The sequence below is a fragment of the Turicibacter faecis genome (assembly GCF_037076425.1).
Taxonomy (GTDB): Bacteria; Bacillota_I; Bacilli_A; order MOL361; family Turicibacteraceae; genus Turicibacter; species Turicibacter faecis.
In genome coordinates this window covers 2,190,001-2,247,500 of sequence record NZ_AP028127.1, presented here as the reverse complement: position 1 = coordinate 2,247,500, position 57,500 = coordinate 2,190,001, and the positions used below count along the sequence as shown (strand labels likewise).

The 57,500-nt window shown below is 36.3% G+C and carries 46 protein-coding genes, 1 tRNA gene and 3 rRNA genes (1 of these 50 running past the window's edge); 35 read left to right on the top strand and 15 right to left on the bottom strand.

The genetic code is table 11. The features are described from left to right. From AACH31_RS10950 to AACH31_RS10935, 4 genes are all read left to right on the top strand, one after another. Nucleotides 1-130: ribosomal RNA gene (locus tag AACH31_RS10950) — 16S ribosomal RNA — on the top strand; it begins 1,387 nt to the left of the window's first position. A gap of 92 nt (nt 131-222) precedes the next feature. Next, nucleotides 223-3,117, top strand: a 23S ribosomal RNA gene (locus AACH31_RS10945). Between the two features lie 173 nt (nt 3,118-3,290). Further along, nucleotides 3,291-3,399, top strand: a 5S ribosomal RNA gene (gene rrf / locus AACH31_RS10940). The 16S, 23S and 5S rRNA genes sit together here with 1 tRNA gene alongside, the layout of an rRNA operon. 10 nt (nt 3,400-3,409) lie before the next feature. Beyond that, nucleotides 3,410-3,483, top strand: a tRNA-Gly gene (locus tag AACH31_RS10935). A gap of 323 nt (nt 3,484-3,806) precedes the next feature. On the opposite strand, the gene AACH31_RS10930 is transcribed toward AACH31_RS10935, so the two are convergent. The 3 genes from AACH31_RS10930 to AACH31_RS10920 all read right to left on the bottom strand — a co-directional run bounded on the left by AACH31_RS10930 (nt 3,807) and on the right by AACH31_RS10920 (nt 7,902). Then, a complete protein-coding gene (locus AACH31_RS10930; RefSeq protein ID WP_262951171.1) occupies nt 3,807-5,903 on the bottom strand; it encodes a sensor histidine kinase in 2,097 nt (698 codons plus the stop codon). A gap of 174 nt (nt 5,904-6,077) precedes the next feature. Further along, nucleotides 6,078-6,776 (bottom strand): response regulator transcription factor, encoded by a 699-nt coding sequence (locus AACH31_RS10925; RefSeq protein ID WP_161832208.1) that lies wholly within the window; start codon nt 6,774-6,776, stop codon nt 6,078-6,080. Nucleotides 6,777-6,924: 148 nt separating this feature from the next. Beyond that, the gene (locus AACH31_RS10920) at nt 6,925-7,902 is read right to left on the bottom strand and encodes a tocopherol cyclase family protein (RefSeq protein WP_161832209.1); all 978 of its coding nucleotides are present in this window, start codon (nt 7,900-7,902) and stop codon (nt 6,925-6,927) included. Between the two features lie 91 nt (nt 7,903-7,993). Between AACH31_RS10920 and AACH31_RS10915 the strand changes: the two genes are divergently transcribed. From AACH31_RS10915 to AACH31_RS10890, 6 genes are all read left to right on the top strand, one after another. Continuing rightward, nucleotides 7,994-8,509 (top strand): GNAT family N-acetyltransferase, encoded by a 516-nt coding sequence (locus tag AACH31_RS10915; protein ID WP_262951170.1) that lies wholly within the window; start codon nt 7,994-7,996, stop codon nt 8,507-8,509. A gap of 146 nt (nt 8,510-8,655) precedes the next feature. Next, nucleotides 8,656-10,035, top strand: coding sequence for a YjiH family protein (locus AACH31_RS10910; RefSeq protein ID WP_338506642.1), 1,380 nt, complete (start codon nt 8,656-8,658; stop codon nt 10,033-10,035). A gap of 229 nt (nt 10,036-10,264) precedes the next feature. Further along, complete coding sequence (locus AACH31_RS10905) at nt 10,265-10,693, top strand: MarR family winged helix-turn-helix transcriptional regulator (protein WP_338506643.1); 429 nt, start codon at nt 10,265-10,267, stop codon at nt 10,691-10,693. A gap of 17 nt (nt 10,694-10,710) precedes the next feature. Then, the gene (locus AACH31_RS10900) at nt 10,711-12,435 is read left to right on the top strand and encodes an ABC transporter ATP-binding protein (protein ID WP_161832213.1); all 1,725 of its coding nucleotides are present in this window, start codon (nt 10,711-10,713) and stop codon (nt 12,433-12,435) included. 3 nt (nt 12,436-12,438) lie between these two features. After that, nucleotides 12,439-14,268, top strand: coding sequence for an ABC transporter ATP-binding protein (locus AACH31_RS10895; RefSeq protein ID WP_262951165.1), 1,830 nt, complete (start codon nt 12,439-12,441; stop codon nt 14,266-14,268). A gap of 150 nt (nt 14,269-14,418) precedes the next feature. After that, on the top strand, nt 14,419-15,357 hold the full coding sequence (locus AACH31_RS10890; protein ID WP_161832215.1) for a dipeptidase: 939 nt from the start codon (nt 14,419-14,421) through the stop codon (nt 15,355-15,357). Here AACH31_RS10890 and AACH31_RS10885 read toward each other — a convergent pair. Together AACH31_RS10885 and AACH31_RS10880 are read right to left on the bottom strand one after the other, a co-directional pair. Next, nucleotides 15,354-15,956, bottom strand: coding sequence for a GNAT family N-acetyltransferase (locus tag AACH31_RS10885; RefSeq protein ID WP_202618768.1), 603 nt, complete (start codon nt 15,954-15,956; stop codon nt 15,354-15,356). The two genes, AACH31_RS10890 and AACH31_RS10885, sit on opposite strands and share 4 nt — an antisense overlap. Nucleotides 15,957-17,013: 1,057 nt before the next feature. Next, nucleotides 17,014-18,228 carry an NAD(P)/FAD-dependent oxidoreductase gene (locus AACH31_RS10880; RefSeq protein WP_202618769.1) on the bottom strand — a complete coding sequence of 405 codons (1,215 nt, stop codon included), beginning with the start codon at nt 18,226-18,228 and terminating at the stop codon, nt 17,014-17,016. A gap of 354 nt (nt 18,229-18,582) precedes the next feature. On the opposite strand from AACH31_RS10880, the gene AACH31_RS10875 reads away from it, so the two are divergent. From AACH31_RS10875 to AACH31_RS10860, 4 genes are all read left to right on the top strand, one after another. Further along, nucleotides 18,583-20,112: an oligosaccharide flippase family protein gene (locus AACH31_RS10875; RefSeq protein ID WP_338506649.1), complete on the top strand. Its 1,530-nt coding sequence runs from the start codon at nt 18,583-18,585 to the stop codon at nt 20,110-20,112. A 67-nt stretch (nt 20,113-20,179) separates the two neighbouring features. Beyond that, entirely contained in the window at nt 20,180-20,836 is a 657-nt protein-coding gene (locus tag AACH31_RS10870) for an SAM-dependent methyltransferase (protein ID WP_161832218.1), read from the top strand. A gap of 36 nt (nt 20,837-20,872) precedes the next feature. Next, the gene (locus AACH31_RS10865; protein ID WP_161832219.1) at nt 20,873-21,172 is read left to right on the top strand and encodes an RNA-binding S4 domain-containing protein; all 300 of its coding nucleotides are present in this window, start codon (nt 20,873-20,875) and stop codon (nt 21,170-21,172) included. A gap of 163 nt (nt 21,173-21,335) precedes the next feature. Continuing rightward, nucleotides 21,336-22,430 carry a VanZ family protein gene (locus AACH31_RS10860; RefSeq protein ID WP_161832220.1) on the top strand — a complete coding sequence of 365 codons (1,095 nt, stop codon included), beginning with the start codon at nt 21,336-21,338 and terminating at the stop codon, nt 22,428-22,430. Between the two features lie 17 nt (nt 22,431-22,447). Here the strand turns inward: AACH31_RS10860 and AACH31_RS10855 are convergent, their stop codons facing one another. From AACH31_RS10855 to AACH31_RS10830, 6 genes are all read right to left on the bottom strand, one after another. Continuing rightward, nucleotides 22,448-23,290 (bottom strand): ABC transporter substrate-binding protein, encoded by an 843-nt coding sequence (locus AACH31_RS10855; protein ID WP_161832221.1) that lies wholly within the window; start codon nt 23,288-23,290, stop codon nt 22,448-22,450. A 12-nt stretch (nt 23,291-23,302) separates the two neighbouring features. Continuing rightward, nucleotides 23,303-24,232 (bottom strand): prenyltransferase, encoded by a 930-nt coding sequence (locus AACH31_RS10850; RefSeq protein WP_161832222.1) that lies wholly within the window; start codon nt 24,230-24,232, stop codon nt 23,303-23,305. 12 nt (nt 24,233-24,244) lie between these two features. Next, nucleotides 24,245-25,075, bottom strand: a complete 831-nt coding sequence (locus AACH31_RS10845) for a carbohydrate ABC transporter permease (RefSeq protein ID WP_161832223.1) — start codon at nt 25,073-25,075, stop codon at nt 24,245-24,247. Then, nucleotides 25,065-25,769, bottom strand: a complete 705-nt coding sequence (locus tag AACH31_RS10840) for a carbohydrate ABC transporter permease (RefSeq protein ID WP_202618770.1) — start codon at nt 25,767-25,769, stop codon at nt 25,065-25,067. Before AACH31_RS10840 ends, AACH31_RS10845 begins: the two co-directional genes overlap by 11 nt. Nucleotides 25,770-25,935: 166 nt before the next feature. Further along, on the bottom strand, nt 25,936-27,201 hold the full coding sequence (locus tag AACH31_RS10835) for an ABC transporter substrate-binding protein (protein WP_161832225.1): 1,266 nt from the start codon (nt 27,199-27,201) through the stop codon (nt 25,936-25,938). Next, the gene (locus AACH31_RS10830; RefSeq protein WP_161832226.1) at nt 27,188-28,273 is read right to left on the bottom strand and encodes an ABC transporter ATP-binding protein; all 1,086 of its coding nucleotides are present in this window, start codon (nt 28,271-28,273) and stop codon (nt 27,188-27,190) included. The genes AACH31_RS10835 and AACH31_RS10830 overlap by 14 nt, the downstream gene beginning before the upstream one ends. A gap of 321 nt (nt 28,274-28,594) precedes the next feature. Here AACH31_RS10830 and AACH31_RS10825 point away from each other — a divergent pair, with 321 nt between their 5' ends. The 6 genes from AACH31_RS10825 (at nt 28,595) to AACH31_RS10800 (ending at nt 32,385) form a co-directional block, all read left to right on the top strand. Beyond that, nucleotides 28,595-29,635, top strand: coding sequence for an ABC transporter substrate-binding protein (locus AACH31_RS10825; protein WP_161832227.1), 1,041 nt, complete (start codon nt 28,595-28,597; stop codon nt 29,633-29,635). 297 nt (nt 29,636-29,932) lie between these two features. Next, entirely contained in the window at nt 29,933-30,673 is a 741-nt protein-coding gene (locus AACH31_RS10820) for an ABC transporter permease (RefSeq protein WP_161832228.1), read from the top strand. 161 nt (nt 30,674-30,834) lie between these two features. Then, a complete protein-coding gene (yabP, locus tag AACH31_RS10815) occupies nt 30,835-31,152 on the top strand; it encodes a sporulation protein YabP (protein WP_161832229.1) in 318 nt (105 codons plus the stop codon). After that, on the top strand, nt 31,152-31,682 hold the full coding sequence (gene yabQ / locus AACH31_RS10810; protein ID WP_161832230.1) for a spore cortex biosynthesis protein YabQ: 531 nt from the start codon (nt 31,152-31,154) through the stop codon (nt 31,680-31,682). Before yabP ends, yabQ begins: the two co-directional genes overlap by 1 nt. Further along, a complete protein-coding gene (locus tag AACH31_RS10805) occupies nt 31,645-31,983 on the top strand; it encodes an FtsB family cell division protein (RefSeq protein WP_161832231.1) in 339 nt (112 codons plus the stop codon). Before yabQ ends, AACH31_RS10805 begins: the two co-directional genes overlap by 38 nt. A 45-nt stretch (nt 31,984-32,028) precedes the next feature. Beyond that, on the top strand, nt 32,029-32,385 hold the full coding sequence (locus tag AACH31_RS10800; RefSeq protein ID WP_161832232.1) for a S1 RNA-binding domain-containing protein: 357 nt from the start codon (nt 32,029-32,031) through the stop codon (nt 32,383-32,385). Between the two features lie 101 nt (nt 32,386-32,486). Here the strand turns inward: AACH31_RS10800 and AACH31_RS10795 are convergent, their stop codons facing one another. Genes AACH31_RS10795 through AACH31_RS10785 form a run of 3 tightly spaced genes read right to left on the bottom strand, consistent with a single transcriptional unit; the run spans nt 32,487 to nt 34,365 of the window. Beyond that, nucleotides 32,487-33,131, bottom strand: a complete 645-nt coding sequence (locus AACH31_RS10795) for an ABC-2 transporter permease (RefSeq protein ID WP_262950333.1) — start codon at nt 33,129-33,131, stop codon at nt 32,487-32,489. Further along, complete coding sequence (locus AACH31_RS10790; protein ID WP_161832234.1) at nt 33,128-33,985, bottom strand: ABC transporter ATP-binding protein; 858 nt, start codon at nt 33,983-33,985, stop codon at nt 33,128-33,130. The genes AACH31_RS10795 and AACH31_RS10790 overlap by 4 nt, the downstream gene beginning before the upstream one ends. A gap of 2 nt (nt 33,986-33,987) precedes the next feature. After that, nucleotides 33,988-34,365 (bottom strand): GntR family transcriptional regulator, encoded by a 378-nt coding sequence (locus AACH31_RS10785; protein WP_161832235.1) that lies wholly within the window; start codon nt 34,363-34,365, stop codon nt 33,988-33,990. A 481-nt stretch (nt 34,366-34,846) separates the two neighbouring features. Between AACH31_RS10785 and AACH31_RS10780 the strand changes: the two genes are divergently transcribed. The 9 genes from AACH31_RS10780 (at nt 34,847) to AACH31_RS10740 (ending at nt 50,403) form a co-directional block, all read left to right on the top strand. Further along, the gene (locus AACH31_RS10780; protein ID WP_161832236.1) at nt 34,847-36,007 is read left to right on the top strand and encodes a SpoIIE family protein phosphatase; all 1,161 of its coding nucleotides are present in this window, start codon (nt 34,847-34,849) and stop codon (nt 36,005-36,007) included. A 6,487-nt stretch (nt 36,008-42,494) separates the two neighbouring features. Next, nucleotides 42,495-42,950 (top strand): IS200/IS605 family transposase, encoded by a 456-nt coding sequence (gene tnpA, locus AACH31_RS10775; RefSeq protein ID WP_161832950.1) that lies wholly within the window; start codon nt 42,495-42,497, stop codon nt 42,948-42,950. Nucleotides 42,951-43,214: 264 nt separating this feature from the next. Continuing rightward, nucleotides 43,215-44,594: a tRNA lysidine(34) synthetase TilS gene (gene tilS / locus AACH31_RS10770; RefSeq protein ID WP_161832895.1), complete on the top strand. Its 1,380-nt coding sequence runs from the start codon at nt 43,215-43,217 to the stop codon at nt 44,592-44,594. Further along, a complete protein-coding gene (gene hpt, locus AACH31_RS10765; RefSeq protein ID WP_432766965.1) occupies nt 44,578-45,126 on the top strand; it encodes a hypoxanthine phosphoribosyltransferase in 549 nt (182 codons plus the stop codon). The genes tilS and hpt overlap by 17 nt, the downstream gene beginning before the upstream one ends. A 15-nt stretch (nt 45,127-45,141) precedes the next feature. Next, nucleotides 45,142-47,163, top strand: coding sequence for an ATP-dependent zinc metalloprotease FtsH (gene ftsH, locus AACH31_RS10760; protein ID WP_262951138.1), 2,022 nt, complete (start codon nt 45,142-45,144; stop codon nt 47,161-47,163). Nucleotides 47,164-47,564: 401 nt separating this feature from the next. Next, a complete protein-coding gene (hslO, locus tag AACH31_RS10755; RefSeq protein WP_338617621.1) occupies nt 47,565-48,431 on the top strand; it encodes an Hsp33 family molecular chaperone HslO in 867 nt (288 codons plus the stop codon). 16 nt (nt 48,432-48,447) lie between these two features. Further along, a complete protein-coding gene (locus AACH31_RS10750) occupies nt 48,448-48,750 on the top strand; it encodes a CAAX protease family protein (RefSeq protein WP_338617618.1) in 303 nt (100 codons plus the stop codon). 272 nt (nt 48,751-49,022) lie between these two features. Further along, a complete protein-coding gene (locus AACH31_RS10745) occupies nt 49,023-49,151 on the top strand; it encodes a hypothetical protein (RefSeq protein WP_255421510.1) in 129 nt (42 codons plus the stop codon). After that, nucleotides 49,120-50,403 carry an alkaline phosphatase family protein gene (locus AACH31_RS10740; protein ID WP_161832891.1) on the top strand — a complete coding sequence of 428 codons (1,284 nt, stop codon included), beginning with the start codon at nt 49,120-49,122 and terminating at the stop codon, nt 50,401-50,403. Before AACH31_RS10745 ends, AACH31_RS10740 begins: the two co-directional genes overlap by 32 nt. A gap of 26 nt (nt 50,404-50,429) precedes the next feature. Here AACH31_RS10740 and AACH31_RS10735 read toward each other — a convergent pair whose 3' ends face one another. After that, on the bottom strand, nt 50,430-50,798 hold the full coding sequence (locus tag AACH31_RS10735) for a helix-turn-helix transcriptional regulator (RefSeq protein WP_338506666.1): 369 nt from the start codon (nt 50,796-50,798) through the stop codon (nt 50,430-50,432). 181 nt (nt 50,799-50,979) lie between these two features. Between AACH31_RS10735 and AACH31_RS10730 the strand changes: the two genes are divergently transcribed. From AACH31_RS10730 to AACH31_RS10705, 6 genes are all read left to right on the top strand, one after another. Further along, nucleotides 50,980-51,936, top strand: coding sequence for an ABC transporter permease (locus AACH31_RS10730; protein WP_161832889.1), 957 nt, complete (start codon nt 50,980-50,982; stop codon nt 51,934-51,936). Then, nucleotides 51,923-52,873, top strand: a complete 951-nt coding sequence (locus AACH31_RS10725; protein WP_262951134.1) for an iron chelate uptake ABC transporter family permease subunit — start codon at nt 51,923-51,925, stop codon at nt 52,871-52,873. Before AACH31_RS10730 ends, AACH31_RS10725 begins: the two co-directional genes overlap by 14 nt. Continuing rightward, a complete protein-coding gene (locus AACH31_RS10720) occupies nt 52,870-53,625 on the top strand; it encodes an iron ABC transporter ATP-binding protein (RefSeq protein WP_338506668.1) in 756 nt (251 codons plus the stop codon). Before AACH31_RS10725 ends, AACH31_RS10720 begins: the two co-directional genes overlap by 4 nt. Nucleotides 53,626-53,661: 36 nt before the next feature. Then, nucleotides 53,662-54,627, top strand: a complete 966-nt coding sequence (locus tag AACH31_RS10715) for a siderophore ABC transporter substrate-binding protein (protein WP_161832886.1) — start codon at nt 53,662-53,664, stop codon at nt 54,625-54,627. Between the two features lie 577 nt (nt 54,628-55,204). Then, the gene (locus AACH31_RS10710; protein WP_161832885.1) at nt 55,205-56,860 is read left to right on the top strand and encodes a hypothetical protein; all 1,656 of its coding nucleotides are present in this window, start codon (nt 55,205-55,207) and stop codon (nt 56,858-56,860) included. 50 nt (nt 56,861-56,910) lie between these two features. After that, complete coding sequence (locus tag AACH31_RS10705) at nt 56,911-57,468, top strand: class D sortase (RefSeq protein WP_161832884.1); 558 nt, start codon at nt 56,911-56,913, stop codon at nt 57,466-57,468. The last annotated feature ends 32 nt before the right edge of the window (nt 57,469-57,500 follow it).

Below are 57,500 nucleotides of genomic sequence, written 5' to 3'. Positions count from 1 at the left end.
ACGAGAGTTTACAACACCCGAAGTCAGTGGCCTAACCGCAAGGAGGGAGCTGCCTAAGGTGGGGTAGATGATTGGGGTGAAGTCGTAACAAGGTATCCCTACCGGAAGGTGGGGATGGATCACCTCCTTTCTATGGAGAAAGAGACGTTCTGTTTAGTTTTGGGAGAATTTCGATTTTCCTAGAATTGATCTTTGAAAACTAGATATCTTCTGAAGAAGAAAAGTTAAGTAATAAAGGGCGCACGGAGGATGCCTAGGCACTAGGAGTCGAAGAAGGACGCGACAAACGGCGAAACGCCTCGGGGAGCTGTAAGTAAGCAAAGAGCCGGGGATATCCGAATGGGGAAACCCGCTAGTGGTCATACGCTAGCACCGTATGGTGAATCAATAGCCATAGAGGAGACAGACCCAGGGAACTGAAACATCTAAGTACCTGGAGGAAAAGAAAGAAACATCGATTCCCCAAGTAGCGGCGAGCGAACAGGGAGGAGCCCAAACCGGAGTAATCCGGGGTAGAAGGACCTTCAGAAATGACTGAACATGATAGCCGAATGGTCTGGGAAGGCCAACCGGAGGGGGTGAGAGTCCCGTAGGTGAAATTGTGTGAAGCAGGGAAGGGATCCTGAGTACGGCGGGACACGAGAAATCCCGTCGGAAGCAACGAGGACCATCTCGTAAGGCTAAATACTACCTAGTGACCGATAGTGAACCAGTACCGTGAGGGAAAGGTGAAAAGAACCCCGGAAGGGGAGTGAAAGAGAACCTGAAACCGTGTGCCTACAACTAGTCAGAGCCCGTTAAAGGGTGATGGCGTGCCTTTTGTAGAATGAACCGGCGAGTTACGATATCGTGCAAGGTTAAGTTGAAGAGACGGAGCCGAAGCGAAAGCGAGTCTGAATAGGGCGAGGAGTACGATGTTGTAGACCCGAAACCGTGTGAGCTAGCCATGAGCAGGCTGAAGGTCAGGTAACACTGACTGGAGGGCCGAACCAGGGCACGTTGAAAAGTGCTTGGATGACTTGTGGCTAGGGGTGAAATTCCAATCGAACACGGATATAGCTGGTTCTCTCCGAAATAGCTTTAGGGCTAGCCTCGATAAGAGTCTACTGGAGGTAGAGCACTGAATGGGTGACTGCCCCCACCTCGGGGTACTGATCTCAATCAAACTCCGAATGCCAGATAGATATGATCGGGAGTCAGACTGTGGGTGATAAGGTCCATGGTCAAAAGGGAAAGAGCCCAGACCGCCAGCTGAAGCCCCCAAGTGTCCGTTAAGTGGAAAAGGATGTGGAGATGCACAGACAACTAGGAGGTTGGCTTAGAAGCAGCCATCCTTTAAAGAGTGCGTAATAGCTCACTAGTCGAGTGACTCTGCGCCGAAAATGTACCGGGGCTAAACGGACCGCCGAAGCTGCGGATTGACACGAAGTGTCAGTGGTAGGAGAGCGTTCTAACAGCGGAGAAGCAGTACCGGAAGGAGCTGTGGAGCGGTTAGAAGTGAGAATGCCGGTGTGAGTAGCGAAAGATAGGTGAGAATCCTATCCATCGAAAGCCTAAGGTTTCCAGGGGAAGGCTCGTCCGCCCTGGGTAAGTCGGGACCTAAGGTGAGGCCGAAAGGCGTAGCCGATGGACAACAGGTAGAGATTCCTGTACCACTTAATAAACTGAAGGAGTGACGGAGAAGGCTAAGTTGAGCGTGTGAATGGATTCACGTGTAAGCAGTGAGGTGGTCATGTAGGCAAATCCGCATGGCGAAACATTGAGCTGTGATGCCGAAAGCCCGAAAGGGTGAAGTCAGCTGATGTCACGCTTCCAAGAAAAGCTTCTAGGGATAATTTATTAGGTGCCCGTACCGATAACCGACACAGGTAGGCGAGGAGAGAATCCTAAGATGAGCGAGAGAACTCTTGTTAAGGAACTCGGCAAAATGACCCCGTAACTTCGGGAGAAGGGGTGCTTGTGAAAGCAAGCCGCAGTGAAAAGGCCCAGGCGACTGTTTATCAAAAACACAGGTCTCTGCTAAACCGCAAGGTGATGTATAGGGGCTGACGCCTGCCCGGTGCTGGAAGGTTAAGAGGAGAGGTTAGCGCAAGCGAAGCTTTGAATTGAAGCCCCAGTAAACGGTGGCCGTAACTATAACGGTCCTAAGGTAGCGAAATTCCTTGTCGGGTAAGTTCCGACCCGCACGAAAGGCGTAACGATCTGGGCGCTGTCTCAACAAGAGACTCGGTGAAATCATAGTACCTGTGAAGATGCAGGTTACCCGCGACAGGACGGAAAGACCCCGTGGAGCTTTACTGTAGCTTGATATTGAGCACTGGTGACACATGTACAGGATAGGTAGGAGACGAAGAGACCAGGACGCCAGTCTTGGAGGAGTCGCTGTTGGGATACTACCCTTGTGTTACTGGGGTTCTAACCCGTGGCCATGAGCTGGTCAGGGGACAGTGTCAGGTGGGCAGTTTGACTGGGGCGGTCGCCTCCCAAAGAGTAACGGAGGCGCCCAAAGGTTCCCTCAGAATGGTTGGAAATCATTCGAAGAGTGTAAAGGCAGAAGGGAGCTTGACTGCGAGACCAACAAGTCGAGCAGGGACGAAAGTCGGGCTTAGTGATCCGGCGGTACCGAATGGAAGGGCCGTCGCTCAACGGATAAAAGCTACCCCGGGGATAACAGGCTGATCTCCCCCAAGAGTTCACATCGACGGGGAGGTTTGGCACCTCGATGTCGGCTCATCGCATCCTGGGGCTGTAGTCGGTCCCAAGGGTTGGGCTGTTCGCCCATTAAAGCGGTACGCGAGCTGGGTTCAGAACGTCGTGAGACAGTTCGGTCCCTATCCGTCGTGGGCGTAGGAAATTTGAGAGGAGCTGTCCTTAGTACGAGAGGACCGGGATGGACACACCGCTGGTGTACCAGTTGTTCTGCCAGGAGCATAGCTGGGTAGCTACGTGTGGAAGGGATAAACGCTGAAAGCATCTAAGCGTGAAGCCCCCCTCAAGATGAGATTTCCCATTCGAAAGAAGTAAGATCCCTTGAAGACGACGAGGTAGATAGGTCAGGAGTGGAAGTTTGGTGACAGATGAAGCGGACTGATACTAATCGATCGAGGACTTAACTAAATAGGAAAGGCAAAAACGAGCGATTATCACAGGCAGAAAGTGAAAAGAACTGAGGAATCACGAAGGTGATGAACAGTTATTGAACTTTACCACTGTGATGCGAGAGTTGCCGGACAAGAAGAAGTAAGCAGAAGATATCTAGTTTTGTGAGATTGATAAGATCTGACAGAAGGTCTAGTGATAAGGGCAAGGAGGGCACACCTGTTCCCATACCGAACACAGAAGTTAAGCTCCTTAGCGCCGAGGGTAGTACGCAAGTGCGAGAGTAGGACGTCGCTAGGCCGAAAAAAATGCGGGTGTAGTTTAATGGTAGAACTTCAGCCTTCCAAGCTGACTGTGAGAGTTCGATTCTCTTCACCCGCTCCAAATAGCCAATCAACATCCTTCGGGGTGTTTTTTTTATATATGATAGGTTCTCATCTCTATTTATTTGTTTCATTTTGATTTGTTACATAGTAGTTTCAACTTGCTTAATCGAATGGGGAATGAATAGGGTGAGGCAACACTTTTTTTAACGGATGTTTTAATCCTAAGAGAGCTTCGTTACCGCATCACCTATTAACCATAAAAAATAAAACTCGTAGAATCTACACATAAATACCGGTGTAGTTTCTACGAGTTTTATAGTACCAAAGAGACCATTGGGCTATCCATATAGCTAATGGTTTCTTTTTAATATCTGTCTCTGCTTAGGAGTATTTTTTGACTTTTATAATGACCTTGAATAAATCACCATCTTTTGATAGCTCGAATATTGCTCCGTGTAATTCTAGGATAGATTTCACGATAGAGAGCCCCAATCCTGATCCTTCGGTGTGACGAGAACTATCCCCACGTTTAAATCGCTCTGATAATTCAGACACATCAAACCCTAATTCGTAATTTGAGATGTTTTTTAAAGTAATAACAATGTCTGATTCTTCGTACTCCATTTCAATATAAACTCGAGTTGCTGGTTGGGCGTATTTAATAATATTATTAAATAAATTTTCAAATACCCGCGACATTTTTCTTCCATCACAATAGGCATACATGTGTTGTTCAACCATTTTAGTTTTAATGGCTAATCCTTGGTCATTAAAGCGGTCATCGTATTCTGCTAATGACTGATAGATTAAGGCGACTAAATCTACTCGTTCCTTATGTAATTCGACAGCTCCACTAGCCATTTTACTAGCTTCAAATAAATCATCGATAAGAACCTTTAATCGTTTAGATTTGTTATCGATAATGTTGAGGTATTCTTGACGCTCTAAATCGCTTATATTGCTCCTTTTTGCTAAATCTACGTAATTTAGAATACTTGTAAGAGGAGTTCTTAAATCATGGGAAACATTTGTGATTAATTCCGTTTTAAGCCGTTCGCTATCCGACTGCTTTTGGCTCGACAATGCGAACCCCTCTTGAATTGTATTAATATCTCTTGATATATCTGAAATAAGATCATGGCCTTTAACTATAATCTGAGGACTTTTTTTATTTTGTGCTAGTTTTGATAATGTGTCCACAATAAGCTGAAGACGTTGAGAACATCTTTTAATAGAAAATAATAATATGGGGATAAGTAAAAGACTAATAAGGGTCACTATAACGAAGCTTCCAAAAGCTACAGTAGATATTCCCCAAATAACACCCCAAAATCCAATAAGTGCTGTAAAAATAAATAGCTTAAAGAAGATATTTCGATAGAGAGGAAATTGGCTCCAGGCTTCCTTATTGCTCATGTAAAACCCATTGTTCCACTCTTCTTGGATAATCTGAGGTTTTTTTAATCTATTTATTATTCCTTGGACCTGAAGCGTAAAAATGTAAATCACAAAGATAAGGACTATAATTTGAAAGGCTATTTTAAAAATATAGAAAGCTGTAGGTGAAGCGTGAAAATTGATTCGAAAACCTTTAATGAACAATAAAGTAGCAAAGAAAATACTAGCCTTAAATTCAATAGGTAATTGGGAATATTTTTTCCCTATCCAAGTATATTGATCCGGAATTGTTAGAGGAGTATGTCTAACTTTTTTAAAATACGAGTAGATAGGAAATAGGATAAAAATGTTTAGTACAACTGCAACAAACCAAATAATTTTGATGATAGTATTTTGAATAAAGGAGCTTTGGATCGTGGAGTTTCCCATTGGATATTTTGGTAAATAGAGGGTTCCTGTTAATCCTTGATCGGAAGCAAATGAGTTAACCGAATTTTTGAAATTTTCATTGTTTTTCCCGTAATAAGGAATTTCGAGTACATTGAGATACTTTATGTCTTCGTCGGGAACATTAGTATACGTTTCTCCATTTCTATCAACGATCTTATAATAAAAGGCATTCCCTTGATTATGAGAGTTGTAATTATAATAATCATAAATTTTATCCTTATTTTCCTGGTACTTATGATAGCGAATGATTTCTGTAATTTGTTCATCGGTTAAAGATGAGATAGGGTGATATTCGCCTGTAGTATCATCATATAAATACCGAGAGTATAGGTTATTATCAAATTTTGCATCTAAAATTTCCTCTTTGGTAACGGGAATTTCCTCTATAGGTTTTTTGAGTTGAGGGATTTCGATTTGACTTGTATAAAAATCTTTTAAAAAGTCCTCCACTTGCGATGCATATTGAAAAGATTCAAAATAATTTAAAGGGAAGATATTTCGATATTGTAACTGGATCGTTATATAGTTAAAACATAGAATAAATGTTCCGATTAAAATTAAAAATTTGATCCAATTTTTTTGACTATCTAATAACTGGTTTACTTGATTAGGTGAATCATTACTTTTCATTATATCAACTCCATTCTTTTATTATAAAGATAACATAACGTTCTTAATATCTAGTTACTAATTTTCTTAAAAAATTCTTAATATGAGGTGGAAAAAAACCATAGCCTTTAATGCTATGGTCACCGTGAATTACTTTTTAAGATGAATGTATTTCTTAATTATTATGAGGTAAATCTATGCCTCAATTTTGTAGCCAACTCCCCAGACTACTTTAAGATATCTTGGATCGCGTGGATTAATTTCGATTTTCTCCCGAATTTTTCTAATGTGTACGGCAACTGTATTCTCTGCATTATATCCAGGTTCGTCCCAGACATTTTCATAAATATCATTGATTGAAAATACACGTCCTTTATTTTTCAGTAAAAGGGCGAGAATTTTAAATTCTGTCGGTGTTAGCCGGACTTCTTTCCCATCTACATTGACTTGTTTAGTAACTATATTCATACTAAGTCCCCCTACCTCTAATAAATCTTTATTTGGCGTACTTTGTGGAGAATTAAATTGTAGGTATCTACGTAACTGGCTTTTAACACGTGCAACGAGTTCCATAGGGTTAAATGGTTTTGTAATATAATCGTCCGCTCCAATTGAGAGGCCCATAATTTTATCGGTATCTTCAGATTTTGCGGTGAGCATAATGATAGGTACATTAGAGAACTCTCTGATTAGGCTGGTGGCTACGATTCCATCAATTCCAGGCATCATGACATCCATTAAAACAAGATGGATTTCTTCTTGTTTGACTAAATCAATTGCCTCCTGTCCATTACTAGCCATGACTGTTTCGATATCCTCTCCTCTTAAATAGATACGAATAGCTTCTCGAATTTCACGTTCATCATCAACTATAAGTATACGTGGCTTTAACATAGTTGTCCTACCTCCATGAGTATATTTTCCATTATTATATCGCTATTTATGAGAAGGAGTAAATAAAACAGGGTATAATTATGATTATTTTGGGAATTCTAATAAAAGATTGTAAAAAAAGAAAATCCACAGTAAAATGTGGATATATTTAAGATATTTTTGCGGTAGTATAAAATCTGCTAAGGTCCCCTCTATATTTAATACCGCATGCTTTTCCTATTCCATGATAGATAAGGGTATTATTTTTTTTATTTAGTAAGGTTAGTTCCACCTCAGCATTTAAAATTGCTTCATATAGAAACGAGGTATTTTGATGATTTAACTCTTGGCAATCAATAAAATCCTCTGATTTACTTTTTGTTTTTAGGATTAACTGTACATTATCTTTTGTTACACACAATAAGATATCACGATCAAAGAAGGATATATTCAATTTGCTATGGTTTGCTGTGGTGAATGAATAAAATTTTTGATCAACGGTAACTCCTATTTCAAACCCTAAAAACTCCTTAATAATAGGGAGAGGGATAATTTCTAATGAGCAGGTGAGTGTCGCCCGTCCATCCTCAAAGTAATTACTTTGAATTCCAATACGCGGAGTCGGATGGCTCTTTCTCCAATTTTTTTCAATATAATACTTTCCGTTACTAAAATCAATAATTTGATTTCCAATTTTAAGGTGCCCTTCTTCAATATTTCCGTCAATGGCACAGACATGACTATGCGATTCTAGGAAGGGAATATAATTTAATAATCTCATCATGTTTGGACTACGTTTCGTATGAGGCCATTTTTTAGGAGGACCCAGATACAATAGTCCATGAAATTTCTCAAAATCAACATAAATTTTGTGAAAGCTAAATTCGTTTAACCCAATGTTTACTTTGAGGTGTCGATTATTAGAATAGAAATCGTCAACACTATATTTGCAGTAATGATAGGAATGGTTAACTAAATCAATGACTTGAATAAAACTATGATGTTTTTTTGCATCTTCAGTACGAGATATACCTGGGATAAAAGCTAACGAATAACGACCAGTAGCATCAACGATTTTAAAATACCAACCCTCAAAAAAATTAGTATATTGATCGTGGCCATGGTATAAATCAGGATTTATTTTCATTTTGGGCCTCCATATAATAACTTTCTTGTAAAAGTGTATGAGTCATGTTATTATATGCAATATTATTATATTTTATACAGAGGGTGATTGCTTGATTTCAAAGTTTGATGAAGTTTATGAGATAATGAAAGAATCTTTTCCGGTAGATGAGTTCAGGGAATATAAAGAGCAGAAAAAGCTTTTATCACGTCCTAATTACTTTTTAAAAACAACCCTACATCATGATGAAGTAACTGCTTTTTGTGCTTATTATGAATTTGATGATTTTATATATATTGAACATTTAGCTTGTACGGAAAAAGTGAGGGGACAGGGAATCGGAACTCAATTGATTAGAGATGTTATGTTAGAGGCAAAACAACGACCGATTATTTTAGAGGTAGAACCTCCAATAGATACCCTAACGAAAAGAAGAGTAGAATTTTACAAGAGATTAGGATTCATCTTAAATGATATTCCTCACTATCAACCGCCACTTAATTTAACTACGGGAACTGTAGAGTTAAGAATTATGTCATCCTGTCAATTAAGTGATGAACGTCTAAGGAAATTTAGACAAATTTTAAATACGGAAGTTTACGGTGTAGAAGAAAATTTTAAATTATAGGTTTCATGATATCCAAAAGGTCCTTGTTCGTTTATCAAGGACTTTTTTCTATATAAAGAGCGATTATTGTCGTTAAAAAGGTTGATAAGTTTTATTCTAACAAGTATACTTATAAAATCAGAGAAAAAGTAAGGGCGGTAATAGAAATGAGTAAAGATAAAAATATAAAAAACGAAGGCTCGTGTAGCTCATATAACCAGTTAGAAAAATTGAAATTTATGATACCCTCTTTCATTGGAGTTATCTTATTTATGTGTCCTATTTCTACAGCGGAAGGAATCACGATTCCTATTGCCATTTTATCAAATGGACTGAAACATCATTTAGAGAGTATTCTACCGACTATATTATTAGTTTTAGTGCTTATCACAGCTGCTGGGACAGCAGTTACTAAACTATTGAAACCGGGATTCATCGTGAAAAATAGATTTCTAAATAGTTTATTTGACGTAACCCCTATTTGGTCGATTCTTAGATTTTTAGCAGCTATATTTACGGTTATGGTATACACTAATCAAGGGATTCCATTTTTAATCTCTTCGAATACGGGGGGATTGGTGTTTAGTGATCTACTACCCATTCTCTTTTCAGTCTTCTTATTTGCGGGACTTTTTTTACCTTTATTATTAAATTTCGGATTATTGGAGTTTGTAGGTTCGTTATTATCTAAGGTGATGCGCCCCATCTTTAATTTACCGGGAAGGTCAGCAGTCGATTGTATTGCCTCATGGCTAGGTGACGGAACCATTGGAGTGTTGTTGACAAGTAAGCAATATGAGGACGGTTTTTATACTAAACGCGAGGCTGCGGTGATTGGTACGACCTTTTCACTTGTTTCGGTGACATTCAGTCTAGTTGTTATTAATACAGTTAATCTTGGGCATATGTTTATTCCATTTTATATAACTGTCACCATTGCAAGTTTGTTAGCCGCTATTATACTACCCAAAATGCCACCCTTATCTAAAAAAGAGGACGTATTTTTTGATGGAACAAAGAAGGAATCGGATGAAAAGATTCCAACTGGATTTAATTATGTTTCATATGGGTTTATGCAGGCGATAGAAAAAGCTAAATCACAAGCCTTTATAAAGGTCATTTTTATAGATGGATTTAAGAATGTGTTAGATATGTGGCTAGCTGTTATTCCAATCGTAATGGCCGTAGGAACAATTGCCTTAGTTATTGCCGAATATACTCCAGTATTTAAAATTTTAGGATTACCATTTTTACCTATTTTAATGTTATTGCAAGTTCCTGAGCCAATTGCGGCATCGCAAACTTTAGTCGCTGGATTTGCGGATATGTTACTCCCATCCGTCCTTGCCTCAACTATTAAAAGCGATATGACACGTTTTATTATTGCATCAGTTTCGGTTTCTCAATTGATTTATTTGTCAGAGGTAGGTGCACTATTGCTCTCTTCAAAAATTCCAGTGAATTTGAAGGAATTGTTTATTATCTTTATTCAACGGACATTAATCACATTACCGATTATCGCAGTAATTGCCCATTTTATTTTTTAAATGAAAAAGACAGAGAGTGTTTAATCATTTTCTGTCTTTTTTGTTTTTCAAGATTAAAATTCTAAATGATTCTCCACACTAAGGGCAGAAGATTAAATTGCCTAGTTAGAATCAGTGTTTTTTGCTATAAAAATAATTATAAAATAAAAAAATGATTAGTTAGCTAATAGTTAGTTGACTAACTATGAAGAGTAAGGTAAGATTTATTTAGCTAATAAGAGGTGATAATGTGGATAATCAAGAGATTAATGATGTAGCTAAGATATTTGGTCATTTAATAAGAAGTCATTTATCGATCGTTAAACGGGTTTTAGAGGAGGAAGGCTTATGTCCATCACAACCAGGGATTATTCATGTGTTATCGCAGTGTCATCAGGCGACTCAGGTTGAGTTAGCAAATAAGCTAAATGTGACCCCGGCGACGATTAGCGCCATGCTAAAAAGAATGGAGCGAGATGGGCTGATTGAGCGTCAACGTAGTTTAACGGATCAACGAGTAACGTATGTTTGTTTAACTGAGAGTGGGATTGAACAGGCCAAAGTTGTGAATGAAATTTTCCGTGAACTTAATTTTCGTGCATTTGGAAATTTTTCTAAAGATGAAATCGACCAAGCTAAATTCATTTTTAGAAAGTTATTAGGAAATCTACAAGATTAAAGGAGGAGGAGTTAGAGATGTTGAAATTATTTAGGGGATTAAAACCGTATGCAGCCCTAATAGCATGTGTTTTAGTTCTTGTCTTTGTCTCAACGATGACAGATTTAGAATTACCCGATTTAATGTCGGAAATTGTTAATACAGGAATTGTTCAAGGGGATATCCCTTATATTTTAGGCCGCGGTGGAATTATGTTACTTGTTGCCCTATTAGGAACGGGGTGTACCATTTTAACAAGTTATTTAACAGCTAAAATTGGTATGGGATTTAGCCGAGATTTACGTCAAAAGGTGTTTACTAAAGTTGAATCATTTTCACTAGCCGAGGTTAACGAATTTGGAACAGCATCTTTAATTACACGAACAACAAATGATATTAATCAGGTTCAACTTGTTGTAATTATGATGATGCGAATGATGTTAAGTGCCCCATTGATGATTGTTGGGGCGCTTATTCGGGCAGTTAATAAGGATATTGAGTTGTCAAAGGTTATTTTCGTTGTCATCCCTATTATTATCCTTACGATTATTATTATTGCTCGATTTACAATGCCAATGTTTAAAAAGATGCAAAAGCGAATTGATAGATTGAATTTAGTCGTTCGTGAAAATCTAACAGGAATCCGTGTTATTCGAGTATTTAATAAAGTCTCTCAGGAACAGGAGCGTTTTAACGAGGCGAGTTTAGAAGTCTCTCGAATTGCTACAATAGCCAATCGTTTAATGGGGGCATTAATGCCATTAATGATGCTTATTTTAAACCTTTCAATCATTGCTGTTATTTGGTTTGGTGGAATTCGTATCGATAGTGGAGATTTAATGGTTGGAGATTTAATGGCCTTTATCCAATATTTAACCCAAATTATGTTTTCATTATTGATGTTAACAATGATGTTTGTATTAATTCCACGTGCACAAGCATCAGCTGTTCGTATTAATGAGGTGCTTGAGATGGACCCATCTATTGTTAGTCCTACTCACGCTAAGCAACCACAATTAAAAGGATATGTTGAGTTTAAAAATGTCTCTTTTGGATATGAAGGGGCAGAAGAATATGCTATTTCGAATATTTCCTTTTCAGCTTGTCCCGGAGAAATAACAGCAATTATTGGGGGGACAGGTTCTGGAAAATCTTCAATTTTAAACATGATCCCTCGTTTTTATGACGCTGCCGAGGGAGAGGTATTAGTCGATGGGATAGACGTTCGTCAGATGAATGATGAAGAACTTCGTTCTAAAATTGGATATGTTCCTCAAAAGGCTATGCTGTTTACAGGGACTATTCGAGATAATATTTTATACGGGAAAGAAGATGCAACAGATGAAGAAATCTGTCATGCTTTGGATATTGCCCAAGCAACAGATTTTGTTTCAAAGATGAAAGAAGGAATAGAATCTCAAATATCTCAAGGTGGAACAAATGTTTCAGGTGGACAAAAACAACGACTATCAATAGCAAGGGCAGTTGTTCGTAAACCAGAGATTTATTTATTCGATGATAGTTTTTCAGCATTGGATTTTAAAACAGATGCTAAATTACGTGAAGCTTTACGAGAGGAAACGAAAAACTCTACAGTGATTATCGTTGCCCAACGCGTCAGCACGGTTATGGATGCAACACGCATTTTAGTTATGGATGAGGGACGCATCGTAGGGATGGGAACTCACGAAGAGTTATTAAAAACAAACGAAATTTATCAACAGATTGTTGAATCACAACTTAAAAAAGGGGAGGAGGAATAATTTATGGCAGGACCTATGGGAGGCCCAAAACCGGGTGGAGCAAAAGCAAAAGATTTTAAAGGGTCATTACTTCGTTTAGGAAAATATTTAAAACCATATCGTGTAGGTTTGGTCATCGTTTTTGTAGCGGCAATTATGAGTGTTGTTTTTTCAATTGTTTCTCCAAAAATCATGGCAAAGATTACGGATGAATTAATGCGCCCCATTTTAGAAATGGTTGGTGGCAATGTTTCGCCATTACCAATTGATTTTTCTTATATTTTTAAAATAATTTTAATCTTAATTGGATTATATGTGCTAAGCGCAGCCTTTAACTATTTACAACAATTTATAATGGCTGGTATTTCCCAAAAAGTGGTTTATGATTTGCGACGGGATATTGATGAAAAACTGGCCCGTTTACCCTTAAAGTTTTTTGATTCGCATACGAATGGTGAGTTATTAAGTCGATTTACGAATGACGTCGATAATATTAGTGGGACTTTACAACAGTCTATTACACAAGTTATCACATCGGTGACAACGGTCATTGGTGTATTATTTATGATGTTAACTATTAGTCCGTTGTTAACTGTTGTTTCAATTATTGTTATTCCTTTATCAGGTGTTTTAATGATGCTAGTGATTAAACGTTCACAAAAGTATTTCATTGGTCAACAGAAGGAACTTGGAGATTTAAATGGACATATTGAAGAAATGTATACAGGGCATAATGTTGTAAAGGCATTTGGTCATGAACATCAGGCAATCCATGAATTTGAGGAAATTAATGACCGCTTATACAACGTCGGATGGAGAGCTCAATTTTTATCAGGGTTAGTGATGCCGATTATTAGCTTTATTGGAAATTTAGGATATGTTTTAGTGGCTGTTATCGGAGGTGTCCTTGTTACAAAAGGAAGAATTACCGTCGGAGATATTCAGGCCTTTATCCAGTACAATCGTCAATTTACCCAACCTATTGCTCAAATTGCACAGATTTCAAATATTATTCAATCAACTGTCGCATCTGCAGAACGTGTTTTTGAATTGTTAGATGAATCAGAAGTTATTCCTGATCCAACAACGCCTCAGTGTCCAAAAGAGGACTTAGGGGCAGTAGAGTTTGAACATGTTAAGTTTGGTTATCGAGAAGATCGTATTTTAATCAATGATATGAATATTAAGGCAGAGCCGGGGCAAATGGTGGCAATTGTTGGACCAACTGGGGCAGGAAAAACGACCCTAGTTAACTTACTCTTACGTTTTTATGAATTGAACGGTGGACGAATTTTAGTTGATGGGGTAGATATTACGAACATGACCCGAGCAGCCTTACGTAAAAAGTTCGGAATGGTACTGCAAGATACTTGGCTTTTCAATGGAACAATCCGAGATAATATTGCGTATGGTCGAGAGAACGCTACAGAGGAGGAAATTGTAGCGGCTGCAAAGGCGGCCCATGCGGATCACTTTATTCGTGTTTTACCAGATGGTTATGATACTATTTTAAACGAAGAGGTATCGAACATTTCTCAGGGACAAAAACAGTTATTAACAATTGCTCGTGCCCTACTTGCTGATCCAGAAATTATGATTCTAGATGAGGCAACAAGTAGTGTCGATACACGAACAGAGCTGCAAATTCAAACTGCTATGAAGACCCTTATGAAGGGGCGTACAAGTTTTGTGATTGCCCATCGTTTGTCGACAATCCGTGAGGCGGATGTTATCCTAGTGATGAAAGATGGAGATGTCATTGAGACTGGAAATCATGAGTCTTTAATGAAGCAAAATGGTTTTTACGCGGATTTATATAATAGTCAATTTAATCAAGAAGAGGAAGAGGCTTAGTGAAGAAAGGTCTATGAAATTTAGTTTCATAGACCTTTTGGTTATTTTGTCGGAAAAAGTGTGATAATAGTTGCTTTTTTTTTAGTCTAGATAATATATAATTAATAGTGATTAGAAGGTTCAATTGCGTTTATAAGGAGGGGTTGACCTTTGATTTTCGATACGCACACTGACATTTTGTACAATATTGTGAAACACCGTCTCAAGGGAGAGCGTGGTGTTGTTGAGAATTATCATATCCCTGAATTGTTAGAGGGAAATGTTACCGGAGGAATTTGGACGTATTATACGGATATCAACAACGAGTTACTTACTGATTTTGACCAGGCTATTCAATACATTATAGATGAATTACAAGGTTCAGAAAATGTTCAAGTCGTGACAACTAAGAGTGATTGGGCAGACCATAAGGTTAATGTTATTTTAGGGTTAGAAGGATTAGCGAGCATTAGGGATATTAATCATATCGTTGAACTTTATAATAAGGGTTTTCGCCATGCCATGTTAACATGGAATGAACAAAATCAATTCGCGACGGGTGTTGGAAGTGAAGAAGAAGCGGGATTAACACGTCTTGGATGTGAGTTAGTAAAAAAAATGAATGAGTTAGGGATGGTGATTGATGTATCCCATGCTAATGTTCAAACGTTTGAAGATATTTTATCTGTGACGACAGCACCAGTCATTGCGTCCCATTCAAATTGTTATTCGCTAGAGCCACACCCACGAAATTTAACAGATGAACAAATTAAAGAAATTGCCATTGTTGACGGGGTTATTGGGGTAACAGCAGTGTCGAAGTTTACAAATCCTTTAAAGCCGGATGTTGCATCACTGGTGAATCATATTGATTATTTAAGGGATCTAGTAGGAACACGTCATATTTCGCTTGGGTTTGATTTTATGAATTATCTGAATGCAGGAGAGGCAAACTTAATTGACTGTCAAAGTGCCGCATCTGCTAGCTTAGTCATTGATGAGTTGATCAATCGCGGATATAGTAGTATGGATATTAACGGAATCACCCATGTGAATGCTAAGCGAGTTATTAATTATATATTAAGGGATGATGAAAAAACACTTGATTAATCAAGTGTTTTTTTTCGAATTTTTTTGATAAGGAGGGTTAGAAGGGCAATCCCTCCGGATAGTAGGGTACATTTTATTAGATACTGCTTGATATGAGTTAAAGCAGAATTTTCAAGCTTAATTTGATAAATATCCATTTCATCTTCTTCGCCAATGAATTGAAATCCCATTTTATCTAGTAATCCTTGAGAAGGGAGGTTTTCATAGTGACATTTGGCGATAATTGTTTTAATTTCTTGTTGGGTTAATGCCCAATTTAGAAGTGCGTCTATGGCTTCTGTGGCATATCCTAATTTACGTTTGGACTCAATAATTTCATAGCCGATTTCAACTTGTCCTGAATCGTCTGGATTTCCTTTATAGCCTCCATCTCCAATTACTTCATTGGACGATTTTTCGATAAATATCCAAGAGGTAAAGCCTAATTTAGGCGGCATAAATGCGTAAAGCTCTTCAAGCATCCACGTTAATAGAGTTGTATTATCAGGTGTTAACCAAATTTTTGTAGAATATTCAAGGGGCTCATCATTTAAAATGTCCTTAATCCTTTGCGCCGTTAATGGGTAGAGAATTAAATGTTTGGTTTCGAGTTTAATCATTGAATCTATCCTTTCAATAAAATAGAGGTAAAGTAGCGGATTGTCTAGACGCTATCAGTTTGTTTATATGATAGCACAAAAAAGAGGATTAATTCTAATTAATCCCCTTTTTGATGGTTAATAAAGTAATAAGTATTTCCATTGTAAGATGCAACGGGGCTATTTTTTAAGTGGGGATCATTATGTGAGCCTATTGTCTTAAATTTAGGAACGATAAAGATCCTGAAAATTAATCCGTATAAAAAATATTCTAATTTAACGGTGGAACTTTTTTCCTTCAAGGACATGGGGGTACCTCCTTTTTTGTTATGGTTATTTATTTCGTAATAGGATTAAAACCTATAGAGGAATCGTAGATAGACGCACGTTTGAATAAGAAGGTGCACGATTTCTCTATCCTTTAGGACATAAAGATGCCGATTACAAAGAGGACAATGAGCCCAATTAGGATGGCGATCATGCTTCTTCGGGCGCGGTTATAGGCAATGTTTTTTTTATATGCTTGTTTAGCCATTTCCGGCTTCCTCCTTTTTAGATGACTAGTTATTAAAAGGTATGCGGTTTTGAAAAAAATATGAAAAAAGGGACACCAAAGATTTTTTTAGGTTTAATACCGTGTAGTAGGGAGGATGTGACCTATATATCGATCATTTAATGGTGATCAATGTTAGATGTTTACATTTTCTACCTCATCGGGGTATTGATTTCTTTGGGGTATTTCGCTTCTTTTCTACTTTTTTGATTAATAAAAGGAGGGGCTAATATGCCTTGGCCAAATGGAATTTTGAATTCTAAGTGATAGGTGTTGATAGGAGATATTGGAGGTTAATATTTATAAATGGGGTCCTCAAGTGCTTTAATTTATCGTTCCTGGGCGTGGATTAAACAAATGTCTCCTATTGTCCCAATCGATAGTCTTAACATCCGTCGTGAAGATGAAACAGGGGACGTTATGTCTACAAAAAGAAGAGGAATTAAACCACCTAAGGGATGGTCTAATTCCTCTTGCTTATATGTTTAGAATTTATTCGTTCACACCCTTTGAAAGGGTTTGGGTTTAGTAACGGTTAAATTTGAAGATATCTAATTCGCGAGGATTTTTTCCTGCTACATCTTGTGAAATGAGTTTGGCTCCAATAAGTGCATTGAGGATTCCATTTGATCCGTAACCTAGATTAAAGTAGGCCCCTGGATAGTCAGGATGTTTACCGATGAATGGGAGGCCATCTTTTGTATCGATAAATAACCCATGGAACCAGCATGCTGTTTTTATTTCATTAATTTGTGGGAACATTTTTCTTACACGGCGTAATAATTGGTGGTAGTGTTGAAGGGCTAGAGGATCACGATCTCCCATATTGGCGATGTCACCATCTAAGCGATCAATTGCTAAATCTTCTCCCCCAATAACAATTTCGTTAGTAAGCGTTGGACGAACATAGGTATAAGGTTTTTGATCGTTACGGATGATACAACTGTCTTTCCCCCCAATAAAATTATCCACAGGTTTTGTTAGAATCGAGAACGTACGATAAAGTTGACAGAATGGTTTTTCATGATTGAAAAATTCTAGTGCATTGACTCCTGTACAAATAATAACTTTATCTGCCGTAATAGTAAATTCATTTTCTGTCGTGAGGATGCTTTGATGGGATGATAGATTATAATCCACAATGGTTGTATTTTCAAATACTTCTAATCCTTTGTCGACGTTAAATTTGATGAGATCGTGGGTAAATTGAACGGGGTTCATGATAGCGGCCCCATAGTGGGAATAAATACCTGATTCAAAATTGAAACTAAACTCATCTTTATTGTTTTCCTGTGTGAATAATTCACAGTGAATTCCAATCGCTTGTCGCGCCGTACACTCTTGTTCCATGGCATCCGTTTGTCGCGGATCCTCGGTGTAGAAAAAGGCAGGTTTAAATGAGAAATCACATGAGCTGTTAATTTCTTTAACGATTTGGCTTATTTCCATGACAGCCTGATATCCAAATAAGAAGGCATGTTGGGCATTTTGCTCTCCAACTTGTGACATGAGATTTTTTAATCCCTGATTAATTTCATATTTTAAAATGGCCGTTGAGGCGGAAGTTGCATGAGTGGCGATGTTACTTTTATCAACTAAAACACACCTCATGCCTTGTTTCATAAAGTAATGGGCCGTGAGTGCACCTGTGATTCCACCACCGACAATCACGATCTCTGTTTTAATATCCTTTGATAAAGTAGGATAGGTCTTCTTTTTTTCCATATTTTTTGTCCACATTGGACAATCTCCAATCGTTCTCACGTGATATCACCTCTATAAAAAGCTAAATATAAATTGTATTAAACGTTTTTGTGCAACTTTATTATTATATCTTTTTTACCTCTTTTTATCAAAAGGAAAAAATGACCGTTTAATAAAAAGAGTTTGATGTTTTAATGAATTTAGAATTGTTCATTTATTGATGAAGAATTTGGTGAATCTGTAGCATGGAATAAAAAAATAAAGGGAATATTTTTCAAAAAATGAGTGATCATTTTTTCAAGGAGTCCATTTTGATGATATAATAAGAAGTTGATAAGGAAAGCTAGGGAGGGCTTAAATGATATGAAATCGGGCTGGATGAAGGGGACGATGATTTTAACAATCACAGCTTTTTTTGTAAAGTTGTTAAGTTTGTTATATAAAGTTCCGTATCAAAATATTTCAGGTGATGAAGGGCTTTATGTCTTTCAACAGATTTATCCTTTAATCGGGGTTTATACGACGCTTAATGGTGTTGTATTACCAACGATTATTTCAGAGTTATTATTGACTCATCAATACAGTGAGGATATTAAAAGATATATCAAAAATTCATTGTGGATTTTTGGGCTTGTCTCGTTTGTAGGATTATTTTTGGGGAGCCATTTGATAGCCTATACGATGGGGGATATGCAGTTAACGTGGATTGTGCGTGTCGTTGCATTGGCATTCTTGTTAATTCCAACGATTTCTTATTGGCGTGGAGTGGCACAAACGAGGGCGAATACACTTCAAGTTGTTGCCTATTCGACGACGATTGAACAATTAATTCGGGTTGCAGCGATTATTTTCGCTTTGATTATGATCCAAGGACAGAATATTTATCGCTTAGCTTATTTCGCTTATTTAGGCGGGTTATTTGGTCCGCTTCTTGCCATTGTGTATTTATTTGTGAAGCATTTGGATGATCAACCTCAAATCTTTTTAAAAATGAAACGGCGTCCACGATTTTTAAAGAAGTCGATTTACTTATTTTTAAGTGCTGGAATATTGATTATTTTTCAATTAATCGATAGCTTCTTCGTTTTTAATTCTTTAGTTAACAGTGGGATTCCGTCGTTAGAGGCGATGGGCCTTAAGGGAAGTTTCGATCGTGGACTCCCTATTGTACAGACAGCAACCGTATTTACAGGCGCCATTGTTTCTTCGACTGTTCCTCAATTGGCAGGATTAAGGGACGAAAAAGAGCGGAAAAAGGTATTTAATACATCCTTGTTTATGGTTATTGCACTATCTGTTCCGGCCTGTGTAGGCTTATTTAACGTGGTGGATGAACTCAATATTGCGCTATTTAAGGATAATAGCGGGATTGAAGCCTTAAGATTGTTAACTTTACAGGTTTTCTTTTATCCGTTTATTTTCCTATGTATGGCGATTATGCAACAAGAGGAGCAATATACGAAGTTGTTAATTTCGGTACTCGGAGGTGTGCTAGTAAAAGTAGCATTAACAGCGCCGTTAACGACTAGTTTAGGAATATCAGGGACAGCTATTGCATCGGTGGCATCGCTTGGAGTGATGGCGCTCATTAACCTATACCAGTTTAGAAAGATGATGTATAAGACTTCGTTCGTTAATTTTTTAAAGGTTAGCTTTTCTACAGCGGGATTGTGGCTCGTTTTAACGTATATTGAACCACAAATTCCTAAACTTTTATCCGGGTTAGACGATGTACGAATTTATAATATGATTTCACTTGTGATTCAGGTTTTAGCGGGAGTATTAGTTTACGCCGTTCTAATGGGGGTTTTCTTGATGACCTCTCAGGCAGCATCACGACGTTCTCGCAAACGGAAGCAAAAAGCGAAAAAAAAGAAGGCTCGTTCACAGGTGAAGCCGGTTCAAACGGAAATTGAATAAAGGTCTGAATTATGACCAATATTAGTAGAAGATGAAGTGTTAAGTTAAACAGAAGGAGAGGTAGTCAATGATTTATATTGTAGGATTAGGAGCTGGGGATGATTCTCAGCTAACACGAGGAGTCGTGGCAAAGTTAACATCTGGGTTACCTTTATTTTTAAGAACAGCGGAACACCCGATGATTAATTTTTTAGAGGAAAATCAAATTGCTTATCGTGCCTTCGATGATGTTTATATGAAGCATGAAACATTTGAGGCTGTTTATGAAGAAATTATTGAGACGATTAAGGAAGAAGCTAAAAAGGGAGATTTGATTTATGCGACTCCAGGTCATCCATGTGTTGCGGAATATGCAGTCAAGCGATTAGTGGATGAGGCAGATGCTGTTGTATTAGGAGGGCAGAGTTTCTTAGATCCGATGTTTGCGGCACTTGCCATTGACCCGATTGAGGGATTACAAGTGATGGATGCCTTAGATTTTGATTATGAAGCGATTGCTCCTAAGCAACACCTGATTATTCCACAGGTATTTGACCAGTTAACAGCCTCTAACTTAAAATTAGATTTGATGGAAGTTTATGATGACGAATATGAAGTTTGTATTGTGAAGGCAGCGGGAAGTTCTTTACAGGAACTGAAATGGGTGAAGCTTTACGAATTAGATCACAACTTTAAATTAGATAATTTAACAACGATTTATGTTCCCCCTAAAAAGGAAAATTAGTCGTTAATGGTGAATGAAGAGAAGGAGATGTAAACGATGCGTTTAGATAAATATTTAAAAGTTTCACGTTTAGTGAAACGTCGAACGTTGGCGAAGGAAGTAGCGGATAAAGGTCGTATTGAAATTAACGGAAAAATCGCCAAATCAAGTTCGACTGTTAAATTAGGTGATGAATTAACGCTGTATTATGGAAATAAAATTTTAAAAGTACGCGTGACAGATATCAAAGATTCAACGAAAAAACAAGATGCCGCTTATATGTATGAAATTATCTCCGAAGAACGAATTGAACGTCCATCTTTAGATGAAATTACCGGAATCGAAATTTTCGAATAGAAGTTTCTTATACATAAAAAGACCTCTAACTTTGACTAAAAAGTAGAGGCCTTTTTTATTATCCTATATATTTTTAACATAATATTAGGAGGTTATATGTGAAAATATATTATAATTTGGAGGTGTTAAAAAATATAAATTCTCAGGATTGGGGAGAGGTTTTATGAATTATGTGATATTGTTTCTGTTTGCGTGTCTCCTTTTTGGAACACGTATCAGGTATTTAAGAAAGTCTCGGTCTATCCATTGGGTGAGGGAAATCGTCGTTTTTATAGCCATGCTTTTTTTACTTATCTATATTTTTCTTACTTTATTGAAGGCGAGCACCTTTACATTTGATTTATCGTATGCCTTAACTAAAGCTAATTTTATTCCCTTTAAAGGAATAAGTGCGGTTCTTTTGGATCCAAGGGATTTAACCCTGGGGATCGGAATAACCCTTAAGAATGGGTGGTATAACGTGGTGGGGAATTTGCTTGTCACAGTTCCGCTTGGCTTTTTCAGTTGCCTCTTGTTTAAGTCATCTCGCAAATGGTGGCGATTATTTAGTTATGGAGTCTTGTTATCGACAATCATAGAATCATTACAACTACTCACAAGTGTGAATTTTTTTGACGTTGATGATATTTTATTGAACGCTTTAGGTTTCGTGATTGGGGGGATGGCCTATGCGGTTGTTGTATTCATGTTCAAGAGGTTTAAAAAGTGGGATGACCTGACACGCTTAGAGATCGAGGAAAATGGAAGACTGATGCCTACCTTTTTAAAATCAACCGTGGCCTTAGCGGCGGTCTTTTTAGCGTGTGCCCTCGGTGTTTTTCTGAAGGAGACAATCTCCTATCAAACGTTTGAAGAAACTTATGCACAGGCGAATGTCTCAAAAGAATTTGACGGATTTTATGCGACTCTTTCTAAGGAGAAGGGGGAATTAAGTTTTCGTATTTACCATGAAACAAGTTTTAATCGTTTTTATCAGGTGGCTGGACTGACCGTTCCTATTCAAGAAGGAGAGAACTACTTGGAGGTTATGAGCTTTAGCGATCGATATCAGTTGCCGCTTCAGTATGGAGTTGTTGCCTTTGGGTATAATGAGAGAGCGAAGCAGTTGGAAATAGATTATGAGTTCCCTTTAAGGGTTGAATTACCACACGGTTTATTTATAGAGTTTCACCCATTCCGTGGTCAAGATTATCCTTTCCAAGCGGGGTATTTAGAGTGGGAAGAAGGTCCACGATATGATGCATTATTTATTGATTAAAAGAAAAGCCTGCGTCTTTAACAAGACGCAGGCTTTTTAAATGGATTTACGATACACTGATGAGGATCGTAAAATTGGTCGATTTCTTTGTTTTTATACATCCAATTTTGACAAAGGTTAAAGTCTTCCACAGCGTAAGGGTGATAGGGTTCAAAGGTGAAAGTGGCGAATCGAGAGGCTAGTTTTTCAGGATATCCACAGTCTTTCGCCCACTGAATGCGTTGATTAGGTGAGGCCTGGTTAAATAGGTTTGTTGTGTCTTCTAATGCCTGATAGAAGTTATGCACAGCCCCTTGATTTTGTTCATAAAAGGTTCGATCAAAGGCCCACATGACCCAGTTGTGTGAGCTATTGGCTAAGCTCCATAAAATTTTTCCACCTGTTTCTAAGACATCTGTGACAAAGGGATCAATAGCCACAAGGGCTTCAATTTCTCCTTTATCCAGTGCAGCAAGTCGTTCATAGGAATTATTAATCCATGTAATACTCGCATGAGGAATCATTTCTTTTAAGTCTGTTTCTAAAAAAAGTCGGAGAAGCCCCGCCCGATTAGCCCCAATTTTTAGATGAGAAAGATCTTGAATCGGGTGACGCCCAGCGACTAAGTGGATGGTACGTGTTAAATCTGAGGTGATAACGGCATCTTTTCCACGTTTAAGCATATAAAAGAAGAAAGTTGTATCACCGACCATCGCATCCGATGTTCCACAGAAGAAAGGATTATTTCCATCAAATAAAAAATCTTCTGTTGTGGATAAGTTGACTGATACGTGATGTTTTTGAAACAGTCCCAATTTTTGAGCAAGTAAGACTTGAAGCGTCAGGGGATTTTTTTTGATTAATGTTAAATGAATAGTCATCATGAGTCCTCCTTAAGATTGGATGAGGTAAATAAAGAATTCTGTGGATAATATAAGATTAAAGCTATAAATCAATAATAAAGGTCTTGGACCAAATTCGCGTCCCATCTCTTTGTAAGGGGCTTGGATTTGATAATAATCTTTATACCAACGAATATATCCAAAGTAATAAAAAATCACAACTCCACTGATAAACATGAGTAGAGTAATTCCCCCAATGAGATAAAGTGTCGTCCAGGCGATCAACATAAGAAGGGCTTCTGGAATAATCAGCTTAATTGAATTTCTAAATCCAATAACATGAGGTAAGGTTACACGGTGCCCTCGATCCTTTTCAATGTCTGAGGTATTATTGGTGGACATTAAAAACACCGTCATGATCATGGGGATAACAGAATAAAGAACAATAGGAAGGTTGAGATGATCTGTTTGTAAGTAAGCCGAAATCAACGTACTAATTGCCCCAACAAAAAGCCCTGAAACGAGTTCCCCAATGGGATAGATAATATAAGGTTTCGGACCAAGAGAGTAACCAATTGCCGCAAATGCACTTAAAATCCCAATCATTAAAATCGTTAGGTTTTTGGTCACGAAGACGAGGGTTATTCCTGAAAGTCCACTGATGCCAAGGAAAAAGAAGAGAACGATTAAAGTATCCACAACCGTTGCATCTCCTCGCACAAGTCCCTCACTTCCGAGATGATGAGTGAATGTCTCTTCGTTTTCCTCGCTTTTTAGATAAGCGCGAATTTCGTTTGCAACGTTTGCCACGATATTTAAGCAAAAACCAGTGACGAACATTAACAAAAGCGGGATGATTTTTAAGTGTCCGGCTAAATAGGCGCCAAATAATCCCCCACTTAGGACAGGTAGTCCCGTAGCAAATCCAGTCCTAATCTCCATGACTGTATAAGCACGTTGTAAAAAATTTTTTCTTTTCATAATACACTTCCTTTATTTAATACTTCCCGCTGTCAATCCAGTATAAATTTGTTTTTGTAAAATGAGGAAGAAGACCAACATCGGAATTAAACTTAAAATTATTGCCGCATTAATCACATTCCACTCAATGCGATGAGGGCCCATAAAGTTAAATAAGGCCGTCGAGATGGTATTTAAATGTTCACCGGGCATATAAAGGTGTGGAATGTAAAAATCATTATAAATCGAAATAACCTTTAGCATGATAATGCTTGCTGTCGCTGGTTTTAAAAGAGGAAAGATGACTTTCCTATAAATTTGAAAATAGGATGCCCCCTCTAACATCGCTGCTTTATCAATTTCTCGTGGAATTTTTTCAAGAACTTGTAAGTAAAGATAAACCATCAAGACATCAGCCCCAAGATAGAGTAAAATCGGGGCTAATCGTGTGTTATATAGCCCGAGGGACGCAATAATTTTGAAGGTTGAAACTTGAGAGACTTCCATAGGGATAATGGAGACAAAGAGATACATAAATAGAATTAACTTTTTTCCTTTAAAGTTAAATCGGTTAATAACATACGCCACCATCGAACCGATAAAGATACTCCCACTAACACCTGCAAGAATCAGAATAAAAGTATTGAAAAATCCTGTCAACATTTTTCCTTTGGTTAAAGCGATATAATAATTTTCAAAATTTAAAAAGCTGACGGGTGGGGTTACCCCAGACGTGGACATAAACTCACTGTAAGTTTTGAACGATCCAAAAAAGACGGTGAGTAGTGGAAAGAAGACAATGAATGTCCACAAGATTAAACTAAAATATTTCAAGATTGATTGTAGTAGACGTTTAAAAATCATAATCATCATTCCTAAATAATTTTTTTTGAAGTGAGGTTAGTAAAATAAGGGCGAGCATCATGACAACAGCCATGCTTGCAGCAAGTCCTAGTTGTTTTTGTTCAAATGCTGTTTTTAGTGTTTGAAGTAAGAAGGTGGTGGTTCCATTTGAACCATTCGTGATAATCATCGGAATTTCAAATGCTGTAACGGCCCCGACTGTTAATAGAATAAAGTTAATCTTTAGGATTGTATGGATATTGGGTAAGATAATGTACCGAATTTTTTGAAAGGTTGTTGCCCCCTCAATTTCGGCTACTTGATAGTATTCCTTGGGGATGGTTTGAATGGCTGCATAAAACATTAAGAAGCGGAGTCCTGTATGACGCCAAAGAGAGATTCCGGCTAATGTATAGTTGACGTAACGAGGGTCTCCGAGCCAAAAATGGATGAGCTTCTCTAGACCAAGGGTGATTAAAAGGGTATCAAAGGGGCCACCTGGTGTATAAAAGAGCCGGAACATCATAGAAATGGCGACGCCACTAATGAGAGTAGGAAAAACAATACTCGCCTTAAAAAATGATTTGAATTTGACTTTAAAGGATAAAAGGATGGCGAGATATAAAGCAATTAAAATTTGCAGGAGTCCAGAGACAAAATAGTAAAGGTTATTTATAAAAACCTGAAAGTATTGAGGACTTGTTAGTACTTTCACGTAATTATTCCACCCTACCCACGGTTTTTGCGAGCTAATTCCGTTCCATGAGGTGAAACTGTAGGAGATAATTTCAAGTAAAGGTAAAAAGCCAAAGGTAATCAGTAATAATAGGGGAATAAAAAGGAAGAGCCCAATAAGGACTCTTTCTTTTTTATGTAAGGAACTATTCATGATTTTTTAGTGCTTGATCCCAAGCGTTTTGTAACTCTTTAACATAGTCCTCATAACTTTGGTTTTGTTCTGGATATAATCCGATATTGATTACCTTTTGTAAAACATCTGTTAAGCGGGCGATTCCGACTTCCCCGGCAACAGCACTATAACGTTCCTGAATGGCTGCATCTTCAGTTGAGGCAGTTTTTACAATTGTCCCCTCTTCAAATAAAGCACGTTGATCATCGTTTAATTCTTCAATGATGACTGGAACCCCATCTAAATCTTCTGCATAACCACTTTCAGCAGAAATAAAGTATTCTAAGAATGCTTTCGCCGTTGCTAAGTTTTCTGTATTTTTATTGATTCCAATGACCCCAGGGGCTCCAACTGGAACACTTGTTGTTCCGTTTAAAGTGGTTGGGAATGGAGCCAATTTAATGTTATCCTCAGAATCATTGAGCGCTTGAATAGTTGCTAAGTCTTGAGAGGCGCGCATAATCATGGCCACTTTTCCGTCCGCTAATAATTGAAGCGATTGGTTATAGTCGCCTGTAATCGGATCTTCTTCAATATATCCACCAGCTGCTAATTTGTAGAATAAATCCATTACTTCACGAATCGGTTGACCTTCATCAAATGGATTACCGTTAAGTGCGGCTTCTTTATAATTTTCCCCATATGAAGATAAGGCACCTGCCCAAACTCCTAAAGAGGTATTATAGTTAGTGTAAAAGCATGTTGCCCCTGTTTTTGATTCAATTTGATCGCAAGTTTCAAGTAAAGCATCTGTTGAGGTTGGCATACTTTCAACGCCAGCTTTCTTTAAAACGTCTTCGTTATAGACAAAGCCTAAAATATTAATTGAAACAGGTAAACCGTAGACTGTATCGTTATACACAGCCTCAGTTACATCTAAATATTTTTTTTCTAAGTCTTCTACTTTTCCAAGCGGATAGAAGTAGTTTTCATATTCACTTGGTGTTCCTGCCATTGAGAAAGGAACAAACAAAACATCTCCATAATCTTTTGTATTCATTCGTTTCATGATATCAGCATCATAGTCGCTTGAAGACTCCCAAATAATATCTTCAACTTCAGGATATTTCTTTTTAAATCCCTCTTCAATCTCTTCAAATAGTTCGGCAGCATCAGGACGAGAAGTCACAACTGTTAATGTTCCACCGATTTTTCCCTCTTCTACCTTCGGTTTTGTTTGGCACGCCGTCAATGAGAGTAACGTCATGCTGACGAGTAGTAGCTTAATTTTGTTCATGGTTAAGTTCAATCCTTTCATGTGTTGTTTTATTAAAAACATGAGCGTGAGCTAGGTCAAAGCTGACTTTAATGAATGCCCCTGTTTTATAATCTAAGTTTTGATAAGATTTCATTGTCATGACCAAGTCATCTTTTTGTAGATGGAGGATAACCTCACTTCCAAGATACTCAACTTTTTGAATCCTCATTTCAATCCCATTCGTCGTATCTAAATAAAGGTGTTCGGCTCGAAGGGCTAGAAGATATTCCCCGTTTTCTGTAAGAGGGGAGAATCGAGATCCGACCTCGAGTGAAATATGATTAGATAAGATGAGGTGGTGGGTGTGATACGTCACATTAAAAAGGTTAATGCGCGGTTTCCCAATGAAGGTTGCTACAAATAAATTGGCTGGTTTCGTGTAAATCTCAACAGGAGTACCGATCTGTTGAATAATCCCTTCATTTAAAATAACGATTCGGTCTGCCATGGTCAGGGCTTCCGTCTGATCATGGGTGACATAGATGGTTGTTGCGTTTAGTCGCCGGTGTAATTGGGTAATCTCATTACCAGTCGATTCACGCAATTTGGCGTCTAGGTTGGAAAGCGGCTCATCCATTAGGAAGAGTTTCGGCTCTCTGACGATTGCGCGTGCAATAGCGATGCGTTGCCGTTGTCCACCGGAAAGATTTTTTGGAAGTACATCGAGATATTCTTCGAGTTGAAGAATACGGGCCGCCCAGCGTACCTTTTCCTCGCGCTGCTTTTTTGGAAGTTTGCGTAATTTCATCCCAAATTCGATATTTTCGTAAGTGCTAAGATGGGGGAGCAGGGCATAGTTTTGAAAGACCATTGCAACATCTCGATCTTTTGGTAATGTTTCATTAATTCGTCTTCCCTCAATTAAGATATCCCCAGAAGTCATTTTTTCAAATCCGCAAATAAGTTCAAGCAACGTTGATTTACCACTTCCACTAGGACCAACGATGACGATGAATTCTCCCTTAGAAATTGAGAGATTAAAATCATTAATAACCGCCTTAGTTGAACGGGGATAAGTTTTAAAAACATGATTGAATGCAACATAGTTCATTTTGTATCTCCAATCGTACAGAAAATTCACTAACATTATAACAAATGTCTTTATATAAGAAAATAAAAGCCTTTCATTTTCTTATATAAAGCGACAAATAAAAAATAGTTTTAAAAAATATGAGTAAATCTCTCGTTATTTAGGAATGGGGGAGAACATCGTTTTTTTATTTTTGATAGGTTCCTATCCATTTGTTAAAATTGTTACAACATTTGATGAAATCCCTTGTTCGTATGCGAAAAATGACTCATGCTTTTTACGGATAAATCGTAGGACGTAAGATATAATCGGAGGTAATCAAGCATATGGGAGGAATTTTAAATGAAAAAGTTTTTAGCAATATTCCTATTGCTGTTTGGAATCGTCGGCTGCGCGAATCAAACGGTAGATGAGAATAAGAAAGATGAAACAAAGGAAAAGGTAGAGCAACAAACCGAAAATGAGGAGCAGAATATAGAGACGACTCCACAATTTGAAAATGTTTCATTTGATATGTTAGTTCCGAGTGGATCAACAGCCATGGCAATGGCGCACTTTAAGGCAACGGCACCTTCCCTTGGAGATCATGTGGAATATACCGTATCGCCTTATACACAAGGAAGTGATGCATTAGCTGCAGCTTTTACATCAGGGAGCTCACAGGTGATTGTTGCACCCACTAATTTAGGAGCTACGCTTTATCAAAAAGAAGTGCCTTATCAATTAGTAGCCACTTTAGTGTGGGGAAATTTATATTTAATTAGTCAAGAAGAATTAAATTTTGATGATTTAGCAGGTAAAAAGATTACGGCTTTTGGCCAAGGAAGTACACCAGACATTGTGCTACAGTGCATTTTAAAGGAAAAGGGGCTACTTGATTCGGTAGAAATTGAGTATTTACCAAGTGTTGCAGATGTTCAATCGATGTTTGCAGCGGGTGAAACGGATCTTGCAGTTATCGCAGAACCTTCATTATCGGTTTTAAAAACAAAGAGTGAGAATGTAAATGTCGTTGTTGATTTTCAACAACAGTGGGAAGAAATTTATGGGGTAAGTTCTTATCCACAAGCAAGTTTATTTGTTCATAAAGATTTAATTGAGAATCATAAAGAGGTTATTGAACCGTTATTAGCCCAAGTGGAGGCAAGTGTTTCATTCGCAAATGAATCAACAGACGAAATGGCTAAAGAAGCTATTCAAACAGGACTTGAAATGCCGGAAAATATTATTGTTCAGTCGACGCCACAGTCAAATTTAAGGTTTAAAACAGCAGCCGATTCAAAGAAAGAGATTGAAGTCTATTTGAAAAAATTGTTTGAATTTAATCCAGCTACAATTGGCGGTTCGATGCCGGACGATGACTTCTATTATTTCGCGAATTAATAGGTATAAAATAATTGAGTGTGCATATATTATTATTGACGATTACTTGAAACTCGGTTTGGTAGCCGACAAAGGATGCAAGGGAAATACCACTTGCCAAGTAAGGGTCATAAATATTTAAAAGTTATACTGCATTTTGTTGTCTAACTTAATGTCAATGACTTTTGTGAATTCATCATGTGGATAACTTTTAAGTTTTTAAAAATAGGTCGCTTCCGTAGTGACCTATTTTTTTATTTGAACGGTATTTTCCTTATTTTTTCCCCGTAAGATAGAAAAAGAGGGAGGGGCATACTTATGAAGCAAGGGTATCGATTAATGGGGATTTTAGGTGTCTTACTCATTTATGAGTTATTCGTACAATGTGTTCATCAACCGATTATTTTACCATCATTAATAAGTGTTTTTGAGGCAGCCTATGAGATTGTGTCTGATCCAATGTTCACTGTGACCGTACTTTCGACGGTTAGGAGGACAGTTCTTACTTTTACAGGTGTGTTAATCATTAGTTTATTACTAGGTATTCTTGTGGGCTATTTTAAGGCGCTTCGCTTGTTTTTAGCGCCATTTATAACGCTTTTAAGAACGTTACCTACTATTTCAATCACCATTATTTTATTAATTTGGTTTGGGGCGGAACGGGGGCCTGTTATGATTATGGCCTGTGTGATTTTCCCCCTTTTATATGAGATGATAGAGAGCTCAATGAACCATGTAGATTCTGATTTATTAGATGTTTGCTTATTGTTTGGTGCGACCCCGTATGAAAAATTTAGGGCGCTTTATTATCCACAATTAATGAGAGAATTAAGTGGTGGGGTTCAAGCAACGATCGGATTATCATTTAAAGTCATGGTCATGGGGGAAGTAATGGCTCAGACCTCTATAGGAATTGGTCGTCAGTTAAACTACGAGAAGACTTATTTAAATATGCCCGCTGTTTTTGCTTGGAGTTTTGTGCTTATTTTATTGGTGATGTGCTTTGAGTTTATCACTCAAATCTTAATAAAAGAATTAATTCGCCATCTTGACTCCTAAGAAAGAGGAGAAAAGAAAAAAGATGTCGATTTTATTAACGAATGGGAGGGGGATTTCATAAAATATGAAGTAGAAACAAGGTCTTTCTTTCCCCCAGTTATATTTCGCTTAGAACAATCATAAGTTTCTAGTGATAAAACAGATAACGGAGGGATAAGAATATGAACATTTATGAGAAAGAGTCGTACATGAAGCAAAAGCCAAGCACGCTATTGGGTTACCATCAGGTATCAATGAAAGAAAGGAAGTTAATGGATGTTAGTGGAATTAAAAAGTTATTAAGCTTTGATAGTGAGTTGTTTACGATTGATACAACAATGGGGATTTTAACAGTGAGAGGAATGGATTTAGAGCTTAAGAATCTTGATCTTGAAAAGGGAGAGCTATCGATTATGGGTTATATTACCGGTTATGAATACGACGATTTAGACATGATTGGTGAAGACTCAAAAGGAATCTTTAGCAAATTATTTAAATAATGAGTTTACAAGTCCAATTTCAACTAATGGTTCATGTCCTATTGTATGGAATTTTTATCGGTGTAACGTTAGATTTTACTTACATCGTTAAAGAGATTTTATTTAATCATTCCATACAATGGGTGATTATTGTGATGTATTGGTTAATCCAAATTCCTCTTACCTTTATCTATATATATAATGTTAATGAAGGAATCTTCCATTTGTATATTTTGCTTTTCTTAGTCGTTGGGGCTATCATATACTTTAAGTTCTTAAAACAGCCGTTGCACCGGGATCTTGAAATGTTAGGGGAGAGTTTATTCACAGTTGCACACTTTATAAAAAAAGTGGTGAATATCTTAGTAATTTCCCCCATTATGTTTATTTACAAGCTTGTTTCTGATATAATAATGTTGTTTCTTAGAATTTTAAAGCTTTTATTTTATACGCCTTTAGCTAAATTAGGAAAATCTATATCAAGTAAGAAGAAAAAAAAGGAGAAACGACGACGTGGCAGAAAGAAAGTTAACTCTAGTACAGAAGAATAATCGAAAAAGGCGACAACAGCTTTTTTATCGTCGGGTATTAACACTTAGCCTTATTATAGGATTCTTTTGTGTCGTTGGGGCTTGCCTATATACAAGTCGTTTAGCCAAACTTACTGAAGCTAAGGAAAAATTAGCTGCATATGAAAAAGAATATGATGAGTTAATTGAGAAAGAGGAATATTATCGCAACGAAATAAGCAAACTTGAAAATGAGGATTACATTGCTAAGCTTGCGCGCGAGAAATATTTTAAATCTGAGGAAGGCGAGATATTATTTAAGCTTCCGCAAGGACAAGAATAACTAAAATTAAAATTATAAAAATTATGAGGAGGACTGTCGATTTTTATGTCAATCACAGCTGGTCAAAAGTTAAATGGTAAAGTCACGAGTGTGAAGAAGTTTGGTGCATTTGTGGAGTTAGAAAATGGAAAATCAGGACTTGTACACATTAGTGAGTTATCTGAGAAATTCGTAGAAAAAGTTGAAGATGTTGTCAGCGTGGGTCAGGAAGTAACTGTGCGCGTTAAAGAGGTGACACCAGAAGGGAAAATTAACCTTTCAATGAAACCAGCACGCCCAGAAAAGCCAGCTCGTCCAGCTTTAGACTTAGATAAAGCAATTACTAACTTTTTAAAGGATAGCGATGAGAAACAATCGGCTCTTAAAAAGAACATGAAAACACAGCGTCGTCGTTCTAACTAACGATACTTGTTTAGCATAGATATCAAACTCATTCCGTTTGGAATGAGTTTTTTTGTATAACTTAAAAGGCGTACATGATGGGATGTACGCCTTTTAAATTTTTAATATTCTTTTTTTAAAACGATTCGAGAGGATAATTGATAAGAGAAGTAGGCAACGATGAGTAGAGTGATGATTCCAATCCACGGTAAAAGGGGAAGTAATGTTTCTAAATGAGTGATCCGTTGAGGAGTCAATATTCCTTTTAAAAACTTACCTAATAAAACAATCCCGCCAAATAGACTAAAACTGATAACCATCATCATCATACGGCCGCGTTCAATTCCGTATTTAAAGACAAATGGAAGTAAAAATAAGATCAGTAATTCCGCTGTAAATAAAATGGCAATGCCGGATATAAAAAGTTCTGCACTAATAGGGATGCCTTTCACAAGACAAATCCCAGTGACTATTATTTCTGAAAGAATTGTTCCGGCGATCGGGAAGATAGCGAAGACGATATATTTACTAAGAACGAGTTCTTTTCGTGAAATAGGAAGTGATAGGGCGAATACATCCCAATTCGCGTACTCATCGTAGGAGAAAGTACTTAGGCTTTGCAAACAAAAAATCATAATTAACAGCCCACTTAAAAAGCTTGGATCATAGGAAATAAAGAATAATAAATAGATAAGTATGGTAATCAACATCGTTTTAATGTTGTTTCTTAAGTTTAAGAAATCTTTTATAATTAGCCCTTTCATCATTTACGCCCCCCAATATGTAAAAGCATTAAATCTTCAATAGAGACTGAATCCATCGTTAATGCTTTATATTTATTTTCTAATTTTCTTTTATTTTTGATAAGTACTTCCATATGATAAGGATGCTTTTTATAGTTGACGATATCTTCTGGGTCAATCGAGCAAAAGTCCTTTTCTTGACATTTAATAAGTCCGTAATCATAAAGAAGGTGGTCTTTAGAGTCAGAGAAGACGATTTCTCCCTCATGAATAAAGGTGATATAATCGGCGATTTTCTCTAAATCACTTGTGATATGTGATGAAATTAGGATGGAATGTTCTTCATCCTGGATGAAGTCTAAAAAGATATCGAGAATTTCATTTCGAACAATTGGATCGAGTCCGCTTGTCGGCTCGTCTAAAATAAGAAGTTTAGGACGGTGACCTAATGCAGTAGCGAGTGATAATTTCATTTTCATCCCCCGTGAAAAATCTTTTATCGGCTTGTTTAAAGGGAGTTTAAATTGATTGAGATAGTCAAGGTATAAGTGAGTATCCCACTTTAGATAGATATTTTTTAAAATGAGATTTAAATCTTTTGGGGTTAATTGTTTAGGAAAATGGCAATCATCAAAGACGATTCCAATTTCTTGTTTAATCGACATTTCATGTTGTTGATAATCTTGACCGAATAGTTTGATTGTCCCAGAATCCTTATCGATTAGGTTTAAGATAGCCTTAATCGTTGTGCTTTTTCCGGCTCCATTTTCCCCAATTAATCCGACAATATAGCCTTTAGGAACGGTTAGGTTTACATTGTTTAAGAAAAATCCATCTCGTTTTTTGGAGAGCCCTCTAACTTCTATCGCATTTTCCATTTTTATTCCTCCTCAGTATATAAAAGTTTTAAAATCTCAGCTAAATCCTCATATGAGATGCCGCACTGTTTACTTAATTCAATGGCACGGGTGAAGTGTTCTTCAATTTGTCGTTGTTTTTCTTCCTTTAATAATTCTTTATTATGTTGAGTGACAAAACTTCCTTTTCCAACAATACTTTCGATAAATCCTGCACGTTCAAGGTCCTCATATGCTCGCTTCGTCGTAATAACGCTTATGTGAAGGTCGCGAGCGAGAGCGCGCATGGAAGGAAGGGCATCCCCTTCCTGAAGAACCCCAGATATGATGTGTTGTTTTAGTTGATCAGTAATTTGTTCGTAAATCGGTTTTTTGCTGGTATTGCTGATGACTATTTCCATAAATAAACTAATCACCTCCTGTTATATTGTATATACTCTATATACACAATATAACTCTTTTAAAAAAACGTGTCAATAGAGGGGAGATGCATTTTTAGCTAAGGTTTAATCGAATAGTCGAAGGTATTAGTCAGAGATAGAGTTGAGGGAATATTCAAACTTTTCTCTTCAGTTGTGTGTGTTATTTAAGAGGAAATAGAGGTGAACAAATAGGGCTATGTTTGTAAATCTAATTTTATTCACTTTTACATAAAAGTTTTTAAAAGTTTATAGCACTATGCTGCCGAGTCGTGTAAAAGAAGGTAGAATAGCTGGTTTATTTTCAATAGATGTGCCGAAGATGTAAAAATTGTGTCTTTTAAAAGTTTAAATGATTCCAAGAAAGTGACAAAATCTCTAGTTGATGAGTGGTAATATAGGGGTACGAATTGAGCCCACGGGAGGGAGCAATTAGTTAAGGCCATTAGGAGGAGAGAGAAGCATGGAACTCGTAACGAAAATGAAGCAAACATTTTCGCCTAAGCCAAAGAGAGAAAGTAAGGATCGGTTGAATATTTATACGATTAGTCAGTTATTTAATCAGTTAGTTAATTTTCAACAATTAGTGAAATCTTTGCGTTCTTTTATAGGTAAGGGTCAGTTAATCAGAGTTGACGTGGTTTTAGATTGTATCGGATTGGCAATCGACAATATGATGCAGTCAATGATGTACGATCGTCATGACTTTGAACTGCAGTTCAACCGTATTAAGGAAGAGCTGGAAAGAATTAATGTGAGGTGTTCGGATATTAAGATTAAAAGTCTTTATCCAAGACTCATCAAAATGGATTTAGTGATTAATTCGCCCCCGAAAGAGTTAACGTTGTTGTCTATTCAGGCAATACTTGAAGGGATTACGAATGAGCCACTTCGTTTAATTGTTGAGAAGACTAAAGGAAAGCAGACGAAAATAAAGATTTATTCCTCTAATCAATTTAAAATTGATCATGCGGTTTCCTATGTTGGAAAAGACGGAAATAAGGTTTCAGGAGATAGTTATATTTATGAAAATTTCACGAACGGTCAAACGTTTATTGCGATTAGTGATGGAATGGGGAATGGTGAACTAGCTCATAAGGAGAGTTCGGAAGCCCTTAAAATTTTGAAATGTTTGTTAAGTTTTAATATTCCAATTAAAACGGCTATCCAGACGTTACAGCAATTAAAACAACATTCCAATGCGAACGAAAGATTCTTTTCGTTAGATGTCTGTATGATTGATCGGGAGCGTCAAAGAGCTACCTTCTATAAAAAGGGGGCAACACCGACATTCTTTATAAGAGATCATCAGATTGAATTAATTAATTTAGCGCAACTTCCAGTCGGCGTTATGAGCGATCAAGATGTTGATCACGTTACGTTAGATTTACAAGAAGATGATATATTAATTATGTGTAGTGATGGTATTGTCGAACAATATCCGGATATTACTGATTTGGAACATATGATTTTAGGGCAGGTTGGAATACCTCCTAAACATATGGCGAAAAATATTTTACAAACAACAGTTAGTAAACATAAAGGAAAAATTAGAGATGATATGATGGTTTTAGTGGTGGAATATAAGCGACAGGGAGTTTCCCAAGCCCAATATGCATCATAATAATACCCATTATTAAGTAAATAAACGCTATATAATTATGTGTGTTTATGCGTGCATCCGTTGTTAGAGGTGGGTCTGCGCGATAGATGTTTTTAAGAGAAGGTGGAAGGGGGTAATCCCAAGGGATAATTGGGGTTATCTTCAATTCCCAATGTGTGAAAGAGATTAGTTTAGAAGTAAGAATTGGTAAAAGTGTAAACAAAGTTTAGTGTAGAAAACCGGGGTCGGAGCCGGTGAGGAACAAAAAGAGAAGTTTATGTAAAGTGTTAAAACAGAGATAAAAAAGTGTTTAAAAGAGGTAAATCAGGGTCAGAGCTGAATACCCAAGTGTAAAAGAGATTAGATTAGAAGTAGGAATTGGTAAAAGTGTAAACAAAGTTTAGTGTAGAAAACCGGGGTCGGAGCCGGTGAGGAACAAAAAGAGAAGTTTATGTAAAGTGTTAAAACAGAGATAAAAAAGTGTTTAAAAGAGGTAGATCAGGGTCAGAGCTGAATACCCAAGTGTAAAAGAGATTAGATTAGAAGTAAGAATTGGTAAAAGTGTAAGCAAAGTTTAGTGTAGAAAACCGGGGTCGGAGCCGGTGAGGAACAAAAAGAGAAGTTTATGTAAAGTGTTAAAACAGAGATAAAAAAGTGTTTAAAAGAGGTAAATCAGGGTCAGAGCTGAATACCCAGGTGTAAAAGAGATTAGATTAGAAGTAAGAATTGGTAAAAGTGTAAACAAAGTTTAGTGTAGAAAACCGGGGTCGGAGCCGGTGAGGAACAAAAAGAGAAGTTTATGTAAAGTGTTAAAACAGAGATAAAAAAGTGTTTAAAAGAGGTAAATCAGGGTCAGAGCTGAATACCCAAGTGTAAAAGAGATTAGATTAGAAGTAAGAATTGGTAAAAGTGTAAACAAAGTTTAGTGTAGAAAACCGGGGTCGGAGCCGGTGAGGAACAAAAAGAGAAGTTTATGTAAAGTGTTAAAACAGAGATAAAAAAGTGTTTAAAAGAGGTAAATCAGGGTCAGAGCTGAATACCCAAGTGTAAAAGAGATTAGATTAGAAGTAAGAATTGGTAAAAGTGTAAACAAAGTTTAGTGTAGAAAACCGGGGTCGGAGCCGGTGAGGAACAAAAAGAGAAGTTTATGTAAAGTGTTAAAACAGAGATAAAAAAGTGTTTAAAAGAGGTAGATCAGGGTCAGAGCTGAATACCCAAGTGTAAAAGAGATTAGATTAGAAGTAAGAATTGATAAAAGTGTAAACAAAGTTTAGTGTAGAAAACCGGGGTCGGAGCCGGTGAGGAACAAAAAGAGAAGTTTATGTAAAGTGTTAAAACAGAGATAAAAAGTTGTTTAAAAGAGGTAAATCAGGGTCAGAGCTGAATACCCAAGTGTAAAAGAGATTAGATTAGAAGTAAGAATTGGTAAAAGTGTAAACAAAGTTTAGTGTAGAAAACCGGGGTCGGAGCCGGTGAGGAACAAAAAGAGAAGTTTATGTAAAGTGTTAAAACAGAGATAAAAGATCTGTAAGGACTAAGTTCGAATGAAAAATATTTATGCCAATAAATAATAATCAAAAAATAAAGCTAATCAGAGTCAGAGTTGATTGGCGAGTCATAAGATTAAAAAACAAAGTGTGTGCGAAAAAGTGTGTGAGTGAAGCCAATCAGAGTCAGAGCTGGTTGGTAAGCAATAAGATTAAAAAACAAAGTGTGTGCAAAAAGTGTGTGAGTGAAGTCGATCAAAGTCAGAGTTGATTGGCGAGTCATAAGATTAAAAAACAAAGTGTGTGCGAAAAAGTGTGTGAGTGAAGTCAATCAAAGTCAGAGTTGATTGGCGGGAAATACGATTTAAAAATAAAGTGTGTGCGAAAAAAGTGTGTGAGTGAAGCCAATCAGAGTCAGATCTGATAGGTAAGTAGTAAGATTAAAAACAAATTATGTGCAAAAAAAGTGTGTGAGTAAAGTCGATCAGGGTCAGAGTTGATTGGCGAGAAATAAGATTTAAAAATAAAGTGTGTGCGAAAAAGTGTGTGAGTGAAGTCAATCAGAGTCAGAGCTGATAGGTAAGTAGTAAGATTAAAAACAAATTATGTGCAAAAAAAGTGTGTGAGTGAAGTCAATCAAGGTCAGAGTTGATTGATCAGTAATAAGAGTTAAAAACAAAGTGTGTGCAAAAAGTAGTGTGTGAGTAAAGTTAATCAAGGTCAGAGTTGATTGATCAGTAATAAGAGTTAAAAACAAAGTGTGTGCAAAAAGTAGTGTGTGAGTAAAGTTAATCAGAGTCAGAGCTGGTTAACCAGGAAGTTTTAAAATGTTTAAAATGAAGTCAGTTTATTTAGGAAAAGTGTGTGAGTAAAGTCGATCAGGGTCAGAGTTGATTGATCAGTAATAAGAGTTAAAAACAAAGTGTGTGCAAAAAGTAGTGTGTGAGTAAAGTTAATCAGAGTCAGAGCTGGTTAACCAGGAAGTTTTAAAATGTTTAAAATGAAGTCAGTTTATTTAGGAAAAGTGTGTGAGTAAAGTCGGTCAGGGTCAGAGTTGATTGGCGAGAAATAAGATTTAAAAATAAAGTGTGTGCGAAAAAGTGTGTGAGTGAAGTTAATCAGAGTCAGAGCTGGTTAACCAGGAAGTTTTAAAATGTTTAAAATGAAGTCAGTTTATTTAGGAAAAGTGTGTGCAAAAAGTGTGTGAGTGAAGTCGATCAAAGTCAGAGTTGATTGATCAGTAATAAGATTTAAAAACAAAGTGTGTGCGAAAAAAGTGTGTGAGTGAATTCAATCAGAGTCAGGGCTGGTTGGTAAGCAATAAGATTTAAAAACAAAGTGTGTGCGAAAAAGCGTGTGAGTGAAGTTAATCAGAGTCAGAGCTGGTTGGTAAGCAATAAGATTTAAGAAACAAAGTGTGTGTGAAAAAGTGTGTGAGCGAATTCAATCAGAGTCAGAGCTGGTTGGCGAGAAATAAGATTTAAAAACAAAGTGTGTGCGAAAAGTAGTGTGTGAGTGAAGTCGATCAAGGTCAGAGTTGATTGATCAGTAATAAGATTAAAAAACAAAGTGTGTGCAAAAAGTAGTGTATGACTAAAGTTAACCAAGGTCGGAGCTGGTTAACCGGGAAGTTTTAAAGTGTTTAAAATGAAGTCAGTTTATTTAAGAAAAGTGTGTGAATGAAATCAATAATATTCAAAATTGGTTGGTAAGCAATAAGATTTAGGAAACAAAGTGTGTGTGAAAAAGTGTGTGAGTGAAGTCAATCAGAGTCAGAGCTGGTTGGTAAGCAATAAGATTTAAGAAACAAAGTGTGTGTGAAAAAGTGTGTGAGCGAATTCAATCAGAGTCAGAGCTGGTTGGCGAGAAATAAGATTTAAAAACAAAGTGTGTGCGAAAAGTAGTGTGTGAGTGAAGTCGATCAAGGTCAGAGTTGATTGATCAGTAATAAGATTAAAAAACAAAGTGTGTGCAAAAAGTAGTGTATGACTAAAGTTAACCAAGGTCGGAGCTGGTTAACCGGGAAGTTTTAAAGTGTTTAAAATGAAGTCAGTTTATTTAAGAAAAGCGTGTGAATGAAATCAATAATATTCAAAATTGGTTGGTAAGCAATAAGATTTAGGAAACAAAGTGTGTGTGAAAAGTAGTGTGTGAGTGAAGCCAATCAGAGTCAGAGCTGATAGGTAAGTAAGAAATAAGATTAAAAAACAAAGTGTGTGCGAAAAAGCGTGTGAGTGAATTCAATCAGAGTCAGAGCTGGTTGGTAAGCAATAAGATTTAAGAAACAAAGTGTGTGTGAAAAAGTGTGTGAGCGAATTCAATCAGAGTCAGAGCTGGTTGGCGAGTAATAAGATTTAAAAACAAAGTGTGTGCGAAAAGTAGTGTGTGAGTGAAGTCGATCAAGGTCAGAGTTGATTGATCAGTAATAAGATTAAAAAACAAAGTGTGTGCAAAAAGTAGTGTATGACTAAAGTTAACCAAGGTCGGAGCTGGTTAACCGGGAAGTTTTAAAGTGTTTAAAATGAAGTCAGTTTATTTAAGAAAAGTGTGTGAATGAAATCAATAATATTCAAAATTGGTTGGTAAGCACTAAGATTTAAGAAACAAAGTGTGTGCGAAAAAGTGTGTGAGTAAAGTCGATCAGAGTCAGAGTTGATTGATCAGTAATAAGAGTTAAAAATAAAGTGTGTGCAAAAAGTAGTGTATGAGTGAAGTCGATCAAGGTCAGAGTTGATTGGCGAGAAATAAGAGTTAAAAACAAAGTGTGTGCAAAAAGTAGTGTATGACTAAAGTTAACCAAGGTCGGAGCTGGTTAACCAGGAAGTTTTAAAGTGTTTAAAATGAAGTCAGTTAGTTTAAGAAAAGTGTGTGAGTGAAGTCAATCAGAGTCAGAGCTGGTTAACCAGGAAGTTTTAAAATGTTTAAAATGAAGTCAGTTTATTTAGGAAAAGTGTGTGAGTAAAGTCGATCAGGGTCAGAGTTGATTGGCGAGTCATAAGATTTTAAAAAAGTATGTGCAAAAAAGGTTAACCAAGGTCGGAGCTGGTTAACCAGGAAGTTTTAAAATGTTTAAAATGAAGTCAGTTAGTTTAAGAAAAGTGTGTGAGTGAAGTCAATCAAGGTCAGAGTTGGTTGGTAAGCAATAAGATTTAAAAACAAAGTGTGTGCAAAAAAGTGTGTGAGTGAAGTCGATCAAGGTCAGAGTTGATTGGCGAGAAATAAGATTTAAAAACAAAGTGTGTGCAAAAAAGTGTGTGAGTAAAGTCGATCAGGGTCAGAGCTCATAGGTAAGCAATAATATTTAAAAACAAAGTGTGTGTGAAAAAGTAGTGTATGATTAAAGTTAACCAAGGTCGGAGCTGGTTAACCAGGAAGTTTTAAAGTGTTTAAAATGAAGTCAGTTAGTTTAAGAAAAGTGTGTGAATGAAATCAATAATATTCAAAATTGGTTGGTAAGCAATAAGATTTAAGAAACAAAGTGTGTGCGAAAAAAGTGTGTGAGTAAAGTCAATCAGAGTCAGAGTTGATTGATCAGTAATAAGAGTTAAAAATAAAGTGTGTGCAAAAAGTAGTGTGTGAGTGAATTCAATCAGAGTCAGAGCTGGTTGGTAAGCAATAAGATTTAAAAACAAAGTGTGTGCGAAAAAAGTGTGTGAGTGAAGTCAATCAGAGTCAGGGCTGGTTGGTAAGTAATAAGATTTAAGAAATAAAGTGTGTGCGAAAAAAGTGTGTGAGTGAAGTCAATCAGAGTCAGAGTTGATTGGTGAGTAATAGGATTAAAAAATGTGTGTGCGAAAAAGTGTGTGAGTAAAGTCGATCAGGGTTAGAGTTGATTGGCGAGTCATAAGATTTTAAAAAAGTATGTGCAAAAAAAGTTAACCAAGGTCGGAGCTGGTTAACCGGGAAGTTTCGAAATGTGTGCGAAAAGATGTGTAAATAAAGCCAATCGAGGTCAGGTTGGCTTGGAAGTTCTTTAATGTTAGTCCGTGTAAATTAGATTTACGAATCTAAAGGGACAAAACAGGCGATAAAAAGCTTTTTACAAGCGTTTAATGTGAAAATAACAGAAGCCATTTGAGACAGAAGGTTTATTAATTCGATATAGTAAAAGTGGCAGCCAATATGCTAGAAAAATGAAAGTGTATATTTGAATTAATAAATAACTGTTGCTGGAGTAAACTTCTTGGATAGATCTTTAATAAAACAGAAAAAGAGATTTAATAAGTGAATCGAAGTGTTTAGGAAGTATAAGAGTGCCTTTGATATTAGAGGGCCGTGTTCGGATAAGAGAAATAAAATGTGTAAAAAAAGAAATCGAAGTGTTTAGGAAGTATAAGAGTGCCTTTGATATTAGAGGGCCGTGTTCGGATAAGAGAAATAAAATGCGTTAAAAAAGAAATCGAAGTGTTTGGGAAGTATAAGAGTGCCTTTGGTATTAGAGGGCCGTGTTCGGATAAGAGAAATAAAATGTGTAAAAAAAGAAATCGAAGTGTTTGGGAAGTATAAGAGTGCCTTTAGTATTAGAGGGCCGTGTTCGGATAAGAGAAACAAAATGTGTTAAAAAAGAAATCGAAGTGTTTAGGAAGTATAAGAGTGCCTTTGGTATTAGAGGGCCGTGTTCGAGTTGACAATTAAATAAAATTTACGATAAGGATATCGTTTTTACTGGGTGCAGAGCCGCATTCGGTGATCCGTAAAATGAAGGATCAGGTTGAATCATTTAAAGTTTATTTTTAAAAGAATTAATACAATTATATGCGCAAATAGTTATATTTATTCTTCAATCAATTCCCCCTTTAGGGTGAGGATATATCATTAAAATTTTTATTACAGTGGCGATTAGATAATTTCTAATCGCTTTTTATTAGAGACTTTAGTCTGTTGAACACGCAAAGCGTGTGAAACATAAAACCACCCGCTATGCGGGTGGCGAATAAAAGTTTATAACTCCATTAAAAAATCACCTTTTTTCCTATAATAGAGTTGTTCAAGCTACTATTTTAGAAGAGAAGGTGATTTTTATGGCGAATCAAACAAATAGTTTATCGCACACAAAATGGATGTGCAAATACCATATTGTGTTTACTCCTAAGTATAGACGAAAAATAATATATAATCAATATAAAACAAGTATAAGAGATATTTTAAAACAACTTTGTGCCTATAAAGGAGTTGAAATTATTGAAGGGCATTTAATGCCAGATCATGTACATATGTTAGTAAGTATTCCACCTAAAATGAGTGTATCTAGTTTTATGGGATATTTGAAAGGAAAGAGTGCATTGATGATGTTTGATAAACATGCAAATTTGAAATACAAATTTGGAAATCGGCATTTTTGGGCAGAAGGATATTATGTCAGTACGGTTGGCCTAAATGAGGCAACGATAAGGAAATATATTCAGGATCAGGAAAAGCATGATATTGCGATGGATAAATTAAGTGTAAAAGAATATGAAGACCCCTTTAAGGGGTAGCCAGTAGAACGAACACTCCTTTAGGGGTGAGCAAAGGTGGCAATGGCAAGTAGCTTGAACAAAGTGAAAGCTAGCGCCTTGAGACGCTAGCCGGTAATCAGGGCTTATAGCCCTGGAGAAAACTACCCGTTTGACGGGTAGTTTTTATTATTGGCATTCCATAATGGATAAAAAGTGTATGAAACTTGTAATGACACTTTTTTTTTATTTTAAAAGAGATATAATAAAAAATAAGATTTTGTTGTATAAGGAGTTTGACATTTAATGCAAAAGGTCGTATTAGAGACGATAAAAAAATATGATTTATTTGACCAAAGGGAGCGGGTCATCGTGGCCGTATCTGGAGGGGCAGATTCGATGGCACTGCTTCATTTTTTAAAGCATTACGCTACTAATTATCAACTATCCTTAGTAGTTGCGCATGTGAATCATAAGAAAAGAAAAAATGCTGATTTAGACGAGTTATTAGTCCAAAAGATTGCAACTAACTATCAATTACCGTATGAGGTTTATTATTTACCCCCGGGGGGGACAACGGAAAACTTTCATGAATACGCTCGAAAAGAACGTTATAATTTTTTTAGATCAGTCGCTAAGAAGTATGGAGCGGATTGTTTAGTAACAGCCCATCATGCCGATGATCAACTGGAGACACAAATTCAACGATTGTTGTATTTCGAAAGTCCCAATGGGCTTATAGGGATTAAGGCTAAAAGGGTTAGTCAACATTTAAAAGTGGTTCGTCCGTTAATCCGTGTTACTAAAAAACAGATTTATGGGTATTGTGAACGGGAGGGGGTTAAATTCCGTGAGGATGAATCTAATCAAAGTGATGTCTATACGAGAAACCGTATTCGTAAGTATATTGTTCCCGAACTCGTAAAGGAAAGCCCATCTGTATATGAACATTTGAATGTTATAGGTGAGCAGTTAAATGATGATGAAATATATTTTAGTCAACAAGTTGATGAACTAATGGAGAATACATATCGACAAGGTAACGATGTTTGGCTTTCTCGTCGTTTTATTCAACAGTTGCCTCCAAGTTTATCGAGACGTTTAATCAAGCGAATTTTGCAACAGTTTGTAATTAAAGATATTCAACATATTCATATTGAAAAAGTTTTAGAACTTATAAGAAATCCTAAGCCTAATTTAACCTTATTTTTACCGCATCAGATTCGCTGTATTGTGGCCTATGATAAGGTTAGTTTTTCTAAAGATATGACTAGTTCAGAGGAATACGAGTTTACGCTATCCCTTAATGATAGTGTTGTGTTGCCTAATGGAGATATTCTGAAAGTAAGCGAGAACAAAGTCGATGAAAAACCGGAAAAATTTTGCATTAACGAAGTCCATTTGTGTTATAATGAAATAGAATTGCCGTTAAAAGTTCGTACTCGTCAACCCGGAGATCGTATTCAATTAATGAATGGATCAGGTTCGAAAAAGATTAAGGAAATAATGATAGAGGGTAAGGTTCCTCGGTTATTGAGGGACACATGGCCTATTGTGGTTGATTCAAATGATAAGATTCTTTGGGTACCACTTTTGAAAAAATCGGCATTTTGTTGCCATAAGTCAAATGGTAAAACAATGACAATTGTTTATAAACATCGCGGAGGGAATGAAGAAGATGCGTAACGATATTAAAGAAATTTTATTTACTACTGAACAAATTGAAGAGAAGGCAGCACAATTAGCAAAAGAGTTAGAAGTTGATTATGCAGGCAAGAAACCTATTTTATTAGGCTTATTAAAAGGATCAATCCCATTTATTGGAGATTTAATGAAGCATATGAATATGCCGATTCAAATTGAGTTTATGGATGTATCAAGCTATCATGGTGGAACAACTTCTTCTGGACAGGTAAAAATTTTAAAGGATTTAGACATTTCAGTGGAAAATCGTCATATCATTATTGTAGAGGATATCGTAGATACAGGGTTCACATTAACAAAAGTGATAGCATTATTAAAACATCGAGGTGCTGCTTCGGTTGAGGTTGTTACAATGCTTGATAAACCTGAAGGGCGTGTCGTTGAGATGGAGCCAAAATATATTGGATTTACAATTCCTAAGGCATTCGTTGTAGGATACGGGTTAGACTATGATGAATATTATCGTAACTTACCGTATGTAGGTATTCTTAAAGAGGAAGTTTACATGAAATAAGAAAGGGGTGCTACAATGCCGCCAATTAATCCAAAAGATAAGATTAATAGTTTCAAAAAGCAAAATAGCTTTAAGAAAAAAGGTCCGCAAAGTATTGGAATCTATTTTCTATTGTTTATTATCGTTTTAGGTTTATATGGGTTCATTTTCATGGAGCCACAACAGCCGGTGATTGAACAACCAACCTATAATGAATTTATTAGCAATATTGAAAATGGAAATGTTATTTCCATGGAGGCCCGTCCGGTTGACGGTGAGGATAATAAAAACTTGTGGAATATTTCAGGTAAAATGAAGGTTGAAGAAAAAGAGGTTCCATATACGATTGTAGTAGCTGACAAGTCATATGAGAAAATTAGTAATTTAGCACTTGAAAAGGATGTTAAATTAGAGAATACTGTGGCTTCAACGATTGGTAAGGTATGGAGTTTCTTATCTTATGCTATTTTAACTGTCTTATTCTTAGGTGTAATCATGTTCATGTTTAGATCAGCTCAGCGAGGGAATAATAAAGCCTTTGATTTCGGTAAAAGCCGTGCTAAGTTATCTAAACAGGAAGGAATTTCATTTGATGATGTAGCCGGAAATGATGAAGAAAAAGAGGAGTTAGTAGAGGTTGTTGACTTCCTTAAAAACCCGGCTAAGTATAATGAAATGGGTGCACGTGTTCCAAAAGGTATTCTTTTAGTAGGACCTCCTGGAACGGGGAAAACATTACTTGCCCGAGCGGTAGCTGGTGAGGCAGGAGTTCCATTCTATTCGATTTCAGGTTCTGATTTCGTAGAAATGTTTGTAGGGGTAGGGGCGAGTCGCGTTCGTGACATGTTCCAAACTGCCAAAAAAACAGCACCATGTATTATTTTTATTGATGAAATTGATGCGGTAGGGCGTCAACGTGGAGCCGGAATGGGTGGCGGACACGATGAACGTGAGCAGACGTTAAATCAATTGCTTGTAGAAATGGATGGATTCGGTCCAAATTCAGGAATTATTGTTATGGCTGCAACTAACCGTCCAGATGTATTGGATCCCGCTTTATTAAGACCTGGACGATTTGACCGCCAGATTACAATTGGTCGTCCAGATGTTAAAGGTCGTGAGGCAATCTTAAAAGTTCATTCACGTAATAAACGTTTGGCTCCAGAAGTTCGTCTAGAAGATATTGCTCGCCGAACTCCAGGATTTAGTGGTGCGGATTTAGAAAATTTATTAAATGAATCAGCTTTATTAGCGGCTCGTGAAAATCGTAAGCAGATTAAAATGCATGATATTGATGAAGCAACGGATCGTGTTATGATGGGGCCAGCTAAAAAATCAAAAGTATTCTCTAAAAAAGAACGTCGCGTTGTTGCTTATCACGAGGCAGGACATGCGGTTGTTGGTATTAAGTTAGAGAATGCAGAAGTTGTTCATAAGGTTACAATTATTCCACGTGGTGAAGCTGGTGGATACGCCTTAATGTTACCGGAAGAAGAAACATTCTTACAAACAAAACAAGACCTGTTAGATCGCATTACTGGTTTATTAGCAGGTCGTGTGTCAGAAGAGATTACGTTCCATGAGGTAACGACAGGGGCACATAATGATTTCCAAAAGGCTACAGGAATTGCACGTGCGATGGTAACTGAATATGGAATGAGTGACTTAGGACCTATTCAATACGAACAACGTAGCGGAAATGTTTTCTTAGGCCGTGATTATAATAAAGATAAGAATTTCTCGGATCATTTGGCTAGACAAATTGATGAGCAAGTTCAAAAAATTATTAGTTCATGTTATGATCGTTGCCGACAAGTTTTATTATCAAATCAGGATTTGGTGAAGTTAATCGCCGAAACCTTATTAGAATATGAAACGTTAACAAAAGAACAAATCGATGAGTTAGTTGAAAAAGGTAGACTAGAAGAAACTGCTTATAATGTTAATTCTGAAAAAGAAAGTGCTAAGCAAAATAAGTTTAAATTAGTCCGCGATAGTAACTATAAATTAAAATCAACTTTAACTTTATCGAATGATAAATTACCTGTTATTGATTAAAAAAACACTCTTTTATTAAGAGTGTTTTTTTTAGGCGTTGTGAATAGAGAACTAAGAGGGTTCGTCTCACCCTAAATAAGTATAATCTCACTCACCGGAAAGATAAGATATGAGCGGCACTAATGTATTAAAAATTTTAAGTATCACTTTTATTAGTCGTGTTTATTGTAAGTTTAAATTCGGGGTTTACTCATAGGGGAAACTCTTTTTCTTCAGATGTATTTGAGGAAAGGAATTATTAAATATCGTATAATAAGCATAATATAGGGGGAATAGCCTAGTTTTGATTAGGTGGAACATTAATTTAACTTTCCAAAATGATTTTCTTCATGTAAAATGGCTAATATAAGTTATATTTAAAAATTTCCTAAGCAATAATTATTGATCAGGAGGAATTGTCAATGAAAGATTATTTAGTTAAAGCATTAGCGTTTGACGATCAAATTCGTGCATTTGCTGTTAGTTCAACTCATTTAGTTGAAGAAGCACGTCGACGTCATGGATGTTGGCCAACTGCAGCAGCAGCGTTAGGAAGAACACTAACGGTTGGAGCAATGATGGGAAGCCAACTAAAAGGTGATGAAAAAATTACTATTCGTATTAACGGTAATGGACCGATTGGATCTATTATCGTAGACGCTGATTCAAAAGGTTGTGTAAGAGGATACGCATCTAACCCTGAGGTTCATTTTCAATACGATTCTGGAAAGTTAAATGTAGGAATGGCTGTTGGTACTGATGGGCAACTTTCAGTAACTAAGGATTTAGGGTTAAAAGATTATTTTACTGGGCAGGTTCCATTACAGACAGGAGAAATCGGTGACGATTTTACGTATTATTATGCAGTTTCAGAGCAGGTTCCTTCTGCAGTAGGGGTTGGTGTGCTTGTTGAACCAGATAATTCGGTTCGTGCGGCGGGAGGATTTATCCTTCAAGTCATGCCAGGGGCAACAGAAGAAACATTGACTAAATTAGAAACAGCATTGTCTACGATTAAACCAGTTTCTACAATGATTGATGAGGGATATACACCTGAAAAAATGTTAGAGGCTATATTTGGTGAGGAAGTTCGTATATTAGAACATCAAGAAGTTCGCTTTGAATGTAATTGCTCAAAGGAAAGATTTGAGAGTGGAATTATGAGTTTAGGGAATGATGAAATTCAGGCAATGATTGATGAAGATAATGGCGCTGAGGCTGTTTGCTACTTCTGTATGGAACGCCACCATTTTACGGCAGAGGAATTAGAAAAGTTAAAAACAAAATAATAAAGGATGAAATGTAATGGGGCAATACAATGAACCTGTAGAGGTTGTGGATGCAGAGATTATTAGTGATGGAAGTGATCATTCACAGAAAGATTATTGGCGTGACCAATTGAAAGAGGAATTAAGGGCAGAACTTCGAGAGGACTATCGTCATCAATTTCGAAAGAGCGCCTTAACAACTCTAGGTAAAAGCTACAATTTAGGAATGATGATTGCTGTCGTGGTTTCTTTTAATTCAAACCATTCTATTTTATGGGCGATTATTCACGGTTTATTAGGATGGTTTTATGTTATTTATAAAATCATGTTTGGATATTAATAAGAAAAGGAAGTCCCTTAATATTAGTTAAGGGGCTTCCTTTTACATAGGATATAAATCATTTATTAAATTTTTAAAATTTTTAGGCTCAGATAATTGGATATTACAGTCGGTGTTATTACTTGTTGATTGAGGTGTATCGTCTGATGCGTTGGTTAATAGACTGATAAGAATAAGTAATAGGGTGAATAATAGAAGAATAGTGTTCATGACCTTCAAAGGTATCTCCCCCATTCTAATCTTTCTATTTTAGTTTATGCAGGATGAGAGAGATGTGTGACGTTAAAGATTGGACAATTTTAAGTTTTTATGCCATTATTGTAGTTGAACAGATATTGTATAAAGCAACAGGAAAAGTGAGTGATTATAATGAAAAGAAGGTTATTGCTAATCTCATTTGACGCAATGATTGGAAAAGATATTGAAATATTAAAAAAACTACCTACTTTTTCTCCGATTTTAGAGAAAGCCTCTATTGTAAAATCGGTAGAGACAGTTTATCCTTCAATGACGTATACTGCACATGCGTCTATTGTTTCAGGAACATATCCACAAAAACATGGAGTTATTACTAATGAGGTGTTTACTCCGCTAGTTAAAAATGCACCATGGTATGAGCGACGCGATCAAAATAAAGCTCAGATTCTTCCGGAATTAGCCAATGAAAATGGATATAAAGTATTTATTAATAGTTGGCCAACTTTAATTGGTGCCGATGTGGATTATGTTGTTCAACGTGCCGGAATTCATTATCCAAAAGAAGAGCAAGAATTTGAAATCCGTAAAAATTCAAATGATGTGTTAACGCAGGAAATGTGGGATTATTGTGCGGAGGCTTGGACGTTACCAAATTATTATTCGACAGATAAGTTTTCAGCATTAGCCTCAAAATATGTGATTAATCGTTATCAACCTGAGGTTATCCTAATGCACATGACATTGCCGGATCACTATCGTCATTCATACGGTGTTTTTTCAGAAAAATTAGTAGATGCATATAAGTACTTGGATGACATGTTAGCGATTGTGGTAGATGAATTAAAGGCTCAAGGGGTTTATGAACAGACAACATTTGTATTCTGTTCCGATCATGGACAATTAGATATCGATATGAGTATAAATCCTAATAAATTACTAATTGAAAACGGATTATTAAGTTTAGATGAAAATGGTGATATTGTTGATTGGAAGGCATACATTCAATCAAGTGCCATCTCAGCCCATGTTTACCTAAAAGATAAGAATGATAAGGAATTAGAAGAGAAGGTCTATAGACTATTAAATGAGAATCGTGAGTTATTGCATATTGAACATATATTTACACGTGAACAAGTTAAAGAGACTTATCATTTAGACGGGGATTTTACATTCGTTTTAGAGGCGAAAGATGGGGCATCATTTGGTTTCAATCTCCAAGCTGACTATCAAAATCCAATTATGAATAACGATTACCGGGTAAGTCGTGGAACACACGGACATATTCCAAGCAAGGGAGAGCAACCGTGTTTAATTTTAAGCGGTCCTGGAATTATACCTAGAAAAGAAATTTCAGTTGCTAAAGTCGTTGATATTGCTCCAACATGTGCGGCAATTTTAGGATTTAAAATGAATGAGGCAGATGGTAGAATTCTGCGAGAACTTTTAATAGATTAATAAAAAGAGCGTAAACAAATGGATGTTTACGCTCTTTTATTTTGATGGGCGAGTCGTCTATATTCGAGTGGTGTCATTCCTGTTAACTTTTTAAATGACATATTAAAGTAATTCTGATTATTGAACCCTACGGTTAACGCAATTGTAAGTGTAGAAAGATTACTATTTGTTAAAAGGAGCTTGCTCTTTTCAACGCGAACTTCTCTGACTATTTGGGTGAATGTCATTCCTGTTTCCTTTTTTAGAACTGAGCAGAAGTAACATTTGTTTAAATTAAAGTGACGGGCAACATCGTCTAATTTTAACGTCGTGGAAAACCGTTTCTCTATGTACTGATACACTTGATGACCATATGTACTGTCTGTGCTATGATTAATTAACTCTGTATGATGCATGTTTAATCCCCCTAATAACGTCGATAAAATGTGATTGAAAAATAAAAGTTATAACTAGCGATTATGTATAAATAATGGTATACTATAAATAGATCTTTTGATAACGATTATCAATTTCAATGTGTGAATTATATCATAAAGGATATAAATAGTAAATGTTAATTTAGGAAGAGGGGAGTATATGAGGAAGAGGTATTTAATCATTTTATTAGGAGTGCTATCGGTTATTTCTGTTTTTATAGGTGCAAGCGACGTAACGTTATCCTCCATTTTGAACGGAGATTCTCAACAATTATATATCCTTTTTATTAGTCGTATTCCACGTCTATTGAGTGTTTGTGTGACCGGGGTTGGAATGGGGATTTGCGGTTTAATTATGCAACAATTAACAAGGAATAAGTTTGTTTCTCCGACAACGGCGGCTACAATGGATTTTGCTAAACTCGGAATGTTAATTGCGATGGTCTTTTTTGCCGGGGCATCACTGGTTCATAAAATGGTGTTTGCCTTTATTTGTTCATTGCTAGGGACATTTCTCTTTATGGGAATTATGAAGCAAGTAAAGTTCCGAAATTCCTTGTTTATTCCTTTAATCGGGATGATGCTTGGAAATGTTGTGAATTCAATTACTAGCTTTATTGCTTATCAGTTCGATTTAGTTCAAAATATTTCGTCTTGGGCTCAAGGGGATTTTACGAATATTATGAAAGGAAATTATGAACTGTTATATCTTAGTATTCCTTTGGTTTTTATTGCGTTTCTGTATGCCAATAAATTTACGATTGCAGGAATGGGAGAAGATTTTTCAGCAAATTTAGGTTTAAATCATAAGTGGGTAGTAAACGTTGGATTAACAATTATTGCTCTGATTACATCTGTGATTATTATTACGGTTGGATCGATCCCGTTTATTGGATTAATTGTTCCTAATGTGGTGTCGATGTATTTAGGAGATAATTTAAAACGTGGTCTCTGGCATACAGCTTTGATGGGAGCCTTATTTCTATTAGCCTGTGATGTGATTGGACGAATCGTTATATATCCATACGAAGTTTCTATCGGTTTAACCGTTGGGGTTATCGGAAGTATAATCTTCTTATACATGCTGATGAGGAGGGGTTCAAATGCGTCGGCATAAGGTATTGATTATTTTAATTGTTTTAGTTGTTGTTAGTAGTTTCTTGTTTTTGATGTATGGATTAAATCCAAACTCTTATCAATATGCTTTATCTTTAAGGGTACCGAAACTAATAGCTATTGCTCTCACGGGAAGTGGGATTGCACTTTCTTCAGTTATTTTTCAAACCGTAACGAATAACAGAATATTAACGCCAAGTGTATTGGGCTTAGATTCTTTATATAACTTGTTCCAAACGTTAATTGTTTTTGTTTTTGGGTCACTAAATATTGCACTTGCAGGGTCTAATATTAACTTTTTATTCTCTGCTGCATTGATGATTATTTTTTCATTATTCCTTTTTAAAATGATGTTTAAAAGAGAAGGGACGAACTTATTCTTTCTTTTAATGGTTGGAATGGTTTTCGGGACATTATTCAGTAGTCTGTCTTCTTTTATGCAAATGGTAATGGATCCGAATGAATTTCTCATTGTTCAAAATAAAATGTTTGCAAGTTTTAATAATGTTCAGTCTTCCCTGTTAATGATTTCAATTATTATAGTAAGTGTTGCAATTGGATGCATTTGTAAAGATTTTAAAAAGTTAGATGTTATGTCATTAGGAAAAGAGCAAGCCGTTAATCTTGGAATTAACTATGACTATATGGTAAAAAAAATCTTAATTATCGTGTCAATTCTAGTCTCTGTTTCTACTGCACTTGTAGGACCTATTACTTTTCTTGGTATCTTAGTAACCAACTTGGCTTATCAGTTGGTGAAGGATTATCGTCATAGCGTAATAGTTCCTACTGCTATTCTTTTAAGTTTAGCAGCGCTGATTGGTGGACAGTTTTTAGTGGAAAGAGTCTTTCACTTTAGTACAACGGTAGGGGTAATTATTAATTTTATAGGTGGTTTATATTTTATTTACATCTTATTAAAGGAGGAGCGTGCATGATTGAGGTTAAAGGAATTTCGAAAAAGTATAGCTCAAAGCCGGTTGTGAATGATGTTTCTTTTTGCATAAAAAAAGGAAAAATTACGTCATTTATTGGACCTAATGGGGCTGGGAAAAGTACGGTTCTTGGGATGATGAGTCGCCTACTCAAAATGGATGCGGGTGAAGTATTTATTGAAGGAAAAGAAATCTCCCATTGGAACACAAAGGAACTTTCTAAGGTAATAGGTATTTTAAAACAGAGTAATCATTTAAATGTCCGCTTAAGTGTAAGGGATTTAGTTTCATTTGGTCGCTTTCCACATAGCCAGGGTAATTTAACTCAGGAAGATATCAACAAAATTGATGAAGCGATTGATTATATGAAATTAGGAGATATCCAACATAAATTTTTGGATGAGTTGAGTGGTGGTCAGAGACAACGTGCATTCATTGGAATGGTTTTGGCACAAGATACGGATTATATCTTTTTAGATGAACCGTTGAATAATTTAGATATGAAGCATAGTGTGCAGATTATGAAAATATTACGCAAGATTACCGATGAATTAGGAAAAACAGTTGTTATGGTGATCCATGATATTAATTTTGCCTCTTGTTACTCTGATGAAATTATCGCTCTAAAGGAGGGTGAGGTTGTCATATCAGGAACTAGAGATGAAATTATGAAGGAATCGATATTAAGTAAGTTATATGAAATGGAATTTAATGTTCAAAAGATTAATAATAAAAAAATATGTGTTTATTATTAGTTTAAAATATATTAAGGAAAAGGTGGAAAATAAAAAATGAAGATTAGGCTTAAGAAGTTATTTATGAATGTTATTGCAGGAATAGGGGTTGTATCATTAGTGGCGTGCTCACAGCCCGTTGATCAAGAAGCAAAAGATCCTAAGGAAACTGAGAAACAAACAGTAGAAGTTACCCATGAGTACGGAAAGACGGTTGTTGAAAAAAATCCTAAAAACATCGTTGTATTTGATTTTGGTATTTTAGATGCGTTGGATTATATGGGGGTAGAAGTTAAAGGATTACCTAAATCGGGTGCTATTCCTAGTCATTTATCAAAATTTGAATCGGATGAATATGTGAATGTTGGAGGATTAAAGGAACCAGATTTAGAAAAAATCTATGAAATGAATCCAGGGTTAATTATTATCTCAGGGCGTCAGGCAGACTACTACGAAGAATTAAGCAAAATTGCGCCAACGCTTTACATGGGATTAGATAGTGAAGATTATTTAGCCTCTTTTGAAAAAAACATGAAGGTACTTGCCGATATTTTTGATAAAACAGATATTGTTGAAAAGGGATTAGCTGAGGTTAACGAAAAAATTGAGGATTTGAATAAGAAAGTAAGTGAGCAAGGATTAAATGCTTTAGTTGTTTTAACAAATGAGGGAGCAGTTAGTGCTTATGGTGCTAATTCACGCTTTGGAATGATTCATCAAAATTTCGGATTTAAAGAAGCAGATGAAAACTTAGGAGAATCTTCGACACATGGTTCAAAAGTATCTTTTGAATATATCTCAAATATAAATCCTAATTACTTATTTGTTATTGACCGAGGTGCTGTTGTTGGTGGAGATTCAAATGCCCAAGGTACACTTGATAATGAGTTAATTAATTCAACAAGTGCCGCTCAAAATAATAATATTGTTTATTTAGATGCTGCTATTTGGTACACAGCAACAGGTGGATTTAATTCAACAATTAAAATGGTAGATGAGGTATTAGGGGCAATCGAGAAGTAAATCAATAAGAGGTAGATTAAGTCTACCTCTTATTGATGTATATATAAAAAAATCACAAAGTTTTTGTTTTTTTTCACAATAATGAATATTTTTATAGTATAATATTAATTGTTAAGAATATTAGGGTAGTGTGAAAAATAGATTTATAAATATTATTGATATATGACTTTAAATAACTTATCACGATGATATTTATTTAATAAATTAGTTTTGTACTCCTCAAATAAAATAAAACTAACATTAAGCCCGTCAAATTTAAAATGACAAATCTAAAAGACACTAAAATCATAGCACTATCTATATAATTAAATTCTTAACCCCAAACCAGCGATCGCTGGTTTTTTTTAGTTTCTCCTATTAGGATTAGAATCTAGATGAAGTAGGTTTATTAGCGGGATGATTGGTTAGGGATTAGTGTAGATTTTAAAAATGGATGTCAGATTTTTTTGTTAATTCTCTTATTTTAGATTTTTCAATTGGATGCGTAAATAATACTAAAGAAGAATTTACCTAAACTATGGTATTGGTGAATGCTCTTTGGTATAATAGGCTCATTATATGAGAGGGAGTGAGTTAAGTGAAGAGGTTAAAGAATATTTTAGTTACCGTTATCCCTTTGGTAATTTTATTTTTTATAGCGGACTATATCTTGCTAGTTCCTTTAAATGTTAAGTTTGAAGAGGGATTTAATTTATTTTTTGGTCTAGCTATTATTGTATGCATTGCATATTTTTACGAAGATGTTCGTTATATCTTTCAGGATGCGGTCAAGGGAAAACCGATTCATTTCCCGGGTAAAAAGGTTAAAGGATGTGTCATTCTGTTATTGCTCATTTATTTGGGATATCAGGTATCATCTCTGCCACTTTTTTTAAGTCAACAATATCGAAATCTGATTGGGGATATTGAGACGAAAGAGTTTGAACAGGAAATACCTGAAATGGATTTAAAAAAGATTCCTACTGTCGATGAGGCCTACGCTAGACGACTAGGGGATAAAAAGCTAGGCGAAGACGTCGGATTGGGATCACAGGTTTATGTAGGTGATTATACACTGATTAGTATAAAGGATTCTTTATACTGGGTTGCCCCGCTTGAACATATCGATATTATTAAATGGTTTACTAATAGAGAGGGAACACCAGGGTACATTATGGTTTCAGCTACAGATGCCCAAGATGTACGATTAGTACAAGAAGATTCAAAGGGAAATCCAATTAACTTGAAGTATCTACCTTCAGCCTATTTTAATCAAGATATACGTCGTAAAGTTTATTTTGAGGGGAATATGTTTAGTGGATTAACCGATTATTCATTTGAATTAGATGATAGTGGACGTCCATACTGGGTGGTGACTACTTACACCAAAAAGGTTGGAATTCATGGGGGATCAGATGCAACAGGGGTTGTTGTTGTAGATGCACAAACCGGTGAAACCAATAAATATTCTGTAGAAGATGCCCCAAAATGGATCGATCGAATTCAACCACAATCCTTTGTTATCAATCAAATAAATGACTGGGGATGGTACAAAAACGGCTTTATGAATACTTTATTTGCTAAAAAGGATATCATTCAAACGACGCCAGGAACTAATTACATGTTTATTGATGGTGAATGGTATTTTTATACAGGAATGACTTCATCGGGATCGGATGAATCAACAGTAGGGTTTATGTTATCTAACACTCGAACAAAGGAAACAACTTTCTATAAAATAGCAGGGGCAACTGAAACTGCTGCTATGAAATCCGCTGAAGGAAAGGTGCAACATTTAGGATATGAGGCTAGTTTTCCTGTCTTGTTAAATATTGAAAATGAGCCTACATATTTTACGACTTTAAAGGATAACCAGGGCTTGGTGAAACAATATGCTTTTGTTAATGTGAAAGATTATTCAAAGGTAGGGACAGGAGAAACTTTGGATGAGGCTAGAACGAACTATGCAAAATTAGTATTTGGAACTCAAGGAAGTTTATTAGACTCATCACTTGGAGAACATAAGACTATAGAAGCAACAATTGAGCGAATAGGGACAAGTCAAACGGATGGAAATACCTATTATACGATTCTTTTAAAGGAGCATCCTGAATTGTTATTAATGGGATCTGGAACGATATCGGCAGAACTTCCAATTAGTTATGAAGGCGATCCAGTAAAAATTGAGTATATTGATGGAAAGAATAAAACGAAGACTATTGTCACGTTTGACAATTTGAAGTTTAATCAATAATAAAAGAGAAACTTTTGTTTCTCTTTTATTATATAGAGGAGGGATGAGTATTGAGAAAATGGGTCTCTGCCGTACTCATAGTTTTGGGAACATTGTGTTGTGTATATGCTGTATATCCAATTTTAGAAGTTCATCAGGGGATAAACATGGCCTTAGACAAGTGGGAGGATGTCAAAGAGGATAAAACACCAGAAGAGGAAAAAGCGGAGCGCGCGGATGGAATTATTGGAATTTTACAATTAGGTAATAATGAAAAAAAAATTCCCATCCATGTAGGAACAACTGATAAGGAATTAAGTCAGGGAATAGGGTTAGATGAATTAACGGTTCTTCCGGGTGCTATAGGAAACTCTGTTCTATATGGGCATAGGGAGAATGTGCTATGGGAATTAAAAGATATTGAGGTGGGTGACCACATTACGATTCAGGGGGTAGAGAGTACGTTGGTGTTTGAAGTTAAAGAAATTCAGATTGTGGATCCATACGATCCATATATTTATGAAAAGTCTCAGGAGCCGACCATTACACTTGTTACATGTTATCCTTTCATTTATATGGGACCTACGCCGCAACGCTTTGTTGTTAGAGCGCAATTGAAAAGCATATAAAATAAAAAAACATCGGGCGATATGACCCGATG

What these genes read in the sequence shown, in the direction of transcription:
- AACH31_RS10930 (WP_262951171.1), bottom strand. Translation starts at nt 5,903, where the DNA reads ATGAAAAGTAATGATTCACCTAATCAAGTAAACCAGTTATTAGATAGT.
- AACH31_RS10925 (WP_161832208.1), bottom strand. Translation starts at nt 6,776, where the DNA reads ATGTTAAAGCCACGTATACTTATAGTTGATGATGAACGTGAAATTCGA.
- AACH31_RS10920 (WP_161832209.1), bottom strand. Translation starts at nt 7,902, where the DNA reads ATGAAAATAAATCCTGATTTATACCATGGCCACGATCAATATACTAAT.
- AACH31_RS10910 (WP_338506642.1), top strand. Translation starts at nt 8,656, where the DNA reads ATGAGTAAAGATAAAAATATAAAAAACGAAGGCTCGTGTAGCTCATAT.
- AACH31_RS10900 (WP_161832213.1), top strand. Translation starts at nt 10,711, where the DNA reads ATGTTGAAATTATTTAGGGGATTAAAACCGTATGCAGCCCTAATAGCA.
- AACH31_RS10895 (WP_262951165.1), top strand. Translation starts at nt 12,439, where the DNA reads ATGGCAGGACCTATGGGAGGCCCAAAACCGGGTGGAGCAAAAGCAAAA.
- AACH31_RS10885 (WP_202618768.1), bottom strand. Translation starts at nt 15,956, where the DNA reads ATGATTAAACTCGAAACCAAACATTTAATTCTCTACCCATTAACGGCG.
- AACH31_RS10880 (WP_202618769.1), bottom strand. Translation starts at nt 18,228, where the DNA reads ATGTGGACAAAAAATATGGAAAAAAAGAAGACCTATCCTACTTTATCA.
- AACH31_RS10875 (WP_338506649.1), top strand. Translation starts at nt 18,583, where the DNA reads ATGATTTTAACAATCACAGCTTTTTTTGTAAAGTTGTTAAGTTTGTTA.
- AACH31_RS10870 (WP_161832218.1), top strand. Translation starts at nt 20,180, where the DNA reads ATGATTTATATTGTAGGATTAGGAGCTGGGGATGATTCTCAGCTAACA.
- AACH31_RS10865 (WP_161832219.1), top strand. Translation starts at nt 20,873, where the DNA reads ATGCGTTTAGATAAATATTTAAAAGTTTCACGTTTAGTGAAACGTCGA.
- AACH31_RS10860 (WP_161832220.1), top strand. Translation starts at nt 21,336, where the DNA reads ATGAATTATGTGATATTGTTTCTGTTTGCGTGTCTCCTTTTTGGAACA.
- AACH31_RS10855 (WP_161832221.1), bottom strand. Translation starts at nt 23,290, where the DNA reads ATGACTATTCATTTAACATTAATCAAAAAAAATCCCCTGACGCTTCAA.
- AACH31_RS10850 (WP_161832222.1), bottom strand. Translation starts at nt 24,232, where the DNA reads ATGAAAAGAAAAAATTTTTTACAACGTGCTTATACAGTCATGGAGATT.
- AACH31_RS10845 (WP_161832223.1), bottom strand. Translation starts at nt 25,075, where the DNA reads ATGATTTTTAAACGTCTACTACAATCAATCTTGAAATATTTTAGTTTA.
- AACH31_RS10835 (WP_161832225.1), bottom strand. Translation starts at nt 27,201, where the DNA reads ATGAACAAAATTAAGCTACTACTCGTCAGCATGACGTTACTCTCATTG.
- AACH31_RS10830 (WP_161832226.1), bottom strand. Translation starts at nt 28,273, where the DNA reads ATGAACTATGTTGCATTCAATCATGTTTTTAAAACTTATCCCCGTTCA.
- AACH31_RS10825 (WP_161832227.1), top strand. Translation starts at nt 28,595, where the DNA reads ATGAAAAAGTTTTTAGCAATATTCCTATTGCTGTTTGGAATCGTCGGC.
- AACH31_RS10820 (WP_161832228.1), top strand. Translation starts at nt 29,933, where the DNA reads ATGAAGCAAGGGTATCGATTAATGGGGATTTTAGGTGTCTTACTCATT.
- yabP (WP_161832229.1), top strand. Translation starts at nt 30,835, where the DNA reads ATGAACATTTATGAGAAAGAGTCGTACATGAAGCAAAAGCCAAGCACG.
- yabQ (WP_161832230.1), top strand. Translation starts at nt 31,152, where the DNA reads ATGAGTTTACAAGTCCAATTTCAACTAATGGTTCATGTCCTATTGTAT.
- AACH31_RS10800 (WP_161832232.1), top strand. Translation starts at nt 32,029, where the DNA reads ATGTCAATCACAGCTGGTCAAAAGTTAAATGGTAAAGTCACGAGTGTG.
- AACH31_RS10795 (WP_262950333.1), bottom strand. Translation starts at nt 33,131, where the DNA reads ATGATGAAAGGGCTAATTATAAAAGATTTCTTAAACTTAAGAAACAAC.
- AACH31_RS10790 (WP_161832234.1), bottom strand. Translation starts at nt 33,985, where the DNA reads ATGGAAAATGCGATAGAAGTTAGAGGGCTCTCCAAAAAACGAGATGGA.
- AACH31_RS10785 (WP_161832235.1), bottom strand. Translation starts at nt 34,365, where the DNA reads ATGGAAATAGTCATCAGCAATACCAGCAAAAAACCGATTTACGAACAA.
- AACH31_RS10780 (WP_161832236.1), top strand. Translation starts at nt 34,847, where the DNA reads ATGGAACTCGTAACGAAAATGAAGCAAACATTTTCGCCTAAGCCAAAG.
- tnpA (WP_161832950.1), top strand. Translation starts at nt 42,495, where the DNA reads ATGGCGAATCAAACAAATAGTTTATCGCACACAAAATGGATGTGCAAA.
- tilS (WP_161832895.1), top strand. Translation starts at nt 43,215, where the DNA reads ATGCAAAAGGTCGTATTAGAGACGATAAAAAAATATGATTTATTTGAC.
- hpt (WP_432766965.1), top strand. Translation starts at nt 44,578, where the DNA reads ATGAAGAAGATGCGTAACGATATTAAAGAAATTTTATTTACTACTGAA.
- ftsH (WP_262951138.1), top strand. Translation starts at nt 45,142, where the DNA reads ATGCCGCCAATTAATCCAAAAGATAAGATTAATAGTTTCAAAAAGCAA.
- hslO (WP_338617621.1), top strand. Translation starts at nt 47,565, where the DNA reads ATGAAAGATTATTTAGTTAAAGCATTAGCGTTTGACGATCAAATTCGT.
- AACH31_RS10750 (WP_338617618.1), top strand. Translation starts at nt 48,448, where the DNA reads ATGGGGCAATACAATGAACCTGTAGAGGTTGTGGATGCAGAGATTATT.
- AACH31_RS10745 (WP_255421510.1), top strand. Translation starts at nt 49,023, where the DNA reads ATGTGTGACGTTAAAGATTGGACAATTTTAAGTTTTTATGCCATTATT.
- AACH31_RS10740 (WP_161832891.1), top strand. Translation starts at nt 49,120, where the DNA reads ATGAAAAGAAGGTTATTGCTAATCTCATTTGACGCAATGATTGGAAAA.
- AACH31_RS10735 (WP_338506666.1), bottom strand. Translation starts at nt 50,798, where the DNA reads ATGCATCATACAGAGTTAATTAATCATAGCACAGACAGTACATATGGT.
- AACH31_RS10730 (WP_161832889.1), top strand. Translation starts at nt 50,980, where the DNA reads ATGAGGAAGAGGTATTTAATCATTTTATTAGGAGTGCTATCGGTTATT.
- AACH31_RS10725 (WP_262951134.1), top strand. Translation starts at nt 51,923, where the DNA reads ATGCGTCGGCATAAGGTATTGATTATTTTAATTGTTTTAGTTGTTGTT.
- AACH31_RS10720 (WP_338506668.1), top strand. Translation starts at nt 52,870, where the DNA reads ATGATTGAGGTTAAAGGAATTTCGAAAAAGTATAGCTCAAAGCCGGTT.
- AACH31_RS10715 (WP_161832886.1), top strand. Translation starts at nt 53,662, where the DNA reads ATGAAGATTAGGCTTAAGAAGTTATTTATGAATGTTATTGCAGGAATA.